Source organism: Christiangramia aquimixticola, assembly GCF_048285835.1.
Lineage (GTDB): Bacteria > Bacteroidota > Bacteroidia > Flavobacteriales > Flavobacteriaceae > Christiangramia > Christiangramia aquimixticola.
In genome coordinates, this window is sequence record NZ_JBLVTL010000007.1 from 4,901 (window position 1) to 58,609 (window position 53,709).

Here is a 53,709-nt window from a genome sequence, read left to right on the forward strand (position 1 = left end):
GCAACTGATGTTGAAGTAACTTCGGTTACTCAGCCAGACAATGGAACTGTAGTGATCAATCCTGACGGAACAGTTACCTATACTCCTAACCCGGATTATAACGGAACTGATACTTTCGAGTATACCGCTACTGTAACTAATGCAGATGGATCAACTACTATTGAAACTACCACGGTAACGGTGAATGTAGAAGGTACTCCGGATGCGGTTGCAGATAATGCAACAACTTCTGAAGATGAAGCAGTAGTGATTGATGTTCTTGATAATGACACTTACGATCCGGCAACTGATGTTGAAGTAACTTCGGTTACTCAGCCAGACAATGGAACTGTAGTGATCAATCCTGACGGAACAGTTACCTATACTCCTAACCCGGATTATAACGGAACTGATACTTTCGAGTATACTGCTACTGTAACTAATGCAGATGGTTCTACTACTACTGAAACTACCACAGTAACGGTGAACGTTGAAGGTACTGCGGATGCTATGGATGATTATGCTACCACCCTGGAAAACACTTCGGTAACAGTAGAAGTATTAGAAAATGATACTTTTAACGAGAATACTGATATCGAAATTACCGGTGTAACAACTCCGGCCAACGGTACTGCTACTATCAATCCTGATGGAACTATAACCTATATCCCGGGATCTGAATTTTATGGTAATGATGAGTTCGAGTACACCGTAACTGTAACTAATGCTGATGGTTCGACTACTACTGAAAATGCCACTGTATTTATAACTGTGGATAAGCAACCTGATGGTCCACAGATCACTGTAACACAACCAGACTGTTCGGTTCCAACAGGATCCATAGTAATTGACCCAATAGATGGTTATACTTATAGTTTCAATGGAGGAAACTTTGAAACGACGGGTACTTTCGAGCAGCTGGCTCCGGGTATTTATACCATAGTAGCAATGGATTCTAAAGGATACAAGTCAGAACCTGTATCAATCGAAATATTAACTCAACCTGATACTCCGGATGCTCCTGTAGTGTTAGAGATTTATGAAGCTTCATGTGATTTACCTACCGCTTCAATAATTATAGAAATTGAAGATGGAATCTCATATTATTTGAAAAATGAAGCTGGAGAAGTAATAGTAAATTCTGAAAATGATGGAATTTTCGAAGACCTTGTTCCTGGCGAATACATGATCTATGCTGAATCTGGTAATGGATGTATTTCAGCTCCAACGAGCCTTGTAATTGAAGAGCCTCAAGCAACAGAAATTGAGACAGAACCGCTAGAACTGTGTATAGGTGATGATCCTGAAGATCTATTTGAATTATTTCCGGAAGGTATTGATAAATCCGGAACCTGGGTAGATCCTGCAAATACCGGTGCCCTGAATGATGAATTTTTAGATCCAAAGTTCCTTGAAGTAGGCACTTATACATTTACTTATGTATTAGATGGTAATTGCCCGAGTGAAACCAATGTGACTGTAACTATAAATGATCTATGTGAGGTATTGAATTGTGAACTATCAGATATCAAAGCAAGTATCTCTAAGGTTGTAACCCCTAATGGTGATAATAATAATGATTACTTCATGGTAGACCAGGATGTTCAATGTGACTTGATCTATGACGTTATGATCTTTAACAGATGGGGAGCAAAAGTATTTGAAGCAGAGAATTACCAAAATAACTGGGATGGACAATCACAGGAATCGGTTACCAGATCCAACCAACTGCCTGCAGGTACTTATTATTACATAGTGAAAATGAGAGATAGTGATTTTAAACCTATTCAAGGGTATATCTATCTTGGAACTAAATAAGAAAGGGGAAATTATGAAAAAAGTATATTTAATCATATTGATGTTGATTGTTGCAACCCCCGGGTTTTCGCAACAGCTTCCTCAGTTCACCCAATACATGTATAATACAATCTCGATAAACCCGGCTTATGCCGGGAGTCGGGATGCTTTTTCCATTGTAGGCTTACACCGTAGTCAATGGGTAGGTGTTGAAGGAGCTCCAATGACCCAAACCTTTTCCATCCACTCTCCAATGCGGAATGATAAAGTGGGATTAGGACTTTCTGTAATCAATGATAATGCAGGTTATGAGAATTATACTTATACCTATGGTGATTTCGCTTACCGTCTTGATATGAGTGCAGATGTTACTTTGCGCTTAGGTCTTAAAGCCGGGATGAGTTATTATCATATTGAAGAAGAACTTTTTACCGATCAAGAGGTTTTGAATGACCCATTTTTCAGAGACAAGATCAACAGATGGACACCAAATGTTGGGATAGGATTTTACCTTTCTGCCCAAAACTGGTATATAGGAGGTTCAGCTCCAAAACTGATAAATAATAACAATAATGAGTATAATGAATATCTGGCTTTAGAACAGGTACATTATTACCTGACCGGAGGTTACGTTTTCGATCTAAATCCTAACTTAAAATTTAGACCAACAACTATGTTGAAGGCTACCAAGGGAGCCCCACTTTCCGTTGATATTTCAGCTACTGCCATTTTTGATGAAAGTATTTATCTGGGTGCAAACTACCGGGTTGATGATGCTATTGGAGGATTTTTGGATATACAGTTGTTACCGGGATTCCGTGCAGGCTATGCTTATGAATATCCAATTTCTGATATTAGACCATATACTTCAGGTTCTCACGAGATCCTTCTCATATATGAACTAAGGTCTAAAGATACCCGATACAAATCTCCCCGATTCTTTTAAACTAAGCAGGCTAAAATGAAAAAATTATACACCACCCTCCTCTTACTTATTTGCTGCTCTATTGGGCTGCAGGCTCAAAGCGGAAAACAAAAAAAGGCAGACAGGCTCTTTAATAATTTCGCCTACCTGGAAGCTACTGAAGTTTATAAAGATCTTATCGAGAAAGATTATAAGGTTACCTACAATTCCCTGAAACTTGCAGATGCTTATATGCAACTCCGTAGTCCGGAGAATGCCGTCTACTATTATGAAGATGTGATAAAAGATACAACCATCTCTCCGGAATATTATTACAAATTTGCTCAGGCGCTTCGAGGGGTAAAACGTTATGAAGAATCCAGAACCTGGTTAAAGACCTATCTTGAGGAAGGCAGAATATCTGCAGATATTCAGGCCATGCTTAATAAAGAAGAGTTCAAAAGCAGGTTTACATACAGAGTGCAAGCGGCCGACTTCAATTCAGAATTCAGCGATTTTGGAGTATTTGTTCAGAATGATCAAATCTATTTTGTTTCAGCCAGAGCTGAAGATGAGGATGTAAAGAAAAAGACCTACCGTTGGAACGGAGAACCTTTTCTTGATATATACATTCAGGATAAAAAGTCTAAAACCATCACTCCAATTTCCGGAGATATCAATACGAAACTTCATGACGGTCCGGTGGTAATAAGTCCGGATGGAAAAACCGCTTATTTTACCAGGAATAATTTCCTTGGGCGCAGAGAAGGTAAAAAAGACAAGGAAAACACCAACCACCTTAAATTATATTCCGCGACTAAAAAAGGGAACAACTGGGAAGACATAAAAGAACTTAGCTTCAATAGTGATCTTTATTCTGTTGGGCACCCTACTCTATCTGGCGATGGAAAGACAATATATTTTGCTTCAGACATGCCCGGCGGGTTAGGCGGAACAGATCTTTATAAAGCTGTTTTATCTGAAGACGGAACTTTTGGAAAACCTGTAAATTTAGGAGAACCTGTTAATACAGAATTTGATGAGACCTTCCCTTTTATGGATACAGATGGCACTCTCTTTTTCTCTTCCAACGGTCATCCGGGATTAGGACTGTTTGATATTTTTAAACTTGATCCTGAAGATAATACTGTAGAAAACCTTGGAACTCCTATAAATAGCAATCTCGATGATTTTGCATATTTTAAAATAACCGATTCCAAAGAAGGTTATATCTCTTCTAACAGAGGAGGAAAAAGTGATGACATTTTTGTCTTTAACAAACTAAATCCTCTAACCTTAAAAGGACAGGTGACCGATGCAGTGAATGAAAAACCAATTCCGGCTGCAACAGTACGTATCATGAATTCTGAAGGCACACAAATCGCCTTTCTGGAAACCGATGAAGAAGGAAATTTTGAAACCAGGATCAACAGAGATGAGGATTTCCCGGTTGAAGCCAAAGAGATCGCTTACCAAACTTTCAACGGCAAGATCAGCACTTTTGATGTTGACGAAAAAGAGGAGTTGATCTATAACATCGAACTTAATCCGGTTCAAAATTTAGAATATCTGGCAGAGATCGATAATATCTATTTTGACTTTGACAAAGCGAATATTCGTGAAGATGCAGCTAAAGAACTAGATAAACTGGTAACTCTTATGATCGATAAATATCCAAATCTCGTCATAGAAATTGATTCACATACAGACAGCCGCGGAAGCAATTTTTACAACGAGAAACTGGCCGAAAGAAGGGCAAAATCCACCTATGAGTATTTACTTTCGAAAGGGATAGCACCGGAAAGAATTGTGAAATACCAGGGATATGGTGAAACCAAACCGGCTATAGATTGTGAACGTTGTTCTGAAGAAGAGCATCAGTTAAACCGACGATCCATGTTTAAAATAGTAAAAATGGAATAAACCCCAACTTATTCTGAAAGAGGCTTATTTGTTATCCCCCCTTTACATTCGGTTTTACCGGATACCCGTAATAAATAAGCCTCTATAAAACAATCGACCCCAACAAATTCGATTGAATAGAAAAAGGTCCGGCCTCTAGCCCGGACCTTTTTCGCTTTTATGACTCTCCTGACTCCCTTTTAACGATTTAACATTGTTTGGCACAATAGATGAACTAAAACCTTCACAAGTTGTAAGATTCGCGATTTTTAAACGCCTAATCAATTAAAAATTCAATGAGATACTCTAAACCCTTCTTCTTAGCCGGAATGTTCTTAATCATGCTCTCATCCTGCTCTAAAGAGGATATAATAACCGACAGCAAACCCTCCGGCACTCAAAATGGAAATACTACTGCTCAAAATCCTGAACTGGAAGTTGAGAATTTCATTTATAACGGGCTTAATGAAATATACCTTTACAAATCAAGTGTCCCGGAATTAGCCGATAATTATTTCGGAAATTCTAATGAAAAAAATGATTTCCTGGCCTCTTCCTCTTCCCCGGAATCCCTTTTTAAAAACCTGCTTGCTTCCGTGGACAGATTCAGCTTTATTACTGACGATTTTAATAGTCTTGAAGAAAGATTTCAGGGTACCAGTGGAGCTACCGGAATTAAATTTGGTGTAGGACAAATATCCAATACGGGAAATGTTTTTGGTTTTATACGTTACATCTTACCCGGAACCTCCGCGGCAAATGCCGGATTAAAAAGAGGAAATATTTTTACCGAGATTGATGGTCAAAAATTGACGCCTTCTAATTTTGAACGGCTGATTAACAAAAATGAATTCACTATAAATGTTGGATACGTTGAAGACAATCAAATTATAATGACAAATGAAGTAGTTCGTCTCACCGATAACTCCTATACTGAAAATCCTGTTTTTATCACTAAAACCTATGAGCTGGAAGGGCAGAAGATTGGATACTTAATGTATAACAGTTTTACCGGGAACTTTGATGATGAACTAAATGCTGCATTTGGAGAATTTAAAGCTGAAGGTATTACCAATCTTATTCTCGATCTCAGATATAATGGAGGAGGCTCTGTAGAATCGGCTAAAGATCTGGCCAGTATGATCACAGGACAATTTGAAGGAGAAATCTTTATGAAGGAACAATGGAATGAGAAATACCAGGCTTTTTATGAGGCTCAATCTCCGGAATCCCTGATCAACCGGTTTGATAACAGTATTAGAACCGGAGAAATTACCAACAGCCTTTTTCTTAACGAAGTGTATGTATTGACATCCGGATCAAGTGCTTCTGCAAGTGAGCTAATTATCAACGGACTTGAACCCTATATAAATGTAAAACAGATAGGAGATCGTACAGTGGGTAAATTTCAGGCTTCGGTTACTTTATATGACAGTGAAGATTTTGGAAAAACCGGAGCAAGTAAAAATCATACCTATGCCATGCAGCCACTGGTATTTAAATCTATCAATGCTAATGGGAAAACAGATTTCGTAAACGGACTGGACCCGGATATTAAGTACGTTGAAAATCTAAATGATATGGGTGTCCTGGGAGAAACTGATGAGCCTTTATTAAATCTGGCTATAAACGATATTCTGGGAAGAACTTCTCAGGCTAAATCCAAACTGCAATTTCTGGATTACACAGCCATAGGAGAAAGCGGTATGAACGAATTTAATTTTCAGAGGATGTATATCGATGAATTACCAACCCTTAAATAAGGTATAGGTAATATAAAACAAAAGACCGGGCAAACTGTCCGGTCTTTTGTTTAATAAGTCATTCTGTTGATTCTACTGTTGTCGGCTAACAAATCAAAAAATAAAAAAAAGGGTCAGCCTCTAGCCTGAACCCTTTTTCGATCGGGGGGAAAACAAAACAAAACTTCTATTTTTTCACAAACATGTTCGTGAAATAATTTTTACCCTCGGCATCCTGCCTAACTGATATTCCAAAGTGAGTATAATCACCTTCTATATTTTCTTTATGACCTTTACTTTTTAACCATGCATTTACCACTGCATCTGCAGTTCTATATCCATATCCTACATTCTCTCCTACTTTAACCGCACCCAATTGATTCATTAAATGGGAAGCGCGGCTGGAAAAATTATCGTGGCTTACCGTCCCTGTTTGAATCATGTATTTATTATGATCTTCAGATTCGATTGAAATAGCAGAAATAGGTTGCAGTTCATTCAATCCATTTGCTTTGCGGTAAATGTTTAAGTCCTCAAGAATTTCGACTTCTATCGCATTATAATTATACACCTCATAGGTTGTTACCACATGGTTGTAACCGGTAACTTCGTCATTAATACTATCTTTAGAACAAGATGTAAGAAAAAACGTACATAAAAATAAGATTAATCCGGTAGTAGTAAAATTTTTCATAGGTACAGTTGTTAAGATCAGGGAAGTTAAATGTACACTATTTATCGACTAAAAACACAGTCACCTAAAAAAAAGTCAGAAATTGACCCATTTTTAACATTTTTTGTAGGAAATTACGGTAATTTTATTAACAGAAGTCCGTTAAAGTGCACTTTAACGAAAAAACAAAAAGTGTCATTCAACGACTATTTCCATTCCATCATCGGCTAAAAGCACATTTTCGAAGATAGTCCGTGCTTCTGTCCTGAAAAGTTCAATATTATCGTAACGGGTTGAGTAATGGCCAAGTAGCAGTTTCTGAACGTTTGCGGCTTTAGCAATAGCTGCCGCCTGTTTGGCCGTGGAATGTTTTGTAGGAAAAGCTAATTTTTCTTCAGAATCCAGGAATGTAGACTCATGATATAGCAGGGTAATATTAGCTATAAGCGGGACTAATTCGGGATCATAAACAGTATCACTGCAAAATGCGTAGGACAGTGGTTCCGGTGGGTCTTCAGTAACCAGATGGTTAGGAATTAGCTCCCCGTCTTCAGAAACCACATCCTTGCCCTTCTTAAGACTTTTAAAAAGGGTAAAATCAATATTCAATCTTCTCGCTTCATCAACGATTAATCGGCGATCTCCTTCTTTTTCTCTGAAAAGATAACCATTGGTATAAACCCGGTGTTTTAAAGGAAGTGTACTTACCGTTATATGTTCATTATCGATAAGGATCTCAGGTTCCTTTGAAGTGAGTTCATGAAAAACTAAAGGAAAATTAGTCCAGGAATTTGCCAGCTTAAGCTGAAGGGTAATTATTTCTTTAATTCCTTTAGGGCCATAAATGTGAAGTTCATTTTCCCGGTTCAGGAGCCTGAAAGTTGATACCAGGCCAACAAGACCATAAAAATGATCCCCATGCAAATGGGAAATAAAAATATGTTTTATCCGGGAAAACTTGATCTTATTGCGTCTAAGCTGTACCTGTGTTCCTTCTCCACAATCTATCAGGAACAGCTGCTTTCCCATTTCTAAAACCTGGGCGGTAGGATTGGTAAAACTTCTGGGAGTTGCCGCATAGCAACCAAGAATTGTAATTTTCATACAACCGGGAATTTCAGCAATAGGGTTTAATTATTTAGAAACCCAGATCTCTCTGAATTTCATCCATCTGGATCATATCTTCAGCTTCAAGGACGGTGGGAACAACCACAAGTTCATCCGGGAGTTCATCTATTCCAAGAGCGTCATTTACGATCACAAAACTTTTATTTTCGTTGCGATGAACATTAGACAATTCCAAAAAAGACAGCAGGTTTTCACTCATAATTTCCCTGAACTTATGTAGATCTAATATCACATTCTTCTCTTTAAAAGTGGAATGATTCTTAGTTAGGGCAGAAGTAAAATCTGTTAATGAAGCTTCCTCAGGTTCTATTAAAAGATAATTTTCCTTCTCTATTGTTTTCATGTTGTTTCGCTTAAATCCTAAATATATAACTTACTACTGCTTGATTTTTGAAGCCAGCAGATATATGACAGCCATTCTAACTGCCACTCCGTTTTGAACCTGATCGAGAATTATAGCATGATCAGAATCTGCTACATCACTGGTGATCTCCACTCCCCTGTTTATTGGACCCGGGTGCATGATCACGATCTCTTTATTTAAGGAGTCCAGCAGTTTTTTATTAAGCCCAAATTGCTTTATATACTCTCTGGTACTCGGGAAATAGCTAATCTCCATCCGTTCATTCTGCACTCTCAGCATATTTGCCACATCACACCATTCCAGAGCAGCCTTTAAATCTGGCTCCACCTCTACCCCCAAAGATTCAATATGCTTTGGGATCAAAGTTTTAGGACCACAAACTTTTACACTTGCTCCCTGTAATTTTAATGCAAAAATATTGGAAAGGGCAACCCGGCTATGTAAGATGTCTCCAACTATCACCACCTTCTTTCCCTGGACCTCACCTAATTTTTCTCTTATAGAGTATGAATCCAGCAGTGCCTGGGTGGGATGCTCATGTGCACCATCCCCTGCATTAATAATACTGGCATTTACATGTTTAGATAAAAAGATGCCTGCCCCGGGATTGGGATGCCGCATTACCACCATATCCACTTTCATGGATAAGATATTGTTTACAGTATCTATTAAAGTTTCTCCTTTTTTTACCGAAGATGAGGCTGCCGAAAAATTTATAACATCGGCACTCAGCCGTTTTTCTGCAAGCTCAAAAGAAAGCCTTGTTCTTGTACTATTCTCGAAAAAAAGATTGGCAATGGTAATATCCCTAAGCGACGGAACCTTTTTAATGGGTCGGTTAATTACCTCCTTAAAATGATCGGCGGTTTTAAAAATAAGATCAATATCTTCTGGTTGAAGATATTTAATACCCAGTAAGTGGTTTACACTTAATTCGCTATTCATTACTTATTTCTTTTGGGATAAGATATACAGCATCTTCTCCATCCTGTTCTTTCCAGCTTACTTTTACTTTTTCATCATTTATGGCATCAACCTGCCACCCGTTATAATCTGGCTGAATAGGTAGATGTCTGCTAAATCGCCTGTCTATAAGGCTCAATAATTCGATTTCTTGGGGTCGGCCAAATGACTGGATGGCCGTTAGAGCTGCACGAATGCTTCGCCCTGTATATAGTACGTCGTCTATAAAAACCACATTTTTATCCTCTACAATAAAGTCGATTCTGGTTTTATTGGCTTCCAAAGGTTTTTCTCCTCTTCGGAAATCATCGCGGTAAAAAGTAATATCCAGCTGACCGGTTTTTAAATCGGTTAAATTATATTCTTCCCTAAGGATCTTCTGAATTCTTTCGGCTACAAAAATTCCCCGTGGCTGAATTCCAACAAGGACTGTTTCTTTAAAATCTGTGTGTTTTTCTACTAACTGACAAGCCAACCGATGCAGAATAATATTGAGTTGATTTGAGTCTAGGAGTACTTTACGGCTCATAAAACTGTTTGTAGATTGGAACAAAAGTAATGTTTTTTTTGAGATTGGAAGGGACAATTAAAGGTTCAGCTTTTAACCGGCTCTACGGACTTCTTTTTTATATTTCCCAGATCTATTTTAAGCTTATTTTTCAAAAACTCAATGATCTCCTTCTCTACTATATTTATGTCCTTTGATTTTATATCGCTTCCTATAAAATGAGTTCCCGGGGTGTCCAACGGTTTGAGGGCTACAAGTTCCTTCGGGGTTCCCAGTAAGGCATGGGAATCTTCATATATATCAACCTCTACATGTTCATCTTCCTCCATAAAATTTTTATGATAATAAAGTGTAAGTACAGGACACTTTACATTTTTAAAAGTTTGTGGCAGCATAGTAGTTTCTACCAGTACCTGTAAGTCTACCAAAGCTCTGGATGGGTAAACCGTATCCCAGTATTTGCGGGCAATAGCCTGTTCATGTTCAATCTTTTTATTTTTTCCGAAAGATATAAGGTCGGCAATTTCATATCCCCAGGGGGAGTTCAATACAAAAGTCCCCGGCTGATCGTCTTCGACATTAGGCGCCATGTTAATTAAAGCATGTACCCGATCTGGATATTCTGCCGCCAGCTTAAAAGCCAGGGTTCCTCCTGTAGAGGTACTCATAATGATCACTTTTTTTCCAATCATGGTTCCAATGGCTAAGGCTTCCTTCGCCGATTCCCAGGCATTTTCACCGTTAAAGTTTTCAAGGGAAGCAGGAGGAATCAATCCATGCCCTGCCCAACGGGCCAGGTATATATGGGCATTTAAAGTATCGGCAATATTTACATTCACAGGATAACCATCCCGGTAACTTCCGGCAAAACCATGTAAATAGATAATACTGTACTCGGTAACTTCAGGTGATTCACCCTGAAAAATAATTCTCGCTTCATTATCCTCCCGCACAGGCAGAGAAGATTCCTGATTACGTATATAATTCTCAAGCTCGGCAAGGTTGGTTGGAAGTTGCGGCAGATCTTTAGGATATGTGGGTTCCTGTGGTACAGGTCCCGAAAACCAAGTGATGATAATTGCAATAATAAATACTAAAAGGAACCAGTATCTTTTCTTCATATTTCGCTAATTACTTCCATAACTTTAAAAGAAGCCCAAATTAATATGAAATCCCATTATACCCAGCTTCGTTAAGAAATCTTTTCATATTTTAATTGCCCTCTTTAAAATTTGAATATCCTTATGAAGCCCATTTTACTTATCGCTGCCCTGCTTTTAAAATGTTATAACATCTATGCCCAGGAAATACCAGTTATGGACAGCCTTATGGACAATCAGCCTAAAATTGAAGGTAAGAAGGAGTATTTAGCTTCTCCTTTTGTAACTGCAGGAAACAGAATGTATTTAGTAGGGCATCAGGATGGGAATTTCCCTGAACTGGGCTGGCATATTAAGGATGAAATGGGCGGGATCTGGAACCATCCAATTAAAATTTTTGATGGGATGAACGCCCGGATAGTTTCTTCCGGCGATACCTTAAAATTAAATAAGGCAGAAAAATTCACCAATTATCCAACAGCAGGAAAACATTCTTATAACCTTAAAACCAATGACCTAAAAATTAATCGTTGGCAATTCGTACCCGATTCCTTACAGGGGACATTTATTCAATACGAATTTGAAAATACCGGGGACCGTAAGATGAAAGCCCAATTTTTATTGGATGTATTTGCCGATCTACGCCCTACTTGGCTAGGAGAAAAAACCAATATGATTGATGGGCAGGATTCGGGTAATTTTGAGGATAGTAAAAACGCTTTTATTTTTAAGGATGAGCTCAATCCCTGGTTCGCTTTGTTTGGATCTCAGGAACCACCGGTTGCCGTTAATTCGATCTCAAGCTCATACAAGGGTAAAGGTACCGGCGGCCAGCTGGTTTATGATATAGACTTGAAACCGGGTAAAAAATTCACCCTCAACTTTTTCATTGGGACCTCATACAAATCCCTTGCGGAGGCAGAAAAAGAATACAGTTTTCTAAAGCAAAATATAAAAACAGAAATTCTTCAGAAGAATAAAAAATACGCTGATCTATCTCAGAGATCAAAATTGACCATTCCAGACAAAAAGCTACAGCAAACATTTGAATGGTTAAAATATAACGCCGATTGGCTGGTGCAGGAAGTTCCTGAAATTGGCTCGGGAATAACCGCCGGAATCCCCGATTACCCCTGGTGGTTTGGAGTTGATAGTGAATATGCCTTAAAAGGTTATATGGCCGTTGGACAGACTGAAGCCGTTTTTAATACCATTCAACTTTTGGACAGCGTTTCAAATAAAGTGAACGCCAATGGCAGGATTATCCATGAAATGTCAACCAATGGGGCAGTTTTTAATAAAGGAAATATCAATGAAACCCCACAATTCGCTTCCCTCATTTGGGAGGTTTATAAATGGACCGGAGATAAAGATTTTTTAAAAAAGTACTGGTCTACAATTGTAAAAGGTCTTAACTGGTTGATGAAAGAAAATGACACTAACAATAATTTGTTTCCTGATGGATTCGGGATGATGGAAATCCACGGTATGGATAGTGAAATGGTGGATGTGGCTTCTTACACCCAACGAGCATTTGCAGATGCCGCTGAAATGGCCACAATTCTAAAACAAGATTCTTTATCACGGGAATATGCGGAAACAGCCGAATTATTAAAGAATAAAATCAATGATGAATTTTGGTCTGATGAATTTCAGTCATTCGCAGATTTCATTGGAACCGATGAGCAGGCCTTAAGATTAATTGACGATGCTTTGATAAGGGCAGATACTCTAAACAAACCCTGGTCCGTTCAGGAATTGAAACAGACAAAAAATTATATCTCGGCAAATCCATCTCCAAACTCCCGACCATTTGTGCTGCATCATAACTGGGTGGTTAATACTCCTATGGAAATGGGAATCGCCGATAAAGATAAAGCCGCCCTGGCTTTAAAAACTGCCAGAAATTACATCAATCCCTTTGGAGTTTTTGTAACCGGAATAGACCGGGACGAAAAAGTTAAGGACGAAGAATCTTCATTTACCGGCAGTAAGGTTTTCACATATACCGGAGCAGTGATGACACTCCCTACCGGGGTGCAGGCAATTGCTGAAAATAATTATGGCAATCCTGATGGCGCATTGGATTACTTAAAAAGAATGACAAAATCCTTCAGTTATGCCCTGCCCGGCAGCATGTATGAAGTTTCTCCGGATTATGGCATGATGACCCAGGCCTGGAATATTTATTCATTTGCGGTTCCCATCGTTCAGCAATTTTTCGGTATCAAACCTTATGCGCCGGATAAATTGATAACTGTACAACCTCAATTGCCGTCAGAATGGGAATATGCTAATCTTGAGAACGTAAAAATTGCCGACAATAAAGTTTCGGTTTTTTATAAAAGAGAAATGAATACCGAAACCTGGAAATTTATCAAAACAGATAAGAACTGGAAGTTAAAGATAATTCTTCCTGCCGGCACCTATATTTTTGACAATACCGAGAAGGTGACTAAAGATAACTTTAGTATAACCACCAGTGAAAATGTATTTAGTTTAGAAAGGAAACTTCAGTAAATATGTTAAACCTAATATCCTGAATTTTTAATTTAGAACCAGTCTTTTAACCAAATACAGTATTATTGTATCTTAGCTACAAATGATTATTATGGTGAATCCCAAATTTCTCCAGCCAACCACCAAACCTACCGAATGACAAAAAGTATTATGGATAAACTTTTCTCGATCGTCCGGGATGATCAGCAAGTTTTTGAGTTTACCCAGAAAAAAGCCCTGGATGGCTTTATGCTACTAAACCCGGAAACACCCAATAAGATCTGGTTAAATCCAAAGATCAGGACAGTACTTGGTTACAAAGCAAATAATTTTGAGAAAGAGGTTGATGCAGAAAAATTCCTCGAAATTGAGAATATTGAGTTTCTTACCAATCTGAAGAAAGGAAAATACCAAATTCATCTAAAGCATAAACAAGGCTTTAGTCTTCTATTAAATAGTGAAGTTTTAAAGGTCGAACTTAACGGTTCCCCCCTACTTATTTATGCATTTTCACAAATAGATCCTTTACCTGAAGTAAAGATAAATCTATTACGTAAAATAAACAGATACAAGAAGATCATTGAAGGAACTGAACTTGGAACCTGGCAGTGGAATGTTCAAACCGGCGAGACTATTTTTAACACGCAGTGGGCCGAGGTTATAGGATATAAACTGGAAGAACTGGAACCAACTTCAGTAGAAACCTGGAAATTGATTTCTCACCCTGAAGATGAGGAAAAATGCAATCAAGCTTTACAGGAGCACTTTAAAGGCAGAACCGACTATTACCAAACCGATGCCAGAGTACGGCATAAAAAAGGTCACTGGATCTGGGTTAGAGATAAGGGCAAAGTAGTAAGCTGGACAGAAAATGGTGAACCAGAGTGGATGACCGGTTTCCATGTAGATATTACCGAAGAAAAGAACCGGCTTGAAATCAAAAAACTATTCATAGATCAGGCTCCCAGTGCTATAGCGATGTTTGATAAGGAGATGCAATATATCGCAGCTTCTCAACAATGGAAAAACGATTATAACATTGCCGATATTGAGCTCGAAGGTAGAAGACATTATGATTTGTTTCCAAATATTTCTGAAGAATGGAAAGAAATACACCGGCGGTGCCTAAATGGAGAAGCACATAAAGAAGCTGAGGATTGCTACATTTGGGAAGATGGAACCGAACAGTGGATGAGCTGGGAAGTAAAGCCGTGGTATACCTCAGAAAAGGAAATAGGAGGGGTAATAATTTTCACGGCAGATATCACCAAACTGAAAATCGCAGAACAGGAGAATTTCCGGAAACAGCAGTTGATGGAAACAGTACTGGATAGTATAGACGTGGGTATTATTGCCTGTGACAAGGACGGAAAATTAACTTTATTCAATAAAGCTACAAAAGACTGGCATGGCCTCCCCGCTCAACATATTCCGCAGGATAAACTTTCTGAATATTACGGGTTATACTCCATCGATGGTTCGCACCAATTGGAGACTTCAGAAATACCTTTACTTAAAGCACTTCAAAATGGCCATATACAGAACGAGGAAATCCTTATAAAACCTAATCATGGGAAAGAAATTAAAGCCTCGGTAAACGGGTCCCAACTTTTTGATGAAAATGGCAATATTAGTGGGGCTGTAATTGCCATGCACGATATTACCGAAAGAGTGGCTGCAGAAAAGAAATTGCAAATTAGTGAAGAGGCCTTTAGAGGAAGCTTTGAACATGCCGCCATTGGAATGGCTATTCTGGATCCAACCGGGAAATGGATCAAAGTTAATAACCGGGTATGCGAAATTGTAGGATATACTCCTAAAGAATTATTGAATCTTACTTTTCATGACATCACCCATCCCGATGATCTTGATCTTGATGTAAAATTACTCGAGGAACTGGTAAATGGTGAAAGAGACCATTACCATATGGACAAACGATATTTCCATAGGAATGGCATGGTGGTTTATATTCACCTTGCTGTCTCTCTGGTGCGAGACGAAGACAAGAATCCGTTGTACTTTATATCTCAGATTACAGATATTACCAAACAGAAGATTGCTGAAGAAAAATTAAACAAAGCACTAATTCAAATTGAAGGATTGCTTGAAGCCAGTACTCAGGTAAGTATTATAAGTATTAACAACTCCGGAATTATTACTGCATTCAACAAAGGAGCTGAAAACCTTCTTGGATATTCCAAAGAGGAGATGATTGGAAAGCAAACGCCAAGTATTATTCACTCCAAGCAGGAAATAGACGCTCTTTCCAAAAAATTTGAAAAGACCTACGGTGAACGTCATGAGGGTACTGCTTTATTTATGGCCCTGGCTCAAAAAAAATCTTACGATACCAGAGAATGGACATATAAACGGAAGAATGGGACAGTTTTCCCGGTGCAGTTAACCATTACAGCAATTTCAGACGGTGATGAGATTATAGGATATTTAGGCGTTGCTACAGATATTTCAGATTTAAAAACAGCGCAGCGGGACCTTACCAATATTCTAAAACTTACGAATGATCAAAATGCCCGTTTAAAGAACTTTGCTCATATCGTTTCTCACAATTTAAGGTCTCATTCCGGAAACTTAGGAATGTTACTTGACCTTTATGTTGAAGATCATGAAGACCAAAAAGATGATCAGATAATAAAAATGCTATATAAGGCTTCCAGTAATTTAAAAGAAACCATTGATCATTTAAATGAGGTAACCGTTATTAACACAAACGAAAGTGATAGCTTTTCACCCATCCCTTTATATACCGAAATTGAAAAAGCAATTAATTCTGTAGGCGCATTGATTAATGATGCAGATTTAACCATCTACAATGAGGTGCCAAAAGATTGTGAGATTCATGGAATTAAGGCCTATATGGATAGTATTCTCCTTAATTTCACTACGAATGGTATCAAATACCGCTCTCCGGAACGGGAAAGCTTTTTAAGATTTACCATCAAACAAAAAAAGAAGTTCGTTCAGTTAATAATTGAGGATAATGGATTGGGAATAGACCTCGCCAGGCACAGGCAAAAGCTATTCGGGATGTATAAAACCTTTCATAACAACAAGGATTCCAGAGGGATTGGATTATTCATTACCAAGAATCAAATTGAAGCAATGGGAGGGAAAATTGAGGTACAAAGTGAAGTTGACGAAGGAACAAAATTTATTATAACATTAAAGAAGTATGAAAAAAATTGATATCGCCTGTATAATTGATGATGACCCGATATTTGTTTTCGGGACTAAAAAAATCATGAAGCTGGCCAATTTTTGCAACAGTTTCATGGTATTTCACAATGGTGAGGAAGCCCTGGACAAACTTAAACCCATCATAGAATCCAATGGAACAGCATTGCCGGATGTTATCCTTCTGGATTTAAATATGCCTATAATGGATGGCTGGGAATTCCTGGATGAGTTCATTAAAATTCCTTCTCAAAAAGAGATCACCATATATATCGTAACCTCTTCTATAGATCCTCATGACATTGAAAGAGCTAAAGATTACGATAAAATAAGTAACTATCTTATAAAGCCTATAAGTTCTGAAAAGCTTCATCAAATTGTATCCTCAGGCTCTTAACTGAAATTTGAAATACATTAATTAAAAACCTTCTGAATAACTTCAGGAGGTTTTTTTATACCCTATTATAAACCTGATCACAAGGAGAATTCCGAATGGATTTTCTTTAATACCCCCCCTTCTAAACAGAACCTAACCTTTAAAGGAAACCATTAATACAAGACATAAAAAAACCTCCTTAGTTGCCTAAGGAGGTTTTGCTTTATAAATATCAGGTTAGATTACTCTTTCCCTTCCATTTTGTCTTTCAACGCTTGAAGATCAGCATTAACATCACCAATAGTGGTTTTGTCGTTGTTTGAAGCTGCTGCTTTCTTAGCTGCCTGCTTAACAATTTTTTGCTCTTCTTCTTTGTGAATTGCCATGTGAGAAGCTACCACTCTCTTGAATTCTTTGTTGAATTCAATGATCTGGAATTCTGCCTCTTCACCTTTTTTCAATTTGCTTCCGTCTTCTTTTTCAAGATGTCTCTGTGGAACAAATGCAGTGATATCTTCGTTGAAGTCGATAGTAGCACCTTTGTCTACGATCTCTGTGATCGCTGCAGTGTGCTTAGTTCCAACTCCGTAGTCATCTTCGTATTTATCCCAAGGGTTATCCTCGATCTGCTTGTGACCAAGACTAAGTTTTCTTCCTTCAACATCAAGTTCAAGAACTACAACTTCAAGCTCATCACCTACGTTAGTAAATTCTGATGGGTGCTTGATCTTCTTAGTCCATGAAAGATCAGAGATATAGATAAGACCGTCGATTCCTTCTTCAAGCTCTACGAATACACCAAAGTTTGTGAAGTTACGAACGATACCTTTATGTCTTGAACCTACAGGGTACTTAGTAGTGATATCAGTCCATGGATCCTGGCTCAATTGCTTGATACCAAGAGACATTTTTCTGTCTTCTCTATCTAAAGTAAGGATCTGAGCTTCAACCTCATCACCAACATTTACGAAATCCTGAGCTGAACGCAAGTGCGTGCTCCAAGACATTTCTGAAACGTGGATAAGTCCTTCAACACCTTCAGCAACTTCGATAAATGCACCGTAATCTGCGATTACAACAACTTTACCTTTTACGTTGTCACCAACCTTTAGGTTTTCGTCAAGTGCATCCCATGGGTGCTGGCTAAGCTGCTTAAGACCTAACTGGATTCTTGATTTAGACTCATCAAAATCAAGGATTACTACGTTAAGTTTTTGATCTAGTTCAACGATCTCATTTGGATGGTTGATTCTTGACCAGCTAAGATCTGTGATGTGAACAAGTCCATCAACGCCTCCAAGATCAACAAATACACCGTAAGATGTAATGTTCTTAACAGTACCTTCAAGTACCTGACCTTTTTCAAGCTGACCGATGATCTCTTTCTTCTGTTCTTCGATATCTGCTTCGATAAGCGCTTTGTGAGAAACAACAACGTTTTTGAATTCATGGTTAATTTTAACCACTTTGAATTCCATGTTCTTTCCAACGTAAGCATCGTAATCTCTAATTGGCTTCACATCAATTTGTGATCCAGGTAAGAAAGCTTCGATACCAAATACGTCTACGATCATACCACCTTTAGTACGGCATTTGATAAATCCGTTTACTACAAGGCTCTCATCGTGAGCTTTGTTCACTCGTTCCCAAGCCTTGATAACTCTCGCCTTACGGTGAGAAAGGATCAATTGTCCTGTAGAATCTTCGCGAACATCGATTAATACTTCAACCTCATCACCTTCTTTAAGGTCTGGGTTGTAACGAAATTCGTTAAGGGAAATTACACCTTCACTCTTTGCGTTAATATCGATAATTGCATCACGATCTGTAATATTTATTACTTTTCCTGTTACAACTTCGTCATCTAAAGTGTCAACGAAATTTTCTTCAACTAGCTTTTCAAATTCTTCCAGCTTCTCATCGTCGATAGGATCGATTCCTTCTTCGTAATTGTGCCAGTTAAATTCTTTAAGGAATTTCTCAGGATTTTCCTGTTGTTTTTCAACTTCAGGTTGAGACTGAGTAGCCATTCCAGCTACTTCCTGTACTTCAAGATCCTGATTTTCTTTGTTTGTGTTTTCTTCAGCCATTACTGACTTATAATTTGTATTCTGAGTTTCTCCGGAAATCTTTCAGCAAAACAGATACTACAGAAGTTGTTTATAGTTTTGATTTTCAATCCCTTTTGGATTTCCGATATATTGCCAAAAAGGAGTGCAAAAATACGTAAGAAATAAAAAATCCGCAACTAATAATCAAATTAATTGCGGAGTATAATTTAAAGGGTGAAAATTTACGAATTCACAGCCTCAATTTTATCATTTACTATCTTCAGAATTTTATCAAATTGTTCCTCAAGATTCATATCTGAATTATCAATTTCAATAGCATCATCTGCTTTGATAAGCGGGGAATCATCTCTGGTAGAGTCCATATAATCCCTGTCCTTTACATTTTTGAGCACATCTTCAAACTCTACCTCATCTCCCCTTTCCACAAGTTCATCATACCTTCTTTGAGCACGTTTCTCTGTAGAAGCGGTCATAAAAAGTTTTAATTCGGCATTAGGGAATACTACGGTACCTATATCACGACCATCCATTACCACTCCTTTTTCTTTCCCCATCTCCTGCTGCTGCTTCACCAACATCTTACGAACTTCAGAAATTGTGGAAACTTTACTTACCTGTTGAGACACTTCCAGATAACGGATCTCTTTTTCAACGTTTTCGTTATTCAGATAGATCTCTGCAAAACCTTTTTCCTCATTATACTTAAACCTTAGACTTACGAATGGCAAATGTCTAATGATAGATTCTTTATTGAAATTGGTTTCGGTAACAAATAGCTTCCGCATCATATATAAAGTAACCGCTCTATACATCGCTCCGGTATCTACATACACATATCCCAGCTTTTTAGCCAGTCCTTTAGCCACTGTACTTTTTCCGGTTGAAGAAAATCCATCTATAGCTATCGTAATCTTTTTTTCCATTAAATCGTAATTAGAAGTGCAAAGGTAAATTTTTAAACAGGCATTTCCATCCAAAAATCAAAAAAGCCCCTTTCGGGGCTTATCTTATAAAGTTTTGGCATTTTTCACATTTTCATCTGTGATGGCGATTCCTATTACATCGCTCATTTCCCGCACATAATGGAATGTCAAACCTTTTACATATTCTTCTTTGATCTCTTCTATATCTCTTTTATTCTCTTCACATAAAATGATCTCTTTGATTCTGGCCCTTTTAGCAGCAAGGATCTTCTCTTTGATCCCTCCTACCGGAAGAACTTTTCCTCTTAAAGTGATCTCCCCCGTCATGGCGATATGTTTCTTCACTTTCTTTTGACAGAAAAGTGAAACCAGGGAGGTTAACATGGTAATTCCTGCACTTGGTCCATCTTTAGGTGTAGCACCTTCCGGAACATGAATATGTACATTGTACTTTTCAAATACTGTAGGATCTATACCCAGTTCTTCTGCATTTGCTTTGATATACTCCATAGCAATAGTAGCAGATTCCTTCATTACTTTTCCAAGGTTACCGGTTATGCTAAGATTTCCTTTTCCTTTTGAGAGAATAGACTCAATAAACAAAATATCACCACCAACACTGGTCCAGGCAAGACCTGTAACTACTCCGGCCACATCATTATTTTCATATTTGTCACGCTCCATTTTAGGGCTACCAAGGATCTCAATAATATCTTCGTCTGAAACTTTGATATTATACTCCTCTTCCATGGCTATATTCTTAGCTGCATACCTTACAACTTTCGCGATCTGCTTCTCTAAGGAACGCACTCCGGACTCCCGGGTATATCCTTCCACGATCTTTTCAAGCTGTTTCTTTCCTATTTTAAGGTGATCCGTATTCAGCCCGTGTTCTTCCAATTGTTTTGGCAGCAGGTGTCTTTTAGCGATCTGTACTTTTTCCTCAATAGTGTAACCGGTCACATTAATGATTTCCATACGATCTCTTAATGCCGGTTGAATAGTACTTAAAGAGTTACAGGTAGCAATGAACATTACCTTAGAAAGGTCAAATCCCATTTCCAGGAAGTTATCATGGAATTCAGAATTTTGTTCCGGATCCAGAACTTCAAGCAATGCCGAAGAAGGGTCTCCTGCATTCCCCATGCTCAATTTATCAATTTCGTCCAGAACAAAAACCGGGTTACTGGTTCCTGCTTTCTTAAGACTTTGAATGATCCTACCCGGCATAGCACCAATATAGGTTTTTCTGTGACCTCGAATCTCAGCCTCATCTCTTAATCCCCCAAGTGAAATACGTACATATTCTCTTCCCAATGCTTCTGCAACAGATCTTCCTAAAGAAGTTTTTCCAACTCCGGGAGGTCCGTATAAACAAAGAATAGGAGACTTCATATCATTTCTAAGCTTCAGTACCGCCAGATATTCAATGATCCTTCTTTTTACATCATCCAGACCATAGTGATCACGATCCAGAATTCTCTTTGCGCGCTTAAGGTCGAATTTATCTTTACTGAACTCGTTCCATGGAAGATCAAGGAACAGGTCCAAATAGTTTCTTTGAATAGAATATTCGGCAACCTGCGGGTTCATACGCTGCATTTTTGAAAGCTCTTTTTCAAAATGCTCCTGCACGTCCTCGTTCCACTTTTTATCTTTCGCCCGGTCACGCATTTCAACGATCTCCCCTTCATGAGAAACACCACCAAGTTCTTCCTGAATGGTTTTCATTTGTTGATGAAGGAAATATTCACGCTGTTGCTGACTCATATCACTCTGAACCTTACTTTGAATATCATTTTTCAATTCAAGTTTCTGGTTCTCGGTATTCATATGTTTTAAGGTAGCCAAAGCTCTTTCCTTAAGGTCGTTCATTTCCAGCAATTTCTGCTTCTCCTCCACAGTTAGACTCATGTTGGAAGAAACGAAATTGATAAGGAAAGAATCACTTTCAATATTTTTGATTGCAAAAGAAGCTTCAGAAGGGATATTTGGACTCCCTTTGATAATCTGCAAAGCAAGATCTTTGATCGATTCAATAATTGCTGAAAATTCAGCATTTCCTTGTTCAGGCTTATTATCCGGCACCTCGGTAATAGTCGCATTCATATAAGGCTGTTCTGTAACAACCTCGGTGATCTGGAATCGCTTTTTACCCTGGATGATCACGGTAGTATTTCCATCAGGCATTTTTAAAACCCTTAGAATACGCGCTACAACTCCAATTTTATTGATATCCTTCGCCGTTGGATTCTCAACTTCTTCATCCTTTTGCGAAACTACCCCAATGATCTTACTACCATTGTTGGCCTCATTAATCAATTTAATAGAAGCATCTCTTCCGGCGGTTATTGGAATAACAACACCCGGGAACAACACGGTATTTCGCAAGGGAAGAATAGGCAGGGTTTCGGGTAAATTTTCCTTATTGATTTCCTCTTCATCTTCAGGAGTCATCAACGGGATCAATTCTGCATCTTCATCAATCCCCTGGAATGACAAACTGTCAATATTAGTAAACTTTGTTTTCGCCATAATTTTATTTAAGTCAAACTGTCACCAATTTAAAATTTACTTAATTTGGTAAAGTTATCTAAAAACCCGTATTACAGGGCTTTTAATATGATTTTCAGATTTTCATTATCAATTATTCAATTCCTATGCCACGCTTCTTCTGAAAATTTTTATTGAAAAGTGTAACAATTCATTTTAACCTCCATCTTTAGAATAGAAACCAGGATTTAATTGACACCAACCATCACACATATCGGGGATCTGGTAGAAGGCTGCCGGCAAGGCAATCAACAAGCTCAGATGGAGATCTATGACCGCTATTATAAAGCAATGTATAACACTGCTTATAGAATTACCGGTCATTCTGCTGAAGCTGAAGATATCATGCAGGAAGCTTTTTTAAGAGCTTTTACCAGGATTGATAGTTTTAGAGAAACCTCAACCTTTGGCGCCTGGTTAAAAAGAATTGTGGTCAATGAGAGTATCAATGCAAGTAAAAAAAGAAAGAAACTCGGAGAGGTAAACTATAATGGCGGACTGGAAAATCGTCCCGATCAGGGTATTAACTGGGGTGATAAGGAGCAAAATAATGAAAAAGCAAGATTAATCCTTGATCAGATCAAATTGCTAAAGGAAAATTACCGACTTGGATTAACCCTTTTTTTAATTGAAGGTTATGATTATGAAGAGATTTGTGAGATCATGAATATTTCCTATGCGAATTGCCGCACCATGATCTCCCGTGCAAAAGAAGCCCTTCGAAAAAAACTGGAATATTATGGAAAATAAAGATTTAGATAAAATTTTTAAAGAACTCGATTTCAATGTAAAGGAACCTACACCTCAGCATAGAGAAAGGTTTTTACAAAAACTGAATGCTCAGAAAGAAACTCCGGGGACACAGCAAAAAGGGAAAGTACGCCGGTTATGGCTCAAAATTTCCTCTGTAGCCGCCAGCCTTTTGATCGCATTTTTCCTGGTTGGTGAGCTTGTAAATTCTAACGCAGAGAATCATACCGATCTTGCCAGCATTTCTCCTGAAATGAAAAAAACTCAGGAATTTTATTCAGGATTGATCGAAAAAGAATTGAACTCCCTGCAAAATGAAAGTTCTCCGGAAACACAAAAAATTATCGATGATGCCTTAACCCAGCTTTCACTTCTGGAAAAGGATTACGCCAAACTGAAAAAAAACCTCAAAACAAGTGGAAACGATAATCGGGTTATCCATGCCATGATTCAGAATTTCCAGCAACGTATAGACCTTTTAAACAGCGTTCTCACCCAAATCGAAAATATTAAATCACTCAAAAATAAAAGTCATGAAAACAATATTATCTAGTTTGTTAATATTTGCGGTCCTGGCCCCTGTTAATTATAACTGGGACGCGGTACCAAAAGACCACTCAATATATCACTCAGAAGATTACAGAGGAAAACATACCCGCAAGAAAAAAATTCAAAAAGAGTTTAAAGTAAGCGAAAGATCTAACTTAAAGATCAACAACAGCTACGGAAACATTGATATTACTAGCTGGGAAGAAAACAGGGTTGTTATAGAAGTTATAATTACCACAAATGGGGATAACCTTGAAAATGTGGAAGAAAAACTTAGGGATATACACATAGATTTTAATCAGTCCGCCTCCGGGGTGAGTGCGAAAACCCAATTTAACAGAGAAGAGAGAGCCTGGTGGAAAAATATTTTTGACAGCTCCAACAATGTAAATATGGAGATCAATTATATAGTTCGGGTTCCTGTAGGGAATAACCTTGATCTTGATAATGATTATGGCGGTATCTACCTTGATAAAACCACCGGAAACACGAAAATCAGCTGTGACTATGGGAAGCTTGACATTGGAGAATTAAGGGGAAAGTATAATGAACTAAGCTTTGATTATACCCGTAACAGTAAAATTGGGTATATTACTCAGGCTACAATTGATGCCGATTATTCTGATTATGAGGTCGAAGAGGCCAAAAAACTGAATATTAACGCTGACTACTCCAACTCAAGAATTTCCAAAGTGGAACGTCTGGAATTTAATTGTGATTATGGCAGTATCGAAATTGGAAAAGTAAAGATTCTTGAAGGGAATGGGGATTACCTCTCCACCAGAATAAACCGGATTTTTGAGGTGGCAGATTTGAATCTTGATTATGGTTCATTAAAAATCGACAAGCTGGTAAAAGGGGTTAGCCGAATTGACATCGATACAGATTATGCCGGAATTAAACTGGGGTATGATAGAGAACTTGCATTCAATTTTAATGTTAACAGCTCGTATGGCAACATTAGAGGAACCGAAGATCTGAATGTTAAGATGAATGACAAAGGCACCACCACTCATAAAGTAAGCGGAAGCTACGGGTCTGGAAACGCTGCGGAAATAAGTATCTCTTCCAATTATGGAAATGTAAATTTTATCAAACAATAACCGAAAGCTGTAAAAAGTCCATATTATGAAAAAAACGATATTACTATTCGCCACCATTTTAATGACGTTCTCTTGTATGAACGCTCAATGGGAAACAGAAAAAGTTGAGGGAAACGGGAATCTGGTTACCAATGAACGAACTGTAAGCAGTTACGAGGGGGTTCGCCTGGCAGGATCTTTAAACGTGGAATTAATTCGTGGTACAGCTGGAAAACTGGAAATTCAGGCAGAAAGCAACTTGCAGGAATTTATTAAAACTGAGGTAAGAAATAATGTATTACATATCTCAACCAAAAAAGGCATTAATCTTCATCCTAATAAACCTATCCTTATAACTGTTCCTGTAGAGACATTAAGGGAAGTTGCATTAACCGGCTCCGGAAAGATCCTTGGAAAAAATACTTTAAGCACTTCAAATATGGATGTCGAACTCACAGGTTCGGGTGATATGGAACTCATATTGGAAGCTGAAACAATAACTGGAAAAATAACCGGTTCCGGTGATATTTCAATCAGTGGTAAAGCTGAAAAATTTAAATGTATGGTAACCGGAAGTGGAGATTTTGATGCACAGAACCTAAGTACCGACATTGTGGATGCAAGGGTTTCAGGATCTGGTGATATTATAGTTAATCCCGGTTCATCATTAAAAGGATCTGTATCCGGCTCCGGAGATATTCGTTATAAGGGTAAACCGGAGAAAATTGATGTCAAAACTCATGGTTCCGGGAAAGTAACTTCATTCTAAAATTTAACCTGCCATGCGCAGGTTTTTTTATGGAACAATCTTTTTGGGGACGCGCATTAACAATAAAACTCCGGCAATAAAAAAGACAACAAGGAATAAGATAGAACTCCTGATGCTTCCGGTTTGTTGAGCTACAACCCCGTAAAGTGACATTCCTATTACAATCCCTATTTTTTCCGCTACATCGTAAAAACTGAAATAACTCGCAGTATCCTTTGCACCTTCAGGAATCATTTTGGAATAGGTAGAACGGGATAAAGATTGAATACCTCCCATAACCAGTCCTACCGATGCTGCTGCAACATAGAATTGCTGGGGAGTAGTTATAAAATAAGCATACCCACAGATGGCGATCCAGATCAAATTGATCATTATTAGAATCTTTACATCACCATATTTAATGGCTAACCGAGAGGTTAACAAAGCTCCAACAACGGCTACCAGCTGGATCAATAATATACTAACGATCAGTCCAAAAGTAGGATCCTGATCCCCCCACTCAAGTTCTTCGATCCCAAAATATGTAGCAATCAGCATAATAGTTTGCACTGCCATACTGTAAACGAAAAACGCCAGTAAATACCTTTTAAGAATTTTAGTCTTTTTGATGGCTTCCCAGATGGTCCTTAATTCTTTGAATCCATTGAACAAAACATTTTTAGTAAGCCTTGCTTTTTTATTTCCTTTGGGTAAATAATGATAAGTATACTGACTAAAAGCAATCCACCAAATTCCTGTAAGAACAAAAGAAAGGCGGGTTGGTAATCCCTCATCCTCAAATCCAAACCAATCATATTTAAGGATCATAATCAAGCAGATTACCAGGAGAATCACGCTACCTATATATCCCAGGGAAAATCCTTTGGCACTTGCTTTATCCTGTTGATCTGGAAATGCTATATCCGGCAGGTAAGAATTATAAAAAACCAGACTTGACCAGAAACCTATTAAAGCGAAGAAATAACATAAAAGTCCGAACCACAGAAAGTCAAGATCGAACCAGAATAACCCAATACACGAAAGGGCTCCCAGATAACAGAAGAATTTAAGAAACATCTTTTTATTACCTACATAATCTGCTATTCCCGAAAGGAAAGGACTTAAAAAGCTTACAACTAGAAAGGCACTCGCGGTTACATAGCTTATCAAAGTGTCGTTATTAAGGTCAAAACCTAGAAAACGTACGGTATCACTTATTTTGTTTCCCTGTTCATCTTTAATGATCGTAAGTGCTCCGTAAAAAATTGGAAAGATGGCAGACGAAATAACAAGACTGTAAACGGAATTTGCCCAATCGTAAAAAGCCCATGCATGAATAAGCTTTTTACTTCCTTTAGGTAGATGCTTCATGCTCTAAAAATAGAAAAAGCCACCGAATTGGGTGGCTTTTCAATTTATTTTTTAAAACTGACTATTTAAAACTTGTAGTTCCATACTTCTTAGCTTCCTCAATAGCTTCTGGCGCCCATTTGGTAAGATTATTAATCCTTGTTTGTGTAGAAGGGTGAGTACTTAGGAATTCAGGTGGAGCCTGTCCCCCATTTGCCTGCATTCTTTTCCATAACTCCGGAGCTTCGCGCGGATCATATCCGGCAATTGCCATCATAGTTAGACCAATTCTGTCTGCTTCGGCCTCATGTCCACGGCTAAATGGTAACATTACACCAACCGTGGTCCCTAGTCCATAAGCCTGAGCAAAAATTTGCTGAGTTTGCTGGCTTCTTCCGCTTACCGCAACAGAACCGGCAACGGCTCCTAATTGTTGCAATTGTGCAGCACTCATACGTTGAGCACCATGATCTGCCAATGCATGGGCAATTTCGTGCGCCATGATAGTAGCCAGACCGTTAGTGTTTTTAGCTTCATCAAGAATACCAGTATAAACTACAACTTTTCCTCCCGGCATGGCAAACGCATTCGCCTGATCATCCTTTACAAGATTGAATTCCCATTTAAAATCGTTCATGAATCCCTGGTAACCGTTAGCATTTAAATAACGCTCTGCAGCTACCACTATATCCTTACCTAATTTTTCAACCTTTCGGGCTTCTTCAGTTCCTTTCACTACTTCAGCTTCATTTAAAAACTGATTATATTGCTCAAAGGAAGCCGGAAAAAGCTGATCGTTGGATACAAAATTTAAGTTTTTCTCTCCGGTAAAGGGATTGGTTTTGCAGGCCACTACTAATAGAAGCACACTCAACCACAAAAAAGTATTTCTAAATTTCATCGTTATTGGTTTTTGGTACTTAAAAGTACAAAAGCAGGATATTCGCCGTTGTTGGTTTAAGTATGATTTAACAATAAAAACAGGATTCAAAAACAATACCATTCTTAGAATTATCAGTAATTTCGGGACTTTCAAGTGATAGATTATTTTTTAAAGATCACCAGAATCAGCAAAGCCCCATTCTTAAAGATGACTAAAAATAAAAAAGACCATACCCCGGTACAACGCCTACTTGTACCAAATTATATCCTGGCCATTTCTAAATTACTAACAATCGTAAGCCCATGGCTTGCCAGCAGATTTGCAGCAAGGCTATTTCTCACTCCTTTTAAATATGCCCTGCCGGAACGGGAAAAGGAAATGGACCGGAATTCAATTCAGAAAAAAGAATATGTCAAAAAAATAAATAGAGAGATCGTAACTTACCAATATGGAGAAGGTTCAAAAAAAGTATTGCTGGTACACGGTTGGAGCGGGCGAGGCACACAGCTTTCTAAAATAGCTCAGGCATTGAAACAGCAGGGATATTCGTGTGTAAGTTTCGATGCTCCCGGTCATGGTAAAGCAGATGGTAAAATGAGCATGATGCCATTTTTTATAGAAGCCGTCCATCATCTCGATGATAACTATGGCCCTTTTGATGCTGTGATTGGTCATTCTTTAGGAGGCATGGCGTCCCTTAGAGCGATTAAAGAAGGGCTGAACACTAAAAAACTTATCATTATAGGCACCGCGAATAAGGTAACCGAAATTACCCGGGATTTTGCGCAAAACATGAAAATGAACGACAAAGTTGCTCGAAAAATGAAAAAATATCTTGACAATCATTTTAATGCAGATATGGATATACTTTCCGGAGCTGAATCGGCTAAAGATGTTCAAATTCCCACCCTGGTGGTTCATGATGAAGAAGATGTTGATGTTAGAGTTAATAGCGCCTATGAGATCCACGAAACACTGCAGGAAAGTGAACTTTTAATTACCAAAGGTCTGGGGCACCGACGAATTTTAGGGAATAAAGAAGTAATTAACAGGATCACAGATTTTATAGCGGCACAATAATTGTAAATTTATCAAAAACGCAATTATGAAAAAGCTATTTATACTAACCTTTTGCACTGCTCTTCTTTTTAGTTGTAATGGAAATGCTCAGGATAAAAAGAATAAGGAATCTTCAGAAAATTTTGAAATCAATAAAACGGAAGCACAATGGAAAGCTGAGTTGACTTCAGAAGAATTTGCGGTTTTACGAAAAGCAGCTACCGAGAGACCATATTCAAGTGAGCTTTTAAATATCAAGGAAGCCGGCACCTTTGTTTGTGCCGCCTGTGGGAATGAACTTTATGAAAACAAACATAAATTTGAAAGCGGAACCGGCTGGCCAAGTTTTGACCGCGCAATAAAAGGCGGAGTAGCATTTGGCAGCGATTCAAAACTGGGTTTTCAACGAGACGAAGTACATTGTGCCCGCTGTGGTGGACATCTTGGACACATTTTTAATGATGGGCCACGGGAGACCACAGGAAAAAGGCATTGTATAAATGGAGTAGCCATGGATTTTGTACCAAAAAAGAAGTAAAATGAAAAATTACAAGTTAGAAAAATCGGAGGAAGAATGGAAGGAACAGCTTTCTCCCGAACAATACCGGATTCTTAGACAAAAAGGAACAGAAGCACCTCATACCGGAAAATACAATATGCATTTTGAACAGGGTGAATATAAATGTGCAGGCTGCGGCGAGAAGTTATTCGATAGCAATTCCAAATTTGATAGCGGCTGCGGATGGCCCAGTTTTGATGAAGCTATAGAAGGAAAAGTGGAATATGTGCAGGACAGAACCTTCGGAATGATTCGCACAGAAATCCTTTGTTCCAATTGTGGCGGGCATCTTGGCCATGTTTTTGATGACGGACCTACAGAAACCGGTCAAAGGTATTGTGTTAACTCGGCTAGTATAGATTTTAAAAAATAACTAAACTCAGAAATTATGAAAAAACTATTATCTCTTTTAGCAATCACCAGCTTATTATTTGCTTCCTGCTCCTCTGATGGTCCACAGGGACCTCCGGGCCCTCCCGGTGCAGATGGTGTAAATATTGTAGGCCAGGCTTTTGAAGTTGAGGTTGATTTTATAGCACCAGATTATTCCATCTTTGCAGAATTCCCTTCTAACGTAGAAGTTTTGGATTCAGACGTTGTACTTGTTTACTGGCTTGAAGCAGTAGATGATGGAACAGATGTATGGAGCCTGATCCCACAAACAATTTATTTTAGCGACGGTGAATTTCAGTATAATTACAATCACACCGATTTTGACGTGAACATTTACCTTCAGGGAAACATAGACCTGGGAACTTTGGGAACAAGATATACTCAGGACCAGATCTTTAAAATTGTGGTCTTACCGGTGGATTATGCTTCCAACTCAGGAATAGATCTTAGTAATTATGAAAATTTAAAAGCAAATTTCGATATTCAGGAACTGGATATTCAGGAAGTGAATATTCACTAAGTCACTTTAAATATTTTAAAAATAAAGCCCGTCAGTAACTGTCGGGCTTTTTTCAATTAACAAGCCAGATCTACGGCTTTCAGTTTAGGGTTTAATTCCTTAAATTCGCAACTTCAATAACCGAATCAAAATATTCCGAATATGAGTAAATATGATATTATAGTTTTAGGTAGTGGTCCGGGAGGATACGTAACTGCTATTCGTGCATCTCAGCTTGGTTTTAAAACTGCTATTGTTGAGAAAGAAAGCCTTGGAGGTGTATGTCTAAACTGGGGTTGTATCCCTACAAAGGCACTTTTAAAAAGTGCGGAAGTTTTTGACTATCTAAAACATGCTGAAGATTACGGTCTTAAAGTAGAAAATGCTGATAAGGATTTTGGTGCTGTGATCAAAAGAAGCCGTGGTGTAGCTGAAGGAATGAGCAAAGGAGTTCAATTCCTAATGAAGAAAAACAAGATCGATGTTATTGAAGGATTCGGAAAATTGAAAGCCGGTAAAAAAGTTGAGGTAACTGATAGTAAGGATAAGAAAACTGAATATCAGGCAGATAATATAATCATCGCTACCGGTGCCAGATCAAGAGAATTGCCTAACCTTAAGCAGGATGGTAAAACTGTGATTGGATACCGTGAAGCAATGACGCTGGAGAAGCAGCCAAAATCTATGATCGTGGTTGGTTCCGGAGCTATTGGAGTTGAATTTGCTCACTTCTACAACTCCATGGGAACAGATGTGACTGTGGTTGAATTTTTACCAAATGTAGTGCCATTGGAAGATGAAGAAGTTTCAAAGCAATTTGAAAGAAGCATCAAAAAGGCTGGGATCAAGGTAATGACGAATTCTTCTGTAGAAAGCGTTGAGAATTCTGGTGATAAAGTAAAGGCTAAGGTGAAAACCAAAAAAGGAGAAGAAACTCTTGAGGCCGATATCGTACTTTCTGCTGTTGGAATCAAAACAAACATTGAAAACATAGGTCTTGAAGATCTTGGAATTAAAACAGATAAAGATAAGATCGTTGTAAATGATTTTTATCAAACAAACGTTTCCGGAGTTTACGCTATTGGAGATGTTGTTCATGGTCCTGCTCTTGCTCATGTTGCATCTGCGGAAGGGATCCTTTGTGTAGAAAAGATCAAGGGAATGAATGTGGAGCCATTGGATTATGGAAATATCCCGGGTTGTACTTATGCTTCACCGGAAATTGCTTCAGTTGGAATGACTGAGAAGCAGGCTAAAGAAGCTGGTTACGAACTTAAAGTTGGAAAATTCCCGTTCTCTGCTTCAGGAAAAGCGAGTGCATCCGGTAAAAAAGACGGATTCGTAAAAGTGATCTTTGATGCCAAATACGGCGAATGGTTAGGATGCCATATGATTGGTGCCGGAGTGACCGATATGATCGCAGAAGCGGTATTAGGTAGAAAACTTGAAACTACAGGACATGAAGTATTAAAAGCAGTTCATCCTCACCCAACTATGAGTGAAGCGGTAATGGAAGCCGTGGCTGATGCTTATGATGAGGTAATTCACCTATAAGACGTTAGACGTTAGACGTTAGAAATATAAAAAATCCCGCATTCTATAGAGTGCGGGATTTTTATTACTTCTGAATATCATTTGATATAAATCGTCATCCTGAACTTGTTTCAGGATCTACGTGAAACCTACATAGGAAGAAGGTCACAAAAACAGAATTCTATATCCCAGGATGCAGTTTCTTCCTTAAAACAATCATCTGTTTTAAAACAATTATCTTCTTTATTTCCTGCAGGCTTATAAGATCTTCTCACCTTCTCTCCTACTTCATATTGCACCGGCTCTTTAAAAATAGGTCCATCAAACACGAAGGTATGGAACTCTCCATTTTCTCCGCAGGGATCGACATTCTCCGGCAGATCACTTAAAAATTTTTCATCTATGATTCTTCCGCAGAAAGAATCATCCAGGTATTTGGAACTGGTACAAACCACGATTGCCTTAAATCCAAGCTGAATGAATTCCTGCATTAATCCATGAGTATTTTTTTTCCATAATGGGAATTCAGCTATAATTCCTGTTTCGGCTAATTGTTGTTCGCGATATTTCCTGAGGTCTTCGAGGAAAATATCTCCGAAGAGACTATGAGTATATCCTTCATCTTTAAGACGGGCAGTAGCATTTTGCATGGTACAATTATAGGCTTCCATACTAACCTGCGTGTCCAATTCAGATATCATAATTGGCAGGTCCAGAGCCTCAGCCTGCTTTAACAAAAGCTCTCTTCTTACACCATGCATAGTAACACGATCTACCTCTTTATTAAGCGTGGTGAAAAGTTTTTCAACTTTTAAATTATCATTTTGCAGAGAATAATATAAAGCCAAAGCGGAGTCTTTTCCACTGCTCCAGTTTAGATATGTTTTATTCATTTTTTATAAAACTTTCAATTGCCAGATCATAACTCTGCAGGCCAAAGCCAACGATCACTCCTTTAGCATTGGGAGAAATAAAAGATTTATGCCTGAAGTCTTCTCTGGAGAAAGTGTTTGAGATATGAACCTCTACCACCGGAATATCTATTGCGGCTACCGCATCTCCTATTCCCACAGAAGTATGGGTGTAAGCAGCTGCATTTAAAATGATACCATCAAAAACTTTTCTCGCCTCCTGGATAAGACTAATCAATTCACCTTCAATATTAGTCTGTTCATAAGACAGCTCAATATTTCTAAATTTGAACTGAAGCTTTGAAAAGTGATCTTCAAAACTGGTGTTTCCATATTTCTCAGGTTCTCGGGTACCAAGAAGATTTAAGTTAGGCCCATTAAGTATAAGTAGTTTCATAGGGTAAATGTATTAAATTTAAGACATAAAAAAAGCAGGTTAAAAACCTGCTCTTCATTTTCTAAAATTTAAATTTTACGCCCAGTCGTCCGTTGTGATAACCATGGTTGGTGGCTCCGTCATCTCCTTTTAGCCTATTGGTCATTTCAACACTAAAATTGCTATAAACCGAAAAACGATTACTAAATTGATATTCTAATCCAAATAATCCATTAAGACCGGCTCTTTTTACATTTTCTTCACCAAGAGCGTTTTTTGGATTACTGCCTAAATAATTAAGCTCCAGACCTCCCAAAGAATAAAATTTTGAATTAAACAGTCGGTATTTTAATGAAGTTGATAAGAGATATCTGTCAGATTCATCCAGTTTTGCATAGAGCAGCTCAGAATTTAATCCAAAATTTTCATTGAAATCTATATCGAAAGTTAATCCTATATAAATTCCATCTCCGTCATGACCACCGGGATTGTATTTTTCTTTTATCTGACCAACGTTGGCCAATTCAAATTTTGAAGTAATAACTCCGGAAGTAAATCCAAATTTGGAAGTTTTTACTTCGGTCTGAGTTTCCTGCGCATTAGCAGAATAGGTCATCATTGCAAATAATGCAATTAAACTAAGTTTTTTAAACATTTAATTGATTTAAATTGGATTAATACCGGTTTTGATTAGTATTTCAGCTAAACTATAAAAATTTTTGAATTATAACGTCTATACATAAAAAAAGCGGAGAATTAATCTCCGCTTTTTAAAATTAAGTTTAAGATCTAATTAGAACTGAAAACCAACTCCAAGTTGAAATCCACTATTTTTAATAGCATCACTGTCAAAGTTACTATCATCAAAAGCATCAGTAAAACCTAAAGCATATCTACCATTAAGGAAGAACCCATTATTAAATTTGTAAGACAGACCTACTGCACCTCCTAATTCAAAGGTGCTTCCAAGTTCAGAATCCTGCTCTAATGAAAGACTATTACTTTCAAAATCATATTCTTCTTCAACAAGGAAATTAAAAGAAGGTCCTGCTTCCAGGGCTAAACCATCAAGTACGTAGAATTTAGCAATTACCGGCACCTGAACATAGTCCAGTTGATATTCCCCATGGATACGGTCACCGGAGAACATTCTGGTAGCCTCGGTCCCCTGAGTGGAATACAATACCTCAGGCTGTACAGAGAAACGGTCACTTACCGGAATTTCAGCCAGCAGTCCTAAATGAAACCCTGTTCTACTGTTCTTTTCCTTGAAACCATTCGAGGTCATATTGGTGAAATTCACCCCTCCTTTTACCCCAAAATTCCAATACTCCTGTGCATTTACAGAATTACTCAATCCTACAATCGCAATCGCTATTAATAAAAAAGTCTTTTTCATGTTTTTAGATTTTTTTGTTGGGTCAAATGTAGCCTACAACCTGTTAAAAAAAACTTACGGAAGCATAAAGTATTATTAAGACTAAGCGCTTTCTAATTCCTATCTTTAACATATGAATTGGGAAAATGCCCTTAAAGATTATCAGCACTTTTTAAAGCTTGAACGCGGACTTTCTTCAAACTCTATCCAGAATTATAGTCTGGATGTGATAAAACTTATCAGGTTTCTAAAAGAGAAAGAAATTCAAATCAATCCCATCAATATTTCTTCAGAAACTATTCAGGAGTTTATTTATAGTGTATCTGAGACCCTGAATGCCCGATCCCAGTCCAGGCTTATCTCAGGTTTACGAAGTTTTTTCAATTATATGGTTTTTGAGGATTACAGACCGGGTAATCCCATGGATCTTCTTGAATCACCACGAATAGGCCGAAAGTTACCGGATACCATTTCCCTTAAAGAAATCGACAGAATTATTGGTGCAATAGACCTTAGCAAGAAGGAAGGAGAAAGAAATCGCGCCATTATTGAAACGCTTTATGGTTGCGGGTTACGGGTTTCTGAACTAACCGAATTAAAAATTTCTGACCTCTACTTCGAAGAAGGTTTTATAAAAGTAACCGGGAAAGGCGATAAACAACGTTTTGTCCCAATTTCAGACTATACCATAAAACTGATCAATATCTATAAAGATGAAATAAGGATACATCAGGATATTAAGCCCGAAGCGACAGATACGCTTTTTCTTAACCGAAGAGGAAACAAGCTCACCAGAGCCATGATCTTTACAATTGTGAGAAGACTTACCGAAGCTGCCGGAATTAGGAAGAAAATAAGTCCGCATACCTTTAGACATTCCTTCGCGACTCATCTTCTTGAAAATGGAGCCGATCTAAGGGCCATACAGCAAATGTTAGGTCATGAAAGCATTACTACAACCGAGGTTTATGTTCATGTAGATAGATCGCATCTTAGAGAAGTAATGGAAAGTTTTCATCCCCGCAAATAGATATTAAAATTCTGCTAAAGCCGGGAAATTAGTTTTAGCCGGCATTCCTATTTATTATATTCAGAAAAAAAACTAACAATGAATAAATTAAAATTTAAGAACGGAGATACGATGGACGCGATTGGCCTGGGAACCTGGAAGTCTGAACCGGGCGAGGTCACCGAAGCGGTTAAAATCGCACTTAATAATGGGTATAAACATATAGATTGCGCTGCAACCTATGGAAATGAAGCTGAAGTAGGTGAAGCTTTTTCTGAAGTTTTCAGCAAAGGAGAAGTCAAAAGGGAGGATATCTGGATCACATCCAAATTATGGAATAACGCTCACAAAAAGGAAGATGTAATCCCAGCCCTAAAGCAAACCCTGAAAGATTTGCAACTGGATTATCTGGATCTGTATTTGATCCACTGGCCTGTGGCTTTTAAACCGGAAGTTTCTTTCCCTGAAAAAGCAGAGGACTATCTTTCTCTTGAAGAAGTCCCTTTGATCGAAACCTGGAATGAAATGGTGAAAGCTAAAGAACAGGGTCTGGTAAAGCATATTGGAGTTTCCAATTTTAGTATTCCTACTCTGGAATCTTTAATGAAGGAAACCGATCATACACCTGAAATGAATCAGGTAGAATTGCATCCTTATTTGCAACAGAATAAATTACTGGAGTTCTGCAGCAGGAATAAAATAAACGTAACAGCTTACTCTCCTCTGGGAAGTGGTGACAGGCCAGATGCCATGAAAGCGGCAGACGAACCTTCTTTACTGGAAAACCCGGTAATTAAGAAAATTGCAAAAAAGCACGGAGCTTCTGCCGGACAGATCCTGATCAAGTGGAGCGAACAGCGAGGCACCGCAGTTATCCCAAAATCCACGAATGAGGAAAGGATCAAACAAAATCTAATGAGTGCAGGATATCAGCTGGATGAAGACGACATGAAGGAGATCGCCGATCTTGATTATCATTTCAGGTATGTAAATGGTAAATTCTTTGAGGTTGAAGGAAATTCTTATGAGAATATATATGATGATTAATAGCAGTTTAGATGGGATGCTGAAACAAGTTCAGCATGACGCTTAAATTTAGAGATATATATAAAAAAGGCCGTTCAAATTGAACGGCCTTTTTCATTTATGGAAGATGTATTCTATTATTTTGCCACGTTCACAGCTCTGGTTTCACGAATAACCGTGATCTTAACCTGACCAGGATAAGTCATATCTGTCTGGATCTTTTGAGAAATCTCAAAAGAAAGGTTCGCAGCCTTTTCGTCAGATACCTTTTCACTTTCTACGATCACACGTAATTCTCTACCCGCCTGGATGGCGTATGCTTTCTTAACTCCACCAAATCCAAAGGCGATCTCTTCAAGATCTTTAAGTCTCTGGATGTAAGAATCCAGCACCTGTCTTCTTGCGCCCGGTCTTGCTCCACTAATCGCATCACACACCTGAACTATAGGCGAAAGCAATGAATTCATTTCTATCTCATCATGGTGAGCTCCAATCGCGTTACAAACTTCCGGCTTTTCTCCATGTTTCTCTGCCCATTGCATTCCAAGGATTGCGTGAGGCACTTCAGTTTCGGTTTCAGGAACTTTACCAATATCGTGCAGTAATCCGGCACGTTTCGCAAGTTTAGGATTAAGTCCTAGTTCTGCTGCCATCACTCCACAAAGTTTTGCAACTTCTCTTGAGTGTTGTAGCAGGTTTTGACCGTAAGAAGAACGATACTTCATTCTACCTACCATCTTGATAAGTTCAGGTTGTAAACCGTGAATACCAAGGTCAATAACTGTACGCTTACCTATATCGATAATTTCTTCGTCAATTTGCTTTCTGGTCTTTTTAACCACTTCTTCAATACGGGCAGGGTGGATACGACCATCGGTCACCAGTTTGTGAAGAGATAGTCTCGCTACCTCTCTTCTAACCGAATCAAAACAGCTAAGAATAATCGCTTCCGGAGTATCATCAACAATGATCTCTACACCGGTTGCTGCTTCCAGCGCACGAATGTTACGACCTTCTCTACCAATAATTCTACCTTTTACATCATCACTTTCAAGGTTGAAAACAGAAACACAGTTATCTATTGCTTCTTCTGTTCCAATTCGCTGTATGGTATTGATAATGATCTTTTTCGCTTCCTGTTGAGCTGTAAGCTTCGCCTCTTCCACCGTATCCTGAATTAAAGACATGGCATCTGCTTTAGCTGAATCTTTTAAAGATTCGATCAACTGTGCTTTGGCATCTTCAGCAGAAAGACCTGAGATAACCTCTAATTGCTGAACTTTACTATTGTGCAGTTTTTCAATTTCCTCCTGTTTCTTTTCCAGAAACTCTACACGGTGATTATAATCAGCCAGTTTTCCTTCAAGGTCTTTATTAAGCTTTTTATTCTTGCTCAATTCGTTGGAAACGTGAGATTCTTTATCCTTGATACGCTTTTCTGCATCATTGATTTTCTTGTCACGGGAAAGGATCACCTTTTCGTGTTCAGATTTAAGTTCAATGAACTTTTCTTTAGCCTGAAGGATTTTATCTTTTTTAATACTTTCCCCTTCAGCCCTGGCTTCTTTAAGAATTGAGGATGCTTCTTTTTTCGCATTAGCGATAGTATTGGAAGCCTGCTTTTTTTCCAGCATTTTTGCAATAGCAAATCCAAGTGCAAGACCTACTACTGCGGCAATAACTATAGTTAATATGTCCATTATTTATTTAAATTAATTGTAAAAAAAAGCCTGTATTAGCTGTGATTTGTATTAAACTCCTTAAAATCAAGTTTAGGGTTAACAAGTTGATCAAGAATCCGCTCTCCCAAAAAGGGACACGGCACGCTTTTACAACCTCGACTCACCCTCTTTAAAGAATTCGTGTTGAGTTTATCAAAATAGCACTAATACAGGCAGTAACCTTATTTTATTTAAAGAACTTATGAAGTTAAATGTTGCTGCAACAGATCATTAAGGGACCTTAATTTCTCTTCTGCTTCAATCATCTCGCTTGATTTGTCAATATTTTTCTGCTCGGTCTGGGCGGCGAACTGCAATGCACACATTGCCAGAACATCCTGTTTATCCCTTACGGCATAATTCTGCTCAAATTGTTTGATCATCGCTTCGATCTTTTTCGCGGCTTTACGCAAACCTTCTTCCTGGCTTGGTTGAATAGTTAGCGGATATACGCGGTCTGCTATCGATATTTTGATCTTCAGTTTATCTTCCATGTTGTAAATTATTCAGATAACTGAACAATACACTGATCGATCTCTCTGATCAGACTATTTATTTTGAGCTTCGTTTCTCTTTTATGGTCGGTACTGCCAAGCATCGCATTCGCAGCTTTCAAGGTCTGAATCTGATCTTTGGAAAGTTGTAAATCTCCTTCCAGTTTCTGGTATTCAGATTTAACAGTCGTCAATTCTTCCTGAAGAGATTCATTAGCCTGTTTCATAATTTCGTAATTATGAAGCAGCTTGCTAATTCTATTCTCAAGGTTATCAACTATTTCTGTTATTTCACTCATAAGCCTATAAACCGATGTGAACCCTTACAAAGTTAACATACGCTTTCTAATATCCCAATACTTTTTTAGCAGTTTTAAAATAATAATCAACAATCCTGATAATTCTCTGATGTCAAGCCATTTAATTTTGAGCCAAGTTTAATTAACTTTACAGCAGCTATAAAAAAAGAAATTACCCAGATCTATGAAGAATGTTATTTGCCTGTTATGCCTTGCCCTATTCACAACTAATTATGCCCAGGAAAACTTACCAAAAGATTATTTCGCCAACCCCCTGGATGTGCCCATAGTCCTTGCCGGGACCTTTGGGGAACTAAGATCCAACCATTTTCACAGCGGCCTCGATATAAAGACGCAGCAAAGAGAGGGACTTGCCGTAAAAGCCTCGGCAGCGGGTTATATTAGCCGAATAAATATTCAGCATTACGGGTATGGAAAAGCCCTGTATATTCAGCACCCAAATGGTTACACAACAGTTTACGGGCACCTGCAAAAACTGGCGCCAAAATTTAAAGAATACCTGCGCAAACAGCAGTATGCAAAAGAATCCTATGAAATTGAATTATTTCCTGAGGCAGGAGAATTAAAGGTTGAACAGGGCGAAGTGATCGCTTACAGTGGGAACACCGGCGGCAGCGGTGGGCCGCATTTGCATTTTGAAATTCGTGATGGCTCACAAAGACCTATGAACGCGCAATTATTTGGGCTGGATGTACCAGATTCCAGAGCTCCATTGGTACAGGGACTATTTGCTTATCCACTAGGAAAAGATGCTCACGTTAACAACGCTACCAGCCGTCAAAAATTAAGATTAATTCCGCTGGAAGACGGAAGTTTTACCACCGGCCAGTTAGAAGCCTGTGGTGAAATTGGTTTTGGAATCTCAACCATAGATCAGCAGGATGGTGCCTACAACAATAATGGCGTTTTTAAAATCGAAGCCGGCCTAAACGGAGATCCTGTTTATGAGCTGAACTTTTCTAAATTTTCATTTGCCGAAACCCGTCATTTGAATCAGCTAATCGATTATGAGTATTATACTAAAAACAAAAGCCGGGTACAAAAGCTGTTTCGCTCTCCACGCAATCCTTTAAGCATTATTCAGAAAGCTGAAAATGATGGAATTTTAAATATCAAGGACAGTCTTGATTACCAATACACCATCAAAGTAACCGATCTTAAAGGAAATGAAAGGTTGGTTAGAATACCTATCAAAGGACAAATCAGTAACAAAATTCAACCTAAGGAAACTCCAAAAACAGAATATTTTGCTACCAGAGGAAGTGGTCTTTCTGTCAAAGGAGAGAAAATGGATGTTTATATTCCGGCAGAGAGTCTATATGAAGATGCTTATCTGGATATTAGTTTCAGTGATGAAATGGTAAAAGTTCATGAGGATGTAATTCCGCTACATTCGAATATGACCGTAGGATTTGATGTTAGTGAATATTCCGAAGAAGAGAAAGAAAAGTTATTTATAGCTCAAATATCAGATAAAGGTAGAGCGAGCTATTCCACGACCTATAAAAAAGGAAACCGTTTTACTACCGGCACCAGAACTTTTGGGAAATTCAAACTTATGAAGGATACGATTGCCCCAAAAATAAGTCCCGTAAATTTCTATGACGGCCAGTGGATATCGGGCAACGAAACTTTAAAGGTTAAGATCTCTGATGACCTTTCCGGGATTCAGGGTTACCGGGCTACCGTAAACGGAAAATTCATTTTAATGGAATATGAATACAAGAACAATACACTAACGCATTATTTTAGTGATGAAGTGGTTACAGAAACCGAAAATGAACTTAAAGTAATAGTTACCGATAATGTTGGAAACACCACTACTTACACTGCAAAGTTCTTCAGGAAATAGCAGCTATATAAGGTTTAAAAATTCCAGTTTACGCATAAAAAAACGCCGAATAATATTCGGCGTTTTTTATAGTGATCTGGTAAATTTATGATTCAATGAATTCCTTCAAGACTTTCACCACATAATCTACCTCTTCTTTTGTATTGTAACGTGAGAAGGAAAATCTTAAAGATGGTCTCTTCAAATCCTCTTCACAGCAAAATGCATTTAAAACATGGGAGCCCTGATCACTTCCGCTTTGACAGGCACTACCTTTAGAACAGGCGATCCCTTTTAAATCCAGTTGGAACAAAAGCATTAAGGCTTTTTCTTCAGTAACCGGAAGACAAACATTCAACAGAGTATAAGTACTGTTATCATTGTCCTCACAAGCCCCGTTAAATTTAACTCCGGGTATCTCTTCCTTCAGACTTTTTATAAAATAATCTTTTAGAGAACAAATATATTCCTGCTCTTCTTCAAGATTTTCATAAGCAAGTTTCAATGCTTCTACGAGACCTACAATATTATGAACCCCTTCTGTTCCCGCACGATGACCACGCTCCTGCTCTCCACCAAAGATTAATGGTTTTAATCCGGAATTCCTTCTCACAAAGGCAAATCCGGCACCTTTAGGGCCATGGAATTTATGGGCACTAACCGCGGTGAAATCTACAGGGATATCATTCAAATCAAGTTTGTAATGACCTATGGATTGCACTGTATCTGAATGAAATAATGCTCCATGCGATTTTATAAGTTCAGCCGTTTTTTTAAGATCGAGCTTATTTCCAATCTCATTATTCACATGCATAAGACTAACCAAAGTCTTTTTATCTGAAGCTTTAAGTCGGCTTTCGAGATCCTCCATATTTATATGTCCGGAAGAATCGATCGCCACATATTCCAGCTCAACATCAAAGCATTCCTGAAGTTGTTTTACGGTATAAAGAACTGCGTGATGTTCAATTTTGGAAGTAATAATTCGTTCAACGCCAAGATCCCGTACGGCAGAATTAAGGGCAAGATTATCTGCCTCGGTACCACCAGATGTGAAAACAATTTCTGAAGCTTTCACATTAAGAATACCTGCCACGGTTTTACGGGCCTGCTCGATCAAAGATTTAGAAGACCTTCCATAACTATGCGTTGATGAAGGGTTTCCATAATTTTCTTTTAAAACGCGGGTCATTCTATCGACCACTTCCTCCCTTACCTGGGTAGTAGCTGCTGAATCAAAGTAAACATTTTTCATAGGTCCCAAAAATAACTGAAATAAAATAATTTCCTACTTCTCTTCCTCATAAGTTTGATTCCTTTATTTTTGTTGAAAAAGCAGCTTCATGAGACGTTTACTAACAGGTATTTTTTTGTTAAGCCTTTTCACTTCCTGTGATGACGGGGAAATTATTGTGACCAGCTTCGATTTTGAAGACAGTACTTTTAAATTTTGTGAAGGCTCAAACGGAAATGTTATCTATGCTGTAAACGACGATGATGTATCTGAATCGATTTCATTGGAATTCAGTAACAATCAATGGGTTACAGATGAAGACGGCACACTATTACCACCTTCTCAGGAAGAAATCAGTTTTCCATTAACCGGAAACAATCGTGTTATTTATAGAATCTACAGCTCCAGCTTAAACGGAGACCAGTATTTTTGCCAGGTAGTTCCACCAAGTTCACCACAGGTGATCGAGGAATGGGTAAGCGGTACCGGAGCTACGGTTATTGTAAAAACCGGATTTATTGACGAAACTGCAAATGCCGATCCGGACAGGGACGGTTTAAAAAATATCAATGAAGGCTGGAATGCCCAGGGAACCGATCTTTGGGATACAGATGAAGACGGAATTCCAGATTATCTTGATAAAGATGATGATGGCGATAATGTTCCTACCAGCATAGAAATCACCAATAATGTAAATGATCCTGTTACCAGTGATGGTTACCGTGATACCGATGAAGATGGCATCCCGAATTACCTCGATAATGACGATGATAATGATAATGTACTTACCAGGCTTGAAGTTGAAGAAGGAAGTGAATTAAATCCTGAAAGCTTTTCAAGTACGGGTGACGGAATACCAAATTACCTCAATGACCAGCAAACTTTTAGTTTAACCCACAATAAGTTTATTAGCCATGATATACAGCGGAATTATGGTTACCAGATCCTTATCGAAAACCTGAAATTAACCAAGGTAGGTTCAAGTGAATCCATACAGTATGTTACCTATAATTTTGGAACACTAAGAGCAAGTGGAATAGATTTCGATCAATGCCCGCTGCAGGACATCGAATGCCAGGAGCAGTAATTTGCTTTAAATATCAGGCATTCTGATAGATGTAAACTTCAGTGGCGCCTAAGCCATATTTCTGATAATCGGCGTCATAGAATTTTACATTGGAGTACCGGCTTAGAAGATATTCCAGCTCCATTTTTAAAACACCCTCTCCTACCCCGTGAATAAAAACGATTTTTTGAATGCGTTTTCTCACAGCGAATTCCAGTTTGTGACGGGCGGTATCCAGTTGCAAATTCAGCATTTCATGATTGGACATTCCGCGGGAAGACTTAACCAGCTGATGGATATGCAGGTCAACTTCCATGGGAGGAGCAGCTCTCTCTTTAGATCTTCTTCTAACTGACCGGTTAACTTTTTCAGGTGTTTTATCCTTAATGACTTCGTTCAGATCAAAATTTTGAACAGGTCCAAGGTCCTCGATGTCCTTATCAATCTTTACAATTTGGTCCAATGGAAAGTTCATTAAAAAACCATCTTCAGTTCTCATCACCACCTCTTTACCGGATAAACTCTCCACAACCCCGCTTAAGGCATCATCCAGCAATTCTACTTTATCTCCGGGTTTAATATCCATATTTAAAGCTCTTCATTATTATCCTGATGGTCATCCTTAGTTGCCACCCAATAATTAGTGGCTCTGTAAAGTCCCAGCATAATTATGATAAGTCCTACAATTTTAAAATAGGGACTCACATCTTCAACCGAAATTGCGTACAACAATAAGGCACCTCCAACTATTATAAGAATGGTATTTACGACCTGTGAATTCTTCATTTTCAATAAGTTAAAAATCAAAAACAGGGTTTTTGATAAATATTATTCTTTATTTTTATACAAATCTATAGCTTTAATGAAGTACGCACTGCTTTTTTTCCTGATTTTTAGTCAGGGAATTTGTTTTGCTCAATTGCATATATCACCTTCTGCTGAGGGTGACAGCTATCTCTATGTTCGGGACAGGCTGCTCTTTGTAGAGAAAGATATAAATCTTTATTTAAATAAAAAGGAACATACCCAGGCCAGCTTATACCTGCGAAAGCAGGCGCAATTATTACAGGGCTTCAACTCTAATATTCCTAATAAAGGCAATGGTAAAATTTCAGTTTTCCAAAAGGGAACCACCGGATCTTATGATTATAATTACTGGGGTTTACCCGTAGCCGTTAGTTCTCCAAATTTTAGTTTAAACGATTATATTTATGAGCCCATTACCAATACGCTCAGCAAAAATGCCAAACTCATTTCCTCTCTCGATGGCAAGGCCTCACCTTTAGCCATTTCCAGCAATTGGATCTACACATTTTCGGGGACAGGATACTCTAACTGGCAATACTTAGGTAAATATTTTGACTTGTTGCCGGGAGAAGGTTTTTCCATGAAAGGAGTTGATGGAGTTAATTTAAACCAGATCGAAGAAGAAATTATAAATCCCGGCGCAGCTCAGACGTATGATTTTCGAGGGCTTCCGAATAATGGAAAAATTGAGATCTCTGTCAAAAAAGATCAAATCCTGTTGTTGGGCAATCCCTATCCATCTGCCATCGACCTGAATAAATTTCTAAAAGACAATAAAGCCACAACCGGGATCGCCTATTTCTGGGATTCCAAAGCCGCGACTAATTCTCATTATGTCTCAGATTATGTAGGCGGCTATGGCACCTATTCTCCGGGGACAGGGCAATACTTACCTCCTATTTTTAAACGCACTGGCGACGGTTATACCACCGGTGAGTCTGGAATATATATAGATCGCAAGACATCTCCTATCGCCCAGGGCTTCATGATAATTGGAAAAACAGATGGAGTGGTATTGTTTGATAATTCTCACCGGCTATATGCAGGGAATCAAAAAGAAAAATCGGTATTTAAATCTTCTGAAGATCAGATTTCCCTGGTAAAAATGAATATAGAATTCAGTAATTCTACCAAAAAACAACTTATTCTTGCTTTCGAAGATTCCTCCACCATGGAAGAAGATCACGCTATGGATGCTAGAAAGATGGATTATCCCAAAACAGATATCAACTGGGAAATTGCGCTGAAAGATTATGTAATCAATGTGCGCCCAAAAAAGGAAAAAGAACTCATCCCGCTTCATTTAAGTCTTGAAGCAGAAGCAGATATTGAATTTTCTATTGCTGAATTTTTAAATTTTACTCCTGATAGATTCTTCATTTACGATGCTTCTCAGGATTTATATTATGGAATCACCAATGGAGCTTTAAAATTAAACCTGCCGGCGGGAGATTACAGGGAAAGATTTTATGTAAGTTATATTGAAAAGTTACCTGAAGAGGTAATTAATCAGACAGATAAAGAAGTCCCGGCAGAACTAAAAAAACCGGCCAGAGTACTATTGAATTCTATTGAAATTTTTCAGAATAATTTAGAACATCAACTTGAAGTAGCAGTGCTTTACGAATCTGGATTAAGTTCTGTTGGAATATTTGATCTCAATGGGAAGCTGGTAAAAGTTGAGAATTTTAAAGCCGGCAAAAAAGATTTTATAATTTCTACATATAATTTGAGCAATGCTGTCTATATTGTGAAGGTAAGAACAAAGGACAATATTGAGATCTCTAAAAAAATTAGTGTAAAAAATTGAATACTATAGAAGAGTATATGTTGCCCTGTATGAATAAATCTCTGTTTGGGGTGGAATGTACAGGATGCGGTGGACAACGGGCTTTATCCCTGTTAATTCAGGGAAGATTTGAAGAAGCTTTTTTTATGTATCCGGCAATTTACTCCCTTCTCGTCCTTTTCATATTTCTTATTGTCAATCTTTTTTATAAATTTAAATTCGATTACAGTATAAAAATAGGCCTTATAGTATTCAACGCTGTTATTATTGGCGGTGCATATATCCTTAAGCTTTATCAACTTTTCAACTAACCAACAACCTAAATGGAAAAAAGAGAACTACCTAATTCAACCCTTATCCTCGTATTTGGAATTTTATCTATCGTAGGCTGCTGCTGTTACGGGATAGCAGGAGTCGTATTCGGGATCATAGCACTGGTTATGTCCAAACGTGCCATAGAAATCTACAATGCAGATCCTGAATTATATACAGGATATCAAAATGTAAAAACCGGAAGAATCCTGGCAATTATCGGGCTGGTTTTAAGTGTGCTTTCTGTTCTGGGAACTATTATAAGTTTGATCGCTTATGGAAGCTTTGAAGGTATTGAGGAAATGCAAAGAGAGATTCTTAGAGAATATGGGGGTTAATAAAATATCCCTCAAATGAAAAATCCCGCAGAAGCGGGATTTTTTTATGGAATAATGTTCAAAGCGGTTTATTTTTCGAACTGCTTCAACGTCTTAATGATAATATCAACACAATCTCTCAACTGCTCCTCTGTCATTACAAGTGGTGGAGCGAATCTAATAATATTACCATGTGTTGGCTTTGCGAGAAGTCCGTTCTCTTTTAATGCCATACAGATATCCCAGGCCGTAGAGCTATCTTCAGAATCATTAATTACAATGGCATTCAAGAGACCACGCCCTCTTACCAATTCTACGATATTTGACTCTCTTATATAATCATCCAGCAACCTTCTAAAAAGGTTTCCAAGCTTTCTTGCATTCTGAATAAGATTTTCATCTTTTACAACATCCAGGGCCGCAACAGCTACCGCCGCAGCTACAGGATTTCCTCCAAATGTTGAACCATGTTGTCCCGGCTGGATTACCTCCATAATTTCATTATCTGCAAGCACTGCAGAAACAGGGTAATTTCCACCAGATAACGCTTTTCCAAGGATCAGGATATCAGGTTTGGTGTAGGTTTCCGGCTGTCTTTCACAATGATTTTCACAGGTACAATGTCCACAAACAGCAAGCAAACCACCTGTTCTGGCAATTCCCGTTTGGATTTCATCGGCCATGAAAAGCACATTGTTCTTTTCACAGATCTCTTTCGCGCGTCTCATATAATCGTCAGACGGTGTATAAACACCCGCTTCACCCTGGATAGGTTCTACCAGGAATCCTGCAACATTTGGATTTGAAGCGATAGCTTTCTCAAGAGCTTCAGGATCGTCATAATTTATTTTAATAAACCCTGGAGTATAAGGTCCAAAGTTCTTTCTTGCTCCTTCATCATTAGAAAAAGAGATAATGGTCGTTGTTCTTCCATGGAAATTATTCTCACAAACGATGATCTGTGCTTCAGTTTCCTTTACCCCCTTTTTCTCATAGGCCCATTTTCTGGCAATTTTAATAGCGGTTTCTACAGCTTCTGCTCCCGTGTTCATTGGTAACAGTTTATCGAACCCAAAATATTCGGTGGCGTACTGCTCATAAGCTCCCAAAATGTCGTTATGGAAAGCTCTTGAAGTCAAAGCAAGTTTTGAAGCCTGTTCATGTAAAGCGTTGACGATTTTTGGATGACAATGCCCTTGATTAACTGCGGAATATGCAGAAAGAAAATCGTAATATTTATTACCCTCTACATCCCAAACATGAACACCTTCCCCGCGACTTAAAACGGCTGGCAATGGATGATAATTATGTGCTCCATGCTGGTCTTCAAGTTTAATGGCTTCTTCTGAAGAGTTGATCTTAGGTAATGGCATGTTAGTTATGAATTTTGAATTAATGTTTTTTAATTCCTTCTTTCTTCGGCTGAAAAGTAACGAAAAGGGAGAGAAATCATCCCAAAATTGAATTCCTGCAAATTACTAAATGTTTACGGAAAATTTCAAGTGCCCTCTCTTTAAATCTTGTTAATTATCCTATTTTTGCGCTATGGGAAGAAGAAACAAGAACAAACTTTTTACAGATATTGAGGTGACCGATGCAGGTGCAAAAGGAAAAGCAATTGCAAAATCACCGGATGGTCGGGTTATATTTATAGACAATGCAGTTCCGGGAGATGTAGTCGATGTACAAACCACCCAGAAAAGAAAATCCTATTATAAAGGAACAGCTGTAGAATTTCATACACTTTCAGATAAAAGAACAGAACCTGTGTGCCAGCATTTTGGAACCTGTGGGGGTTGCAAATGGCAGAATATGGATTATAAATTTCAGCTTGAGTATAAGCAGAATGAGGTTGAAAACAATCTTCGCAGATTAGGAAAAATTGAATTACCGGAGGTGACTCCTATTCTTGGGAGTGAAGAAATTTACTATTACCGGAATAAAATGGAATTCTCCTTTAGCGATAGCCGATGGCTTACCCAGAAGGAAATTCAAAGCGGAGAAAATATAGAAAACAGGAATGCTCTTGGTTTTCATATCCCGGGAATGTGGGATAAAATTCTGGACATTAAAAAATGTCATTTACAGGCAGATCCCAGCAATGCCATCAGGAATTTTGTAAAAGAATTCGCCACGGCAAATGATATTTCATTTTTCAACACGAGAAATCAGGAAGGATTATTAAGAACCTTAATGATAAGAACCTCTTCTACCGGAGAGATCATGGTTCTTGTTCAATTTTTTCAGGAGAATAAAGAAAAAAGAGAATTATTGCTAAATGCAATTTCTGCAGAATTTCCACAAATAACTTCCCTGCAATATGTGGTAAATCCTAAAGGGAATGATACGATTTATGATCAGGAAGTAATTTGCTACAAAGGCCGCGATCATATTTTTGAAGAAATGGAAGGTCTTAAATTTAAGATCAATGCGAAATCATTTTACCAAACAAATTCAGACCAGGCTTATAACCTGTATAAAATCACCCGCGATTATGCCAATTTAAAAGGTGATGAACTGGTTTACGATCTTTATACCGGAACCGGAACTATTGCTCAGTTTGTAGCCCGGAATGCGAAAAAGGTAGTTGGAGTTGAAGCTGTTCCTGAGGCCATTAAAGATGCGAAGGAGAATGCTGAACGTAACAATATCGATAATACCGAATTCTTTGTAGGAGATATGCGTAAAGTATTTACCCAAAGTTTTATTGATCAACATGGTCATCCTGATGTGATTATAACCGATCCACCCCGGGATGGAATGCATAAAGATGTGGTGGCTCAAATTATTGGTATATTGCCGGAACGTATTGTATATGTTAGCTGTAACTCGGCAACCCAGGCTAGGGACCTTGCACTTCTTGATGAACATTATAAAGTTACCCGGGTACAGGCAGTAGATATGTTTCCTCAAACGCACCACGTAGAGAATGTGGTGTGTTTGGAAAAGCGATAAATTTTATGATGAGATCCAGTCTTCGATTTAGTCTTATTTTATTAGTATGCCTCTCCTTTTTGAGCTGCCAAAGGGATGATATATGTCCTGAATCTACAGATACCACACCTTTTCTAATCCTTAGATTTTATGAAAATGTGGATCCATTTGATCCTGTTGCGCCTCAAAATCTTAGTATTAAAGATCCGGAAATTGAAGGTTACGTAACTATAAGAAGCGGGCAGGATGAAACCATTACCTATTTTAGATATTCTAAAGATAGCCTGGCAATTCCTTTAAAAACAAGTGCTGATATCACAACTTTTGAGTTTACCGTGAATACAGACAATATTCCTGAAGAAGGTGAAGAAACCTCTCAGGAACAGGTTGAAAATACAGATATACTTACATTTACCTATGGTCGAAATGAAGAGTACATCAACAGAGCATGTGCCTATAAAATGAATTTTACAGGATTAAAGGTTTCCCACGATATTGGAAGTGATGGAGCCTGGATTCAGGATATTGAAGTAGAACAGGTTAATATTGAAGATCAAAATAATGCCCATGTATCGATATTCTTCTAGTTTAATCTTTTTCCTTTTTGTGTTTTTTTCGGCACAGGCGCAACAGCAACAAACTGTAAAGGACACTACTGTTTTTAATGAAAAATATGGTATTCGCCTAGGGGTAGACCTGAGTAAACCTCTTAGATCTGTTCTGGATGATTCCTACAGCGGATTTGAAGTTGTTGGAGACTACCGTATCTATGAGAATTTTTACATCGCCGGGGAACTTGGGAATGAACAAATAACCTTTGAAGGTGATAATATCCAAACTTATACCAACGGAAGCTATATTAAATTAGGTGGTGATTATAATGCCTATGAAAACTGGCTGGATATGCAAAACGCAATATTTGTTGGAATTCGGTATGGCTTTGCAACTTTTTCCCAAACCCTGGAAGAATACCAGATCTATACTTCAAGCGATTATTTTGGACCACATCTAATCACCAATGATGCTGAATCATCCGGATTGACCGCAAGCTGGGCAGAAGTTATGGTTGGAGTGAAAGTTGAAGTTTTAAAGAACCTTTTTCTTTCGGCCAATGTTCAGCTTAAAAGAAGGATCAGTCAAAAAGCACCAGAGAATTTTGATAACCTCGCAATTCCAGGTTTTGGCCGAACTTATGATTCCAGCGAATTTGGCGCCGGATTTGGGTATTCAGTGTCCTATATGATCCCTTTTTATCGTAAAGCCAGAAATTAATCTATTTGCTTGCTTTTCTTTTTAGAACCTTCATACAGGACATACTTTAGTAGTCTTCCTTCCAATGGTCCGTTAAAAAGTTTGATCTTTCTTGATGCTCTTAAACCTACACTTTTGATTGCATCAAAATTAGTTGCGATAAACCAGGCATGAGTTCCCGGATATCCCTGTTTAAGGGTATCCCCTATTTTACCGTAAAAGTCTTCAACATCTATTTCCAGACGTTCCCCATACGGCGGATTGAAAAGCATATGAAGATATCCTTCAGTTTGTTTCTGAGATTCAAAGAAACTACGCTGCTCAATAGTTACAAAATCTGAAAGGTTTGCATTCTTGACATTCTCTGTCGCCTTCATAACTGCAGAAGGTGCCTTGTCAAATCCTTTGATCTTGAAATGGAAATCTCTAACCTTTTTCAAGGCAGATTCTTCAATTTTCTCATAAAGATCTTCATCCCAGTCATTCCATTTTTCGAACGCAAATTCCTTTCGGTTTAAATTCGGCGGAATATTGCAGGCGATCATGGCAGCTTCAATAGGAATGGTTCCACTTCCGCACATAGGATCCAGAAAGTCACACTGCCCATCCCAACCAGACATTAAAAGCATTCCTGCTGCCAACACTTCGTTGATAGGTGCAATATTCGTTGCTGAACGGTAACCTCTTTTGTGAAGTGAGTCTCCAGAGCTATCAAAGGATACATTACAAAAATTTTGTTCAATATGAATATTGATACGCAAATCTGGAAAATCAAGATCTACATCCGGACGTTTCCCAAATTTTTCGCGGAATCTATCCACGATAGCATCTTTGGATTTAAGGGCAACATATTGAGAATGGGTGAAAATATCTGAATGCACGGCAGAGTCTATTGCCAGAGTTCCATTCACGTCCATAAACTTTTCCCAGGGCAGCTTTTTGATATTATCATAAAGCTCCTGTTCAGAATTTACTTTAAAACTCTCGTACGGTTTTAGAATTTTGATTGCTGTTCGCAAACAAAGATTAGCCTTATACATAAAGCCTTTATCACCAACGAAGCTGACCATTCTATTACCCTCCTTGATGTCCATTGCTCCAAGATCAAGCAATTCCTTTGCTAAAATAGATTCAAAACCAAATAAGGTCTTGGCGATCATTCTGTAGTTATCCATATTCCTGCTTTAAAGAACCACAAAAATAAGTTAATTTTGTCCGAAACTATAATAATTAAGGGATAGTTCACGAGATTGTTCAATTCTTTATATATCAAAAGGAATAACCTTGCCGGCACAAATTTATATTTACCTACTCCCAATTTTGGCTGTTATAGCCGGATATTTTATATCGATATTTTTCAAACCGGGAAGCTCTTCAGGTTTTAAATTACTTCTTGCTTTTAGTGGAGCATATTTACTCTCTGTAACCGTATTAGAATTACTGCCGGAAGTTTACGAGACGGCAGATACTGATATAGGCTTATTTATCATGCTGGGATTATTATTACAAATAAGTCTTGAATTCGTCTCTAAGGGAGTCGAACATGGACACATGCATTTTAAGGAGAATACCAGAGCATTTCCAATCATGCTTTTTCTAAGTTTAAGTTTACACTCGTTATTGGAGGGTTTTCCATTAGATAAAGACAATCATCTTTTAAACGGCGTTGTAGTACATAAAATTCCGGTGGCAGCTATCTTATCGGTATTTTTAGTTCAAAGTAAGCTAAGTAAGCTTAAAGTATTTTTATTCCTTGGGTTGTTTGCTTTAATGACCCCTTTAGGAAGCTGGTTAAAGAATAATATTGAAATTATCAATCAATATGTACCTTATATCAACGCTATAGTAATTGGGGTTTTTCTTCATGTATCGACTACTATCTTATTTGAATCTTCCAAAAATCATTCATTTAATGCATCCAAACTGGGAGTAGTTATATTAGGAATACTACTAGCATATTTTATATAGATGTTTAGCAGAGAGGAATCAAAGAAAATAAGACAGGAATTCTGGACCAGCTTTGGAAAAGAATATCCTCATAAATGGATCTTATATAATACCAAAAAGAAAGAAATCCAGCTGAAGTTCACTTTTGACAGGAAAGTGGCGCAGGTATCGTTAGATGTAACCGATGATGATGAATTAATAAGAAATTATTATTTCGAAAAACTACAGTCACTGGAAACTGTTTTAAAGGAAAGTTATTTGCCTGAAGCGATCCTGGAAGAAAACTACCAACTCCCTGAGGGAAAACTAGTTTCCCGGGTTTATGTGGAATTAGAAAATGTAAGTATCCACAAGCAAAAGGACTGGCCGGAGGTTAAAAAGTTCCTATCCAAAAACATGTTATTGCTCGAAGAGTTCTATAAGGATTTCGAGGATTTTATTAAAGAGTAGATAATTTCCATTTCCGCTATTTGGTTTAGATCCAATTCTGGTTAATAAGTCAACCCACTCATATCCTGGGGGGAAAATTCAACTTCTATTAGTTCTTCCACAACTTAAATCCTTCTGAATTAAATACGAGCTTACCTTAAATATGGATTGAATAAATTGGTCACAACCTGAGATCAGGAATAAATAAATAAATAGAATGTACTAAGGCTGATATACTTTAAGCCATTTATACCAATCCAACAAAACAACAAAAGCAGCCACCGGGCTGCTTTCTTTTTTTGTTATATGGTTGTTAATCCTGAAGCGGATTATAGGAAGTATATTTAAAATTAGGGTATAAAAAAACCCCTTCAGAGATCTGAAGGGGTTTTCAAGAAGAAGGCGGCGACATACTCTCCCACAATACAGCAGTACCATCTGCGCTAACGGGCTTAACTACTCTGTTCGGGATGGGAA

At 38.1% G+C, this 53,709-nt stretch carries 51 protein-coding genes, 1 rRNA gene and 1 other RNA gene; 28 read left to right on the forward strand and 25 right to left on the reverse strand.

The window, feature by feature from the left end; genetic code table 11:
- The 4 genes from ACNKXV_RS12895 to ACNKXV_RS12910 form a co-directional block, all read left to right on the forward strand.
- Positions 1–1,797, forward strand: a 1,797-nt coding sequence (locus ACNKXV_RS12895; protein ID WP_417908153.1) for an Ig-like domain-containing protein, incomplete at its 5' end; no start/stop codon positions are given.
- 13 nt (positions 1,798–1,810) lie between these two features.
- Complete coding sequence (locus ACNKXV_RS12900) at positions 1,811–2,722, forward strand: PorP/SprF family type IX secretion system membrane protein (RefSeq protein ID WP_417908154.1); 912 nt, start codon at positions 1,811–1,813, stop codon at positions 2,720–2,722.
- Between the two features lie 15 nt (positions 2,723–2,737).
- Positions 2,738–4,603, forward strand: a complete 1,866-nt coding sequence (locus ACNKXV_RS12905; protein WP_417908155.1) for an OmpA family protein — start codon at positions 2,738–2,740, stop codon at positions 4,601–4,603.
- Between the two features lie 275 nt (positions 4,604–4,878).
- Complete coding sequence (locus ACNKXV_RS12910; RefSeq protein WP_417908156.1) at positions 4,879–6,345, forward strand: S41 family peptidase; 1,467 nt, start codon at positions 4,879–4,881, stop codon at positions 6,343–6,345.
- 166 nt (positions 6,346–6,511) lie between these two features.
- On the opposite strand, the gene ACNKXV_RS12915 is transcribed toward ACNKXV_RS12910, so the two are convergent.
- The 6 genes from ACNKXV_RS12915 to ACNKXV_RS12940 form a co-directional block, all read right to left on the reverse strand.
- On the reverse strand, positions 6,512–7,018 hold the full coding sequence (locus tag ACNKXV_RS12915) for a CAP domain-containing protein (RefSeq protein WP_417908157.1): 507 nt from the start codon (positions 7,016–7,018) through the stop codon (positions 6,512–6,514).
- A gap of 174 nt (positions 7,019–7,192) precedes the next feature.
- On the reverse strand, positions 7,193–8,101 hold the full coding sequence (locus tag ACNKXV_RS12920) for a ribonuclease Z (protein ID WP_417908158.1): 909 nt from the start codon (positions 8,099–8,101) through the stop codon (positions 7,193–7,195).
- A 34-nt stretch (positions 8,102–8,135) separates the two neighbouring features.
- Positions 8,136–8,468: a ribonuclease Z gene (locus ACNKXV_RS12925; RefSeq protein ID WP_417908159.1), complete on the reverse strand. Its 333-nt coding sequence runs from the start codon at positions 8,466–8,468 to the stop codon at positions 8,136–8,138.
- 33 nt (positions 8,469–8,501) lie between these two features.
- Positions 8,502–9,434 (reverse strand): aspartate carbamoyltransferase catalytic subunit, encoded by a 933-nt coding sequence (locus ACNKXV_RS12930; RefSeq protein WP_417908160.1) that lies wholly within the window; start codon positions 9,432–9,434, stop codon positions 8,502–8,504.
- A complete protein-coding gene (gene pyrR, locus ACNKXV_RS12935) occupies positions 9,427–9,981 on the reverse strand; it encodes a bifunctional pyr operon transcriptional regulator/uracil phosphoribosyltransferase PyrR (protein ID WP_417908161.1) in 555 nt (184 codons plus the stop codon). Before pyrR ends, ACNKXV_RS12930 begins: the two co-directional genes overlap by 8 nt.
- A gap of 65 nt (positions 9,982–10,046) precedes the next feature.
- Positions 10,047–11,081: an alpha/beta hydrolase gene (locus ACNKXV_RS12940; RefSeq protein WP_417908162.1), complete on the reverse strand. Its 1,035-nt coding sequence runs from the start codon at positions 11,079–11,081 to the stop codon at positions 10,047–10,049.
- A 123-nt stretch (positions 11,082–11,204) separates the two neighbouring features.
- Here ACNKXV_RS12940 and ACNKXV_RS12945 point away from each other — a divergent pair, with 123 nt between their 5' ends.
- The 3 genes from ACNKXV_RS12945 (at position 11,205) to ACNKXV_RS12955 (ending at position 17,148) form a co-directional block, all read left to right on the forward strand.
- Positions 11,205–13,580, forward strand: a complete 2,376-nt coding sequence (locus ACNKXV_RS12945) for an alpha-L-rhamnosidase-related protein (protein ID WP_417908163.1) — start codon at positions 11,205–11,207, stop codon at positions 13,578–13,580.
- A 135-nt stretch (positions 13,581–13,715) separates the two neighbouring features.
- On the forward strand, positions 13,716–16,763 hold the full coding sequence (locus ACNKXV_RS12950) for a PAS domain-containing sensor histidine kinase (protein ID WP_417908164.1): 3,048 nt from the start codon (positions 13,716–13,718) through the stop codon (positions 16,761–16,763).
- Positions 16,750–17,148, forward strand: a complete 399-nt coding sequence (locus ACNKXV_RS12955; protein ID WP_417908165.1) for a response regulator — start codon at positions 16,750–16,752, stop codon at positions 17,146–17,148. The genes ACNKXV_RS12950 and ACNKXV_RS12955 overlap by 14 nt, the downstream gene beginning before the upstream one ends.
- 221 nt (positions 17,149–17,369) lie before the next feature.
- Here the strand turns inward: ACNKXV_RS12955 and rpsA are convergent, their stop codons facing one another.
- The 3 genes from rpsA to lon form a co-directional block, all read right to left on the reverse strand.
- Entirely contained in the window at positions 17,370–19,217 is a 1,848-nt protein-coding gene (gene rpsA, locus ACNKXV_RS12960) for a 30S ribosomal protein S1 (RefSeq protein ID WP_417908166.1), read from the reverse strand.
- A 203-nt stretch (positions 19,218–19,420) separates the two neighbouring features.
- Positions 19,421–20,122, reverse strand: a complete 702-nt coding sequence (gene cmk / locus ACNKXV_RS12965; RefSeq protein WP_417908167.1) for a (d)CMP kinase — start codon at positions 20,120–20,122, stop codon at positions 19,421–19,423.
- Positions 20,123–20,206: 84 nt separating this feature from the next.
- On the reverse strand, positions 20,207–22,657 hold the full coding sequence (lon, locus tag ACNKXV_RS12970; RefSeq protein WP_417908168.1) for an endopeptidase La: 2,451 nt from the start codon (positions 22,655–22,657) through the stop codon (positions 20,207–20,209).
- A 210-nt stretch (positions 22,658–22,867) separates the two neighbouring features.
- Here lon and ACNKXV_RS12975 point away from each other — a divergent pair, with 210 nt between their 5' ends.
- The 4 genes from ACNKXV_RS12975 to ACNKXV_RS12990 are packed head-to-tail and all read left to right on the forward strand — an operon-like array spanning position 22,868 to position 25,825.
- Positions 22,868–23,425: an RNA polymerase sigma factor gene (locus ACNKXV_RS12975; RefSeq protein ID WP_417908169.1), complete on the forward strand. Its 558-nt coding sequence runs from the start codon at positions 22,868–22,870 to the stop codon at positions 23,423–23,425.
- Entirely contained in the window at positions 23,415–23,978 is a 564-nt protein-coding gene (locus tag ACNKXV_RS12980) for a DUF4179 domain-containing protein (protein ID WP_417908170.1), read from the forward strand. Before ACNKXV_RS12975 ends, ACNKXV_RS12980 begins: the two co-directional genes overlap by 11 nt.
- Complete coding sequence (locus ACNKXV_RS12985) at positions 23,959–25,077, forward strand: DUF4097 family beta strand repeat-containing protein (RefSeq protein ID WP_417908171.1); 1,119 nt, start codon at positions 23,959–23,961, stop codon at positions 25,075–25,077. Before ACNKXV_RS12980 ends, ACNKXV_RS12985 begins: the two co-directional genes overlap by 20 nt.
- A gap of 25 nt (positions 25,078–25,102) precedes the next feature.
- Positions 25,103–25,825 carry a head GIN domain-containing protein gene (locus ACNKXV_RS12990; RefSeq protein ID WP_417908172.1) on the forward strand — a complete coding sequence of 241 codons (723 nt, stop codon included), beginning with the start codon at positions 25,103–25,105 and terminating at the stop codon, positions 25,823–25,825.
- 27 nt (positions 25,826–25,852) lie between these two features.
- On the opposite strand, the gene ACNKXV_RS12995 is transcribed toward ACNKXV_RS12990, so the two are convergent.
- Positions 25,853–27,175, reverse strand: a complete 1,323-nt coding sequence (locus tag ACNKXV_RS12995; protein WP_417908173.1) for an MFS transporter — start codon at positions 27,173–27,175, stop codon at positions 25,853–25,855.
- A gap of 61 nt (positions 27,176–27,236) precedes the next feature.
- The gene (locus tag ACNKXV_RS13000; protein WP_417908174.1) at positions 27,237–28,055 is read right to left on the reverse strand and encodes a M48 family metallopeptidase; all 819 of its coding nucleotides are present in this window, start codon (positions 28,053–28,055) and stop codon (positions 27,237–27,239) included.
- A 189-nt stretch (positions 28,056–28,244) separates the two neighbouring features.
- Between ACNKXV_RS13000 and ACNKXV_RS13005 the strand changes: the two genes are divergently transcribed.
- The 5 genes from ACNKXV_RS13005 to lpdA all read left to right on the forward strand — a co-directional run bounded on the left by ACNKXV_RS13005 (position 28,245) and on the right by lpdA (position 32,101).
- Positions 28,245–29,117, forward strand: coding sequence for an alpha/beta fold hydrolase (locus ACNKXV_RS13005; RefSeq protein ID WP_417908175.1), 873 nt, complete (start codon positions 28,245–28,247; stop codon positions 29,115–29,117).
- Between the two features lie 25 nt (positions 29,118–29,142).
- Complete coding sequence (gene msrB, locus ACNKXV_RS13010) at positions 29,143–29,634, forward strand: peptide-methionine (R)-S-oxide reductase MsrB (protein WP_417908176.1); 492 nt, start codon at positions 29,143–29,145, stop codon at positions 29,632–29,634.
- Position 29,635: 1 nt separating this feature from the next.
- Positions 29,636–30,028: a peptide-methionine (R)-S-oxide reductase MsrB gene (msrB, locus tag ACNKXV_RS13015; RefSeq protein WP_417908177.1), complete on the forward strand. Its 393-nt coding sequence runs from the start codon at positions 29,636–29,638 to the stop codon at positions 30,026–30,028.
- A gap of 15 nt (positions 30,029–30,043) precedes the next feature.
- Positions 30,044–30,568 (forward strand): collagen-like protein, encoded by a 525-nt coding sequence (locus ACNKXV_RS13020; RefSeq protein ID WP_417908178.1) that lies wholly within the window; start codon positions 30,044–30,046, stop codon positions 30,566–30,568.
- A 141-nt stretch (positions 30,569–30,709) separates the two neighbouring features.
- The gene (lpdA, locus tag ACNKXV_RS13025) at positions 30,710–32,101 is read left to right on the forward strand and encodes a dihydrolipoyl dehydrogenase (RefSeq protein ID WP_417908179.1); all 1,392 of its coding nucleotides are present in this window, start codon (positions 30,710–30,712) and stop codon (positions 32,099–32,101) included.
- A gap of 128 nt (positions 32,102–32,229) precedes the next feature.
- Here lpdA and ACNKXV_RS13030 read toward each other — a convergent pair whose 3' ends face one another.
- The 4 genes from ACNKXV_RS13030 to ACNKXV_RS13045 all read right to left on the reverse strand — a co-directional run bounded on the left by ACNKXV_RS13030 (position 32,230) and on the right by ACNKXV_RS13045 (position 34,766).
- Positions 32,230–32,973: a Dph6-related ATP pyrophosphatase gene (locus ACNKXV_RS13030; protein WP_417908180.1), complete on the reverse strand. Its 744-nt coding sequence runs from the start codon at positions 32,971–32,973 to the stop codon at positions 32,230–32,232.
- Positions 32,966–33,388, reverse strand: coding sequence for a type II 3-dehydroquinate dehydratase (gene aroQ, locus ACNKXV_RS13035; protein ID WP_417908181.1), 423 nt, complete (start codon positions 33,386–33,388; stop codon positions 32,966–32,968). The genes ACNKXV_RS13030 and aroQ overlap by 8 nt, the downstream gene beginning before the upstream one ends.
- 61 nt (positions 33,389–33,449) lie before the next feature.
- Positions 33,450–34,022, reverse strand: coding sequence for a hypothetical protein (locus ACNKXV_RS13040; RefSeq protein ID WP_417908182.1), 573 nt, complete (start codon positions 34,020–34,022; stop codon positions 33,450–33,452).
- Between the two features lie 138 nt (positions 34,023–34,160).
- Positions 34,161–34,766, reverse strand: coding sequence for a porin family protein (locus tag ACNKXV_RS13045; protein WP_417908183.1), 606 nt, complete (start codon positions 34,764–34,766; stop codon positions 34,161–34,163).
- A 112-nt stretch (positions 34,767–34,878) separates the two neighbouring features.
- Between ACNKXV_RS13045 and xerA the strand changes: the two genes are divergently transcribed.
- Positions 34,879–35,775 (forward strand): site-specific tyrosine recombinase/integron integrase, encoded by an 897-nt coding sequence (gene xerA / locus ACNKXV_RS13050; protein WP_417908184.1) that lies wholly within the window; start codon positions 34,879–34,881, stop codon positions 35,773–35,775.
- A 78-nt stretch (positions 35,776–35,853) separates the two neighbouring features.
- Positions 35,854–36,801, forward strand: coding sequence for an aldo/keto reductase (locus tag ACNKXV_RS13055; RefSeq protein WP_417908185.1), 948 nt, complete (start codon positions 35,854–35,856; stop codon positions 36,799–36,801).
- A gap of 116 nt (positions 36,802–36,917) precedes the next feature.
- Here the strand turns inward: ACNKXV_RS13055 and rny are convergent, their stop codons facing one another.
- From rny to ACNKXV_RS13075, 4 genes are all read right to left on the reverse strand, one after another.
- Positions 36,918–38,480 (reverse strand): ribonuclease Y, encoded by a 1,563-nt coding sequence (rny, locus tag ACNKXV_RS13060; RefSeq protein WP_417908186.1) that lies wholly within the window; start codon positions 38,478–38,480, stop codon positions 36,918–36,920.
- 53 nt (positions 38,481–38,533) lie between these two features.
- Positions 38,534–38,651: non-coding RNA, 6S RNA (gene ssrS / locus ACNKXV_RS13065), on the reverse strand.
- A 50-nt stretch (positions 38,652–38,701) separates the two neighbouring features.
- Positions 38,702–38,995, reverse strand: a complete 294-nt coding sequence (locus tag ACNKXV_RS13070; protein ID WP_252115810.1) for a cell division protein ZapA — start codon at positions 38,993–38,995, stop codon at positions 38,702–38,704.
- Positions 38,996–39,003: 8 nt separating this feature from the next.
- On the reverse strand, positions 39,004–39,294 hold the full coding sequence (locus tag ACNKXV_RS13075; protein WP_417908187.1) for a hypothetical protein: 291 nt from the start codon (positions 39,292–39,294) through the stop codon (positions 39,004–39,006).
- A gap of 184 nt (positions 39,295–39,478) precedes the next feature.
- Here ACNKXV_RS13075 and ACNKXV_RS13080 point away from each other — a divergent pair, with 184 nt between their 5' ends.
- Complete coding sequence (locus ACNKXV_RS13080; protein WP_417908188.1) at positions 39,479–41,167, forward strand: M23 family metallopeptidase; 1,689 nt, start codon at positions 39,479–39,481, stop codon at positions 41,165–41,167.
- Positions 41,168–41,252: 85 nt separating this feature from the next.
- Here the strand turns inward: ACNKXV_RS13080 and ACNKXV_RS13085 are convergent, their stop codons facing one another.
- Positions 41,253–42,401 carry a cysteine desulfurase family protein gene (locus ACNKXV_RS13085; protein ID WP_417908189.1) on the reverse strand — a complete coding sequence of 383 codons (1,149 nt, stop codon included), beginning with the start codon at positions 42,399–42,401 and terminating at the stop codon, positions 41,253–41,255.
- Positions 42,402–42,489: 88 nt separating this feature from the next.
- Here ACNKXV_RS13085 and ACNKXV_RS13090 point away from each other — a divergent pair, with 88 nt between their 5' ends.
- Entirely contained in the window at positions 42,490–43,467 is a 978-nt protein-coding gene (locus ACNKXV_RS13090) for a hypothetical protein (protein ID WP_417908190.1), read from the forward strand.
- A 13-nt stretch (positions 43,468–43,480) separates the two neighbouring features.
- Here ACNKXV_RS13090 and ACNKXV_RS13095 read toward each other — a convergent pair whose 3' ends face one another.
- Both ACNKXV_RS13095 and ACNKXV_RS13100 read right to left on the reverse strand, forming a co-directional pair.
- Complete coding sequence (locus ACNKXV_RS13095) at positions 43,481–44,032, reverse strand: Smr/MutS family protein (protein WP_417908191.1); 552 nt, start codon at positions 44,030–44,032, stop codon at positions 43,481–43,483.
- 2 nt (positions 44,033–44,034) lie between these two features.
- Positions 44,035–44,232: a hypothetical protein gene (locus tag ACNKXV_RS13100; RefSeq protein ID WP_417908192.1), complete on the reverse strand. Its 198-nt coding sequence runs from the start codon at positions 44,230–44,232 to the stop codon at positions 44,035–44,037.
- Positions 44,233–44,308: 76 nt separating this feature from the next.
- Here ACNKXV_RS13100 and ACNKXV_RS13105 point away from each other — a divergent pair, with 76 nt between their 5' ends.
- Genes ACNKXV_RS13105 through ACNKXV_RS13115 form a run of 3 tightly spaced genes read left to right on the forward strand, consistent with a single transcriptional unit; the run spans position 44,309 to position 46,692 of the window.
- Positions 44,309–46,063 (forward strand): T9SS type A sorting domain-containing protein, encoded by a 1,755-nt coding sequence (locus ACNKXV_RS13105; RefSeq protein ID WP_417908193.1) that lies wholly within the window; start codon positions 44,309–44,311, stop codon positions 46,061–46,063.
- A complete protein-coding gene (locus ACNKXV_RS13110) occupies positions 46,060–46,353 on the forward strand; it encodes a DUF2752 domain-containing protein (RefSeq protein ID WP_417908194.1) in 294 nt (97 codons plus the stop codon). The genes ACNKXV_RS13105 and ACNKXV_RS13110 overlap by 4 nt, the downstream gene beginning before the upstream one ends.
- A gap of 12 nt (positions 46,354–46,365) precedes the next feature.
- Positions 46,366–46,692: a CCC motif membrane protein gene (locus ACNKXV_RS13115; RefSeq protein WP_417908195.1), complete on the forward strand. Its 327-nt coding sequence runs from the start codon at positions 46,366–46,368 to the stop codon at positions 46,690–46,692.
- 68 nt (positions 46,693–46,760) lie between these two features.
- Here ACNKXV_RS13115 and rocD read toward each other — a convergent pair whose 3' ends face one another.
- A complete protein-coding gene (rocD, locus tag ACNKXV_RS13120; RefSeq protein WP_417908196.1) occupies positions 46,761–48,044 on the reverse strand; it encodes an ornithine--oxo-acid transaminase in 1,284 nt (427 codons plus the stop codon).
- 172 nt (positions 48,045–48,216) lie between these two features.
- On the opposite strand from rocD, the gene rlmD reads away from it, so the two are divergent.
- Genes rlmD through ACNKXV_RS13135 form a run of 3 tightly spaced genes read left to right on the forward strand, consistent with a single transcriptional unit; the run spans position 48,217 to position 50,877 of the window.
- The gene (rlmD, locus tag ACNKXV_RS13125; protein WP_417908197.1) at positions 48,217–49,626 is read left to right on the forward strand and encodes a 23S rRNA (uracil(1939)-C(5))-methyltransferase RlmD; all 1,410 of its coding nucleotides are present in this window, start codon (positions 48,217–48,219) and stop codon (positions 49,624–49,626) included.
- Between the two features lie 59 nt (positions 49,627–49,685).
- Complete coding sequence (locus tag ACNKXV_RS13130) at positions 49,686–50,192, forward strand: DUF6452 family protein (RefSeq protein WP_417908198.1); 507 nt, start codon at positions 49,686–49,688, stop codon at positions 50,190–50,192.
- On the forward strand, positions 50,173–50,877 hold the full coding sequence (locus tag ACNKXV_RS13135) for a DUF6048 family protein (protein WP_417908199.1): 705 nt from the start codon (positions 50,173–50,175) through the stop codon (positions 50,875–50,877). Before ACNKXV_RS13130 ends, ACNKXV_RS13135 begins: the two co-directional genes overlap by 20 nt.
- Here ACNKXV_RS13135 and ACNKXV_RS13140 read toward each other — a convergent pair.
- On the reverse strand, positions 50,874–52,031 hold the full coding sequence (locus tag ACNKXV_RS13140) for a THUMP domain-containing class I SAM-dependent RNA methyltransferase (protein WP_417908200.1): 1,158 nt from the start codon (positions 52,029–52,031) through the stop codon (positions 50,874–50,876). The genes ACNKXV_RS13135 and ACNKXV_RS13140 overlap by 4 nt on opposite strands.
- Positions 52,032–52,176: 145 nt before the next feature.
- On the opposite strand from ACNKXV_RS13140, the gene ACNKXV_RS13145 reads away from it, so the two are divergent.
- On the forward strand, positions 52,177–52,824 hold the full coding sequence (locus tag ACNKXV_RS13145; RefSeq protein ID WP_417908201.1) for a ZIP family metal transporter: 648 nt from the start codon (positions 52,177–52,179) through the stop codon (positions 52,822–52,824).
- Entirely contained in the window at positions 52,825–53,253 is a 429-nt protein-coding gene (locus tag ACNKXV_RS13150; protein ID WP_417908202.1) for a DUF4268 domain-containing protein, read from the forward strand.
- A 376-nt stretch (positions 53,254–53,629) separates the two neighbouring features.
- Here ACNKXV_RS13150 and rrf read toward each other — a convergent pair.
- Positions 53,630–53,709: ribosomal RNA gene (gene rrf, locus ACNKXV_RS13155) — 5S ribosomal RNA — on the reverse strand; the annotation flags it as partial.

What these genes read in the sequence shown, in the direction of transcription:
- ACNKXV_RS12900 (WP_417908154.1), top strand. Translation starts at nt 1,811, where the DNA reads ATGAAAAAAGTATATTTAATCATATTGATGTTGATTGTTGCAACCCCC.
- ACNKXV_RS12905 (WP_417908155.1), top strand. Translation starts at nt 2,738, where the DNA reads ATGAAAAAATTATACACCACCCTCCTCTTACTTATTTGCTGCTCTATT.
- ACNKXV_RS12910 (WP_417908156.1), top strand. Translation starts at nt 4,879, where the DNA reads ATGAGATACTCTAAACCCTTCTTCTTAGCCGGAATGTTCTTAATCATG.
- ACNKXV_RS12915 (WP_417908157.1), bottom strand. Translation starts at nt 7,018, where the DNA reads ATGAAAAATTTTACTACTACCGGATTAATCTTATTTTTATGTACGTTT.
- ACNKXV_RS12920 (WP_417908158.1), bottom strand. Translation starts at nt 8,101, where the DNA reads ATGAAAATTACAATTCTTGGTTGCTATGCGGCAACTCCCAGAAGTTTT.
- ACNKXV_RS12925 (WP_417908159.1), bottom strand. Translation starts at nt 8,468, where the DNA reads ATGAAAACAATAGAGAAGGAAAATTATCTTTTAATAGAACCTGAGGAA.
- ACNKXV_RS12930 (WP_417908160.1), bottom strand. Translation starts at nt 9,434, where the DNA reads ATGAATAGCGAATTAAGTGTAAACCACTTACTGGGTATTAAATATCTT.
- pyrR (WP_417908161.1), bottom strand. Translation starts at nt 9,981, where the DNA reads ATGAGCCGTAAAGTACTCCTAGACTCAAATCAACTCAATATTATTCTG.
- ACNKXV_RS12940 (WP_417908162.1), bottom strand. Translation starts at nt 11,081, where the DNA reads ATGAAGAAAAGATACTGGTTCCTTTTAGTATTTATTATTGCAATTATC.
- ACNKXV_RS12945 (WP_417908163.1), top strand. Translation starts at nt 11,205, where the DNA reads ATGAAGCCCATTTTACTTATCGCTGCCCTGCTTTTAAAATGTTATAAC.
- ACNKXV_RS12950 (WP_417908164.1), top strand. Translation starts at nt 13,716, where the DNA reads ATGACAAAAAGTATTATGGATAAACTTTTCTCGATCGTCCGGGATGAT.
- ACNKXV_RS12955 (WP_417908165.1), top strand. Translation starts at nt 16,750, where the DNA reads ATGAAAAAAATTGATATCGCCTGTATAATTGATGATGACCCGATATTT.
- rpsA (WP_417908166.1), bottom strand. Translation starts at nt 19,217, where the DNA reads ATGGCTGAAGAAAACACAAACAAAGAAAATCAGGATCTTGAAGTACAG.
- cmk (WP_417908167.1), bottom strand. Translation starts at nt 20,122, where the DNA reads ATGGAAAAAAAGATTACGATAGCTATAGATGGATTTTCTTCAACCGGA.
- lon (WP_417908168.1), bottom strand. Translation starts at nt 22,657, where the DNA reads ATGGCGAAAACAAAGTTTACTAATATTGACAGTTTGTCATTCCAGGGG.
- ACNKXV_RS12980 (WP_417908170.1), top strand. Translation starts at nt 23,415, where the DNA reads ATGGAAAATAAAGATTTAGATAAAATTTTTAAAGAACTCGATTTCAAT.
- ACNKXV_RS12985 (WP_417908171.1), top strand. Translation starts at nt 23,959, where the DNA reads ATGAAAACAATATTATCTAGTTTGTTAATATTTGCGGTCCTGGCCCCT.
- ACNKXV_RS12990 (WP_417908172.1), top strand. Translation starts at nt 25,103, where the DNA reads ATGAAAAAAACGATATTACTATTCGCCACCATTTTAATGACGTTCTCT.
- ACNKXV_RS12995 (WP_417908173.1), bottom strand. Translation starts at nt 27,175, where the DNA reads ATGAAGCATCTACCTAAAGGAAGTAAAAAGCTTATTCATGCATGGGCT.
- ACNKXV_RS13000 (WP_417908174.1), bottom strand. Translation starts at nt 28,055, where the DNA reads ATGAAATTTAGAAATACTTTTTTGTGGTTGAGTGTGCTTCTATTAGTA.
- ACNKXV_RS13005 (WP_417908175.1), top strand. Translation starts at nt 28,245, where the DNA reads ATGACTAAAAATAAAAAAGACCATACCCCGGTACAACGCCTACTTGTA.
- msrB (WP_417908176.1), top strand. Translation starts at nt 29,143, where the DNA reads ATGAAAAAGCTATTTATACTAACCTTTTGCACTGCTCTTCTTTTTAGT.
- msrB (WP_417908177.1), top strand. Translation starts at nt 29,636, where the DNA reads ATGAAAAATTACAAGTTAGAAAAATCGGAGGAAGAATGGAAGGAACAG.
- ACNKXV_RS13020 (WP_417908178.1), top strand. Translation starts at nt 30,044, where the DNA reads ATGAAAAAACTATTATCTCTTTTAGCAATCACCAGCTTATTATTTGCT.
- lpdA (WP_417908179.1), top strand. Translation starts at nt 30,710, where the DNA reads ATGAGTAAATATGATATTATAGTTTTAGGTAGTGGTCCGGGAGGATAC.
- ACNKXV_RS13030 (WP_417908180.1), bottom strand. Translation starts at nt 32,973, where the DNA reads ATGAATAAAACATATCTAAACTGGAGCAGTGGAAAAGACTCCGCTTTG.
- aroQ (WP_417908181.1), bottom strand. Translation starts at nt 33,388, where the DNA reads ATGAAACTACTTATACTTAATGGGCCTAACTTAAATCTTCTTGGTACC.
- ACNKXV_RS13040 (WP_417908182.1), bottom strand. Translation starts at nt 34,022, where the DNA reads ATGTTTAAAAAACTTAGTTTAATTGCATTATTTGCAATGATGACCTAT.
- ACNKXV_RS13045 (WP_417908183.1), bottom strand. Translation starts at nt 34,766, where the DNA reads ATGAAAAAGACTTTTTTATTAATAGCGATTGCGATTGTAGGATTGAGT.
- xerA (WP_417908184.1), top strand. Translation starts at nt 34,879, where the DNA reads ATGAATTGGGAAAATGCCCTTAAAGATTATCAGCACTTTTTAAAGCTT.
- ACNKXV_RS13055 (WP_417908185.1), top strand. Translation starts at nt 35,854, where the DNA reads ATGAATAAATTAAAATTTAAGAACGGAGATACGATGGACGCGATTGGC.
- rny (WP_417908186.1), bottom strand. Translation starts at nt 38,480, where the DNA reads ATGGACATATTAACTATAGTTATTGCCGCAGTAGTAGGTCTTGCACTT.
- ACNKXV_RS13070 (WP_252115810.1), bottom strand. Translation starts at nt 38,995, where the DNA reads ATGGAAGATAAACTGAAGATCAAAATATCGATAGCAGACCGCGTATAT.
- ACNKXV_RS13075 (WP_417908187.1), bottom strand. Translation starts at nt 39,294, where the DNA reads ATGAGTGAAATAACAGAAATAGTTGATAACCTTGAGAATAGAATTAGC.
- ACNKXV_RS13080 (WP_417908188.1), top strand. Translation starts at nt 39,479, where the DNA reads ATGAAGAATGTTATTTGCCTGTTATGCCTTGCCCTATTCACAACTAAT.
- ACNKXV_RS13085 (WP_417908189.1), bottom strand. Translation starts at nt 42,401, where the DNA reads ATGAAAAATGTTTACTTTGATTCAGCAGCTACTACCCAGGTAAGGGAG.
- ACNKXV_RS13090 (WP_417908190.1), top strand. Translation starts at nt 42,490, where the DNA reads ATGAGACGTTTACTAACAGGTATTTTTTTGTTAAGCCTTTTCACTTCC.
- ACNKXV_RS13095 (WP_417908191.1), bottom strand. Translation starts at nt 44,032, where the DNA reads ATGGATATTAAACCCGGAGATAAAGTAGAATTGCTGGATGATGCCTTA.
- ACNKXV_RS13100 (WP_417908192.1), bottom strand. Translation starts at nt 44,232, where the DNA reads ATGAAGAATTCACAGGTCGTAAATACCATTCTTATAATAGTTGGAGGT.
- ACNKXV_RS13105 (WP_417908193.1), top strand. Translation starts at nt 44,309, where the DNA reads ATGAAGTACGCACTGCTTTTTTTCCTGATTTTTAGTCAGGGAATTTGT.
- ACNKXV_RS13115 (WP_417908195.1), top strand. Translation starts at nt 46,366, where the DNA reads ATGGAAAAAAGAGAACTACCTAATTCAACCCTTATCCTCGTATTTGGA.
- rocD (WP_417908196.1), bottom strand. Translation starts at nt 48,044, where the DNA reads ATGCCATTACCTAAGATCAACTCTTCAGAAGAAGCCATTAAACTTGAA.
- rlmD (WP_417908197.1), top strand. Translation starts at nt 48,217, where the DNA reads ATGGGAAGAAGAAACAAGAACAAACTTTTTACAGATATTGAGGTGACC.
- ACNKXV_RS13135 (WP_417908199.1), top strand. Translation starts at nt 50,173, where the DNA reads ATGTATCGATATTCTTCTAGTTTAATCTTTTTCCTTTTTGTGTTTTTT.
- ACNKXV_RS13140 (WP_417908200.1), bottom strand. Translation starts at nt 52,031, where the DNA reads ATGGATAACTACAGAATGATCGCCAAGACCTTATTTGGTTTTGAATCT.
- ACNKXV_RS13150 (WP_417908202.1), top strand. Translation starts at nt 52,825, where the DNA reads ATGTTTAGCAGAGAGGAATCAAAGAAAATAAGACAGGAATTCTGGACC.